48 protein-coding genes and 3 tRNA genes (2 of these 51 cut by a window edge) are annotated in these 57,671 nt (G+C 58.8%); 13 read left to right on the top strand and 38 right to left on the bottom strand.

All coding sequences use genetic code 11. The features are described 5' to 3' along the window. A protein-coding gene (locus PspR84_RS04550; protein ID WP_160060051.1) for a sulfite reductase flavoprotein subunit alpha crosses the window boundary here: on the top strand, positions 1-1,895 show its 3' portion. 634 nt of this gene lie to the left of the window's left edge; the window shows 1,895 of its 2,529 coding nt (coding positions 635-2,529); its start codon lies beyond the left edge, outside the window; the stop codon is at positions 1,893-1,895. 225 nt (positions 1,896-2,120) lie between these two features. Here PspR84_RS04550 and PspR84_RS04545 read toward each other — a convergent pair whose 3' ends face one another. The 4 genes from PspR84_RS04545 to ptsP all read right to left on the bottom strand — a co-directional run bounded on the left by PspR84_RS04545 (position 2,121) and on the right by ptsP (position 9,385). Beyond that, positions 2,121-3,662 (bottom strand): alkaline phosphatase D family protein, encoded by a 1,542-nt coding sequence (locus PspR84_RS04545; RefSeq protein WP_160055809.1) that lies wholly within the window; start codon positions 3,660-3,662, stop codon positions 2,121-2,123. A 175-nt stretch (positions 3,663-3,837) separates the two neighbouring features. After that, positions 3,838-5,571: a PTS fructose-like transporter subunit IIB gene (locus tag PspR84_RS04540; RefSeq protein WP_160055807.1), complete on the bottom strand. Its 1,734-nt coding sequence runs from the start codon at positions 5,569-5,571 to the stop codon at positions 3,838-3,840. An 11-nt stretch (positions 5,572-5,582) separates the two neighbouring features. Further along, positions 5,583-6,524, bottom strand: a complete 942-nt coding sequence (pfkB, locus tag PspR84_RS04535) for a 1-phosphofructokinase (RefSeq protein ID WP_160055805.1) — start codon at positions 6,522-6,524, stop codon at positions 5,583-5,585. Then, positions 6,524-9,385 (bottom strand): phosphoenolpyruvate--protein phosphotransferase, encoded by a 2,862-nt coding sequence (gene ptsP / locus PspR84_RS04530; protein WP_160055803.1) that lies wholly within the window; start codon positions 9,383-9,385, stop codon positions 6,524-6,526. The genes pfkB and ptsP overlap by 1 nt, the downstream gene beginning before the upstream one ends. Positions 9,386-9,693: 308 nt before the next feature. Here ptsP and cra point away from each other — a divergent pair, with 308 nt between their 5' ends. Together cra and PspR84_RS04520 are read left to right on the top strand one after the other, a co-directional pair. Next, positions 9,694-10,689, top strand: a complete 996-nt coding sequence (cra, locus tag PspR84_RS04525; protein WP_160055801.1) for a catabolite repressor/activator — start codon at positions 9,694-9,696, stop codon at positions 10,687-10,689. Between the two features lie 3 nt (positions 10,690-10,692). Beyond that, the gene (locus PspR84_RS04520; RefSeq protein WP_160055799.1) at positions 10,693-11,469 is read left to right on the top strand and encodes a TatD family hydrolase; all 777 of its coding nucleotides are present in this window, start codon (positions 10,693-10,695) and stop codon (positions 11,467-11,469) included. A 117-nt stretch (positions 11,470-11,586) separates the two neighbouring features. On the opposite strand, the gene PspR84_RS04515 is transcribed toward PspR84_RS04520, so the two are convergent. The 4 genes from PspR84_RS04515 to PspR84_RS04500 form a co-directional block, all read right to left on the bottom strand. Then, the gene (locus tag PspR84_RS04515) at positions 11,587-13,617 is read right to left on the bottom strand and encodes a methyl-accepting chemotaxis protein (protein ID WP_160055797.1); all 2,031 of its coding nucleotides are present in this window, start codon (positions 13,615-13,617) and stop codon (positions 11,587-11,589) included. Between the two features lie 228 nt (positions 13,618-13,845). Then, positions 13,846-14,685 carry a regulatory signaling modulator protein AmpE gene (gene ampE, locus PspR84_RS04510; RefSeq protein WP_160055795.1) on the bottom strand — a complete coding sequence of 280 codons (840 nt, stop codon included), beginning with the start codon at positions 14,683-14,685 and terminating at the stop codon, positions 13,846-13,848. Beyond that, on the bottom strand, positions 14,682-15,242 hold the full coding sequence (gene ampD / locus PspR84_RS04505) for a 1,6-anhydro-N-acetylmuramyl-L-alanine amidase AmpD (RefSeq protein WP_160055793.1): 561 nt from the start codon (positions 15,240-15,242) through the stop codon (positions 14,682-14,684). Before ampD ends, ampE begins: the two co-directional genes overlap by 4 nt. Before the next feature lie 64 nt (positions 15,243-15,306). Beyond that, positions 15,307-17,487, bottom strand: a complete 2,181-nt coding sequence (locus PspR84_RS04500; protein ID WP_160055791.1) for a DUF1631 domain-containing protein — start codon at positions 17,485-17,487, stop codon at positions 15,307-15,309. Between the two features lie 368 nt (positions 17,488-17,855). Between PspR84_RS04500 and nadC the strand changes: the two genes are divergently transcribed. Next, positions 17,856-18,704, top strand: a complete 849-nt coding sequence (gene nadC / locus PspR84_RS04495) for a carboxylating nicotinate-nucleotide diphosphorylase (RefSeq protein WP_016986492.1) — start codon at positions 17,856-17,858, stop codon at positions 18,702-18,704. 89 nt (positions 18,705-18,793) lie between these two features. Here the strand turns inward: nadC and PspR84_RS04490 are convergent, their stop codons facing one another. The 17 genes from PspR84_RS04490 to rlmE all read right to left on the bottom strand — a co-directional run bounded on the left by PspR84_RS04490 (position 18,794) and on the right by rlmE (position 34,929). After that, the gene (locus tag PspR84_RS04490; protein WP_160060050.1) at positions 18,794-19,093 is read right to left on the bottom strand and encodes a DUF6388 family protein; all 300 of its coding nucleotides are present in this window, start codon (positions 19,091-19,093) and stop codon (positions 18,794-18,796) included. Positions 19,094-19,335: 242 nt separating this feature from the next. Continuing rightward, a tRNA-Thr gene (locus tag PspR84_RS04485) sits at positions 19,336-19,411 on the bottom strand. A gap of 193 nt (positions 19,412-19,604) precedes the next feature. Then, positions 19,605-21,710 (bottom strand): polyribonucleotide nucleotidyltransferase, encoded by a 2,106-nt coding sequence (gene pnp / locus PspR84_RS04480; RefSeq protein WP_007915263.1) that lies wholly within the window; start codon positions 21,708-21,710, stop codon positions 19,605-19,607. A gap of 193 nt (positions 21,711-21,903) precedes the next feature. After that, entirely contained in the window at positions 21,904-22,173 is a 270-nt protein-coding gene (gene rpsO / locus PspR84_RS04475; protein ID WP_003177875.1) for a 30S ribosomal protein S15, read from the bottom strand. 142 nt (positions 22,174-22,315) lie between these two features. Continuing rightward, positions 22,316-23,233, bottom strand: a complete 918-nt coding sequence (gene truB, locus PspR84_RS04470) for a tRNA pseudouridine(55) synthase TruB (RefSeq protein ID WP_160055789.1) — start codon at positions 23,231-23,233, stop codon at positions 22,316-22,318. A 4-nt stretch (positions 23,234-23,237) separates the two neighbouring features. Next, positions 23,238-23,639: a 30S ribosome-binding factor RbfA gene (gene rbfA, locus PspR84_RS04465; RefSeq protein WP_007915259.1), complete on the bottom strand. Its 402-nt coding sequence runs from the start codon at positions 23,637-23,639 to the stop codon at positions 23,238-23,240. Between the two features lie 160 nt (positions 23,640-23,799). Beyond that, positions 23,800-26,331, bottom strand: a complete 2,532-nt coding sequence (gene infB, locus PspR84_RS04460; protein WP_160055787.1) for a translation initiation factor IF-2 — start codon at positions 26,329-26,331, stop codon at positions 23,800-23,802. A gap of 27 nt (positions 26,332-26,358) precedes the next feature. Further along, positions 26,359-27,840 (bottom strand): transcription termination factor NusA, encoded by a 1,482-nt coding sequence (gene nusA, locus PspR84_RS04455; RefSeq protein WP_008088341.1) that lies wholly within the window; start codon positions 27,838-27,840, stop codon positions 26,359-26,361. A 47-nt stretch (positions 27,841-27,887) separates the two neighbouring features. Continuing rightward, positions 27,888-28,346: a ribosome maturation factor RimP gene (gene rimP / locus PspR84_RS04450; protein ID WP_007993601.1), complete on the bottom strand. Its 459-nt coding sequence runs from the start codon at positions 28,344-28,346 to the stop codon at positions 27,888-27,890. A 139-nt stretch (positions 28,347-28,485) separates the two neighbouring features. Next, positions 28,486-28,562 (bottom strand) — tRNA-Met (locus tag PspR84_RS04445). Positions 28,563-28,659: 97 nt separating this feature from the next. Beyond that, positions 28,660-28,745 (bottom strand) — tRNA-Leu (locus PspR84_RS04440). Positions 28,746-28,766: 21 nt separating this feature from the next. After that, a complete protein-coding gene (gene secG / locus PspR84_RS04435) occupies positions 28,767-29,153 on the bottom strand; it encodes a preprotein translocase subunit SecG (protein ID WP_016986497.1) in 387 nt (128 codons plus the stop codon). Between the two features lie 4 nt (positions 29,154-29,157). Then, positions 29,158-29,913 carry a triose-phosphate isomerase gene (tpiA, locus tag PspR84_RS04430; RefSeq protein WP_016986498.1) on the bottom strand — a complete coding sequence of 252 codons (756 nt, stop codon included), beginning with the start codon at positions 29,911-29,913 and terminating at the stop codon, positions 29,158-29,160. 65 nt (positions 29,914-29,978) lie between these two features. Further along, entirely contained in the window at positions 29,979-31,316 is a 1,338-nt protein-coding gene (glmM, locus tag PspR84_RS04425) for a phosphoglucosamine mutase (protein ID WP_064119464.1), read from the bottom strand. A gap of 16 nt (positions 31,317-31,332) precedes the next feature. Next, positions 31,333-32,184 (bottom strand): dihydropteroate synthase, encoded by an 852-nt coding sequence (gene folP, locus PspR84_RS04420; protein WP_160055785.1) that lies wholly within the window; start codon positions 32,182-32,184, stop codon positions 31,333-31,335. A gap of 8 nt (positions 32,185-32,192) precedes the next feature. After that, positions 32,193-34,097 (bottom strand): ATP-dependent zinc metalloprotease FtsH, encoded by a 1,905-nt coding sequence (gene ftsH, locus PspR84_RS04415; RefSeq protein ID WP_160060049.1) that lies wholly within the window; start codon positions 34,095-34,097, stop codon positions 32,193-32,195. A gap of 202 nt (positions 34,098-34,299) precedes the next feature. Continuing rightward, a complete protein-coding gene (gene rlmE, locus PspR84_RS04410) occupies positions 34,300-34,929 on the bottom strand; it encodes a 23S rRNA (uridine(2552)-2'-O)-methyltransferase RlmE (protein WP_105705404.1) in 630 nt (209 codons plus the stop codon). A gap of 101 nt (positions 34,930-35,030) precedes the next feature. Here rlmE and PspR84_RS04405 point away from each other — a divergent pair, with 101 nt between their 5' ends. After that, positions 35,031-35,339 carry a YhbY family RNA-binding protein gene (locus PspR84_RS04405; RefSeq protein ID WP_007915235.1) on the top strand — a complete coding sequence of 103 codons (309 nt, stop codon included), beginning with the start codon at positions 35,031-35,033 and terminating at the stop codon, positions 35,337-35,339. Between the two features lie 9 nt (positions 35,340-35,348). Here the strand turns inward: PspR84_RS04405 and PspR84_RS04400 are convergent, their stop codons facing one another. From PspR84_RS04400 to grpE, 8 genes are all read right to left on the bottom strand, one after another. Beyond that, positions 35,349-35,753, bottom strand: a complete 405-nt coding sequence (locus tag PspR84_RS04400) for an MFS transporter (protein ID WP_105705402.1) — start codon at positions 35,751-35,753, stop codon at positions 35,349-35,351. A 28-nt stretch (positions 35,754-35,781) separates the two neighbouring features. Beyond that, a complete protein-coding gene (greA, locus tag PspR84_RS04395) occupies positions 35,782-36,258 on the bottom strand; it encodes a transcription elongation factor GreA (protein WP_064119469.1) in 477 nt (158 codons plus the stop codon). Beyond that, positions 36,255-39,476 (bottom strand): carbamoyl-phosphate synthase large subunit, encoded by a 3,222-nt coding sequence (gene carB / locus PspR84_RS04390; protein ID WP_160055783.1) that lies wholly within the window; start codon positions 39,474-39,476, stop codon positions 36,255-36,257. The genes greA and carB overlap by 4 nt, the downstream gene beginning before the upstream one ends. 126 nt (positions 39,477-39,602) lie before the next feature. Then, positions 39,603-40,739 carry a glutamine-hydrolyzing carbamoyl-phosphate synthase small subunit gene (carA, locus tag PspR84_RS04385; RefSeq protein ID WP_007915228.1) on the bottom strand — a complete coding sequence of 379 codons (1,137 nt, stop codon included), beginning with the start codon at positions 40,737-40,739 and terminating at the stop codon, positions 39,603-39,605. A gap of 257 nt (positions 40,740-40,996) precedes the next feature. Then, positions 40,997-41,803, bottom strand: a complete 807-nt coding sequence (gene dapB / locus PspR84_RS04380; protein ID WP_160055781.1) for a 4-hydroxy-tetrahydrodipicolinate reductase — start codon at positions 41,801-41,803, stop codon at positions 40,997-40,999. 9 nt (positions 41,804-41,812) lie between these two features. Continuing rightward, positions 41,813-42,937, bottom strand: a complete 1,125-nt coding sequence (gene dnaJ, locus PspR84_RS04375) for a molecular chaperone DnaJ (RefSeq protein WP_160055779.1) — start codon at positions 42,935-42,937, stop codon at positions 41,813-41,815. Positions 42,938-43,234: 297 nt separating this feature from the next. Next, positions 43,235-45,151, bottom strand: a complete 1,917-nt coding sequence (gene dnaK, locus PspR84_RS04370; RefSeq protein ID WP_160055777.1) for a molecular chaperone DnaK — start codon at positions 45,149-45,151, stop codon at positions 43,235-43,237. A 102-nt stretch (positions 45,152-45,253) separates the two neighbouring features. Next, complete coding sequence (gene grpE, locus PspR84_RS04365) at positions 45,254-45,820, bottom strand: nucleotide exchange factor GrpE (protein WP_007915219.1); 567 nt, start codon at positions 45,818-45,820, stop codon at positions 45,254-45,256. A gap of 240 nt (positions 45,821-46,060) precedes the next feature. Between grpE and recN the strand changes: the two genes are divergently transcribed. Then, the gene (recN, locus tag PspR84_RS04360; RefSeq protein ID WP_160055775.1) at positions 46,061-47,734 is read left to right on the top strand and encodes a DNA repair protein RecN; all 1,674 of its coding nucleotides are present in this window, start codon (positions 46,061-46,063) and stop codon (positions 47,732-47,734) included. A 75-nt stretch (positions 47,735-47,809) separates the two neighbouring features. On the opposite strand, the gene fur is transcribed toward recN, so the two are convergent. Beyond that, complete coding sequence (gene fur, locus PspR84_RS04355; protein WP_064119476.1) at positions 47,810-48,214, bottom strand: ferric iron uptake transcriptional regulator; 405 nt, start codon at positions 48,212-48,214, stop codon at positions 47,810-47,812. Between the two features lie 97 nt (positions 48,215-48,311). On the opposite strand from fur, the gene PspR84_RS04350 reads away from it, so the two are divergent. Next, positions 48,312-48,839, top strand: coding sequence for an outer membrane protein assembly factor BamE (locus PspR84_RS04350; protein WP_160055773.1), 528 nt, complete (start codon positions 48,312-48,314; stop codon positions 48,837-48,839). A 59-nt stretch (positions 48,840-48,898) separates the two neighbouring features. Here the strand turns inward: PspR84_RS04350 and PspR84_RS04345 are convergent, their stop codons facing one another. Genes PspR84_RS04345 through PspR84_RS04335 form a run of 3 tightly spaced genes read right to left on the bottom strand, consistent with a single transcriptional unit; the run spans position 48,899 to position 51,051 of the window. Further along, on the bottom strand, positions 48,899-49,213 hold the full coding sequence (locus tag PspR84_RS04345; RefSeq protein ID WP_160055771.1) for an RnfH family protein: 315 nt from the start codon (positions 49,211-49,213) through the stop codon (positions 48,899-48,901). Then, positions 49,206-49,640, bottom strand: coding sequence for a type II toxin-antitoxin system RatA family toxin (locus PspR84_RS04340; protein WP_053117014.1), 435 nt, complete (start codon positions 49,638-49,640; stop codon positions 49,206-49,208). Before PspR84_RS04340 ends, PspR84_RS04345 begins: the two co-directional genes overlap by 8 nt. Positions 49,641-49,647: 7 nt before the next feature. Next, positions 49,648-51,051: a sodium-dependent transporter gene (locus tag PspR84_RS04335; protein WP_016986511.1), complete on the bottom strand. Its 1,404-nt coding sequence runs from the start codon at positions 51,049-51,051 to the stop codon at positions 49,648-49,650. A 119-nt stretch (positions 51,052-51,170) separates the two neighbouring features. Here PspR84_RS04335 and smpB point away from each other — a divergent pair, with 119 nt between their 5' ends. Beyond that, positions 51,171-51,653 (top strand): SsrA-binding protein SmpB, encoded by a 483-nt coding sequence (gene smpB, locus PspR84_RS04330; RefSeq protein WP_008088297.1) that lies wholly within the window; start codon positions 51,171-51,173, stop codon positions 51,651-51,653. Positions 51,654-51,772: 119 nt separating this feature from the next. On the opposite strand, the gene PspR84_RS04325 is transcribed toward smpB, so the two are convergent. After that, on the bottom strand, positions 51,773-52,540 hold the full coding sequence (locus PspR84_RS04325) for an FCD domain-containing protein (RefSeq protein ID WP_007915207.1): 768 nt from the start codon (positions 52,538-52,540) through the stop codon (positions 51,773-51,775). A 262-nt stretch (positions 52,541-52,802) separates the two neighbouring features. Between PspR84_RS04325 and PspR84_RS04320 the strand changes: the two genes are divergently transcribed. The 5 genes from PspR84_RS04320 to PspR84_RS04300 form a co-directional block, all read left to right on the top strand. Then, positions 52,803-54,497, top strand: coding sequence for a lactate permease LctP family transporter (locus PspR84_RS04320; RefSeq protein ID WP_160055769.1), 1,695 nt, complete (start codon positions 52,803-52,805; stop codon positions 54,495-54,497). Between the two features lie 150 nt (positions 54,498-54,647). After that, positions 54,648-55,472, top strand: a complete 825-nt coding sequence (locus PspR84_RS04315; RefSeq protein WP_160055767.1) for a (Fe-S)-binding protein — start codon at positions 54,648-54,650, stop codon at positions 55,470-55,472. Further along, positions 55,469-56,923 carry a LutB/LldF family L-lactate oxidation iron-sulfur protein gene (locus PspR84_RS04310; protein WP_034154406.1) on the top strand — a complete coding sequence of 485 codons (1,455 nt, stop codon included), beginning with the start codon at positions 55,469-55,471 and terminating at the stop codon, positions 56,921-56,923. The genes PspR84_RS04315 and PspR84_RS04310 overlap by 4 nt, the downstream gene beginning before the upstream one ends. Then, a complete protein-coding gene (locus PspR84_RS04305; protein WP_160055765.1) occupies positions 56,923-57,594 on the top strand; it encodes a lactate utilization protein C in 672 nt (223 codons plus the stop codon). The genes PspR84_RS04310 and PspR84_RS04305 overlap by 1 nt, the downstream gene beginning before the upstream one ends. Next, positions 57,591-57,671, top strand: partial view of an FAD-binding and (Fe-S)-binding domain-containing protein gene (locus PspR84_RS04300; RefSeq protein ID WP_160055763.1) — the 5' portion only. 2,730 nt of this gene lie beyond the right edge of the window; the window shows 81 of its 2,811 coding nt (coding positions 1-81); it begins with the start codon at positions 57,591-57,593; its stop codon lies beyond the right edge, outside the window. The genes PspR84_RS04305 and PspR84_RS04300 overlap by 4 nt, the downstream gene beginning before the upstream one ends.

The following is a 57,671-nucleotide window of genomic DNA, read 5'->3' as shown; positions in this document are numbered from 1 at the left end:
GGTACAACAAAGGCCTGACCAAGCTGCTTTCTGATGCGCCACAAAACGAGCGCGTGCGCGGTGGTCGTGGCCCGGCGCCGGAAGGTCCGGCACCAACCGCCGATTACGCAGCAATGTGGAGCAGTATCTACAGCGCGGCCGGCCCGGGACTGGCCGCGTACAACATCCGCATGCCGGCCGTCACAGGCCAACCGGCGACCGTGTTCTACCTGCTCGACAGCTCGCCGCATGATCGCGCACTGAACCAGATCACCCTCGACCCGGCCACCGGCATCGTCAAACGTGTCGATCGTTACGCCGACAAGAGCTTCAAGGCGCAATTGCTGACCAGCATTTATGCGCTGCACGTCGGCAGCTATTTCGGCCTGGTCGGGCGGATCATCATCACCATTGCGGCGGTGTGCATGCCGTTGTTCTTTATCACCGGCTGGCTGCTGTACCTCGATCGTCGGCGCAAGAAAAAGCAGATCAAGGATGCGCGCAAAGGATTCGATCAACCGGCCGCAGATGCTTCTGCGTGGCTGATCGGCTTCGCCAGCCAGAGCGGGTTTGCCGAGCAACTGGCGTGGCAGACCGCCGGGCAATTGCAGGCCGCCGGATTGCCAGTGAAAGTGCAGCCGCTGGCGAATGTCAGCGAACAGGATCTGCGTGAATCGAACAACGCGCTGTTTGTCGTCAGCACCTTCGGCGACGGCGAAGCCCCCGACAGCGCTCGCGGTTTTGAGCGCAAGGTGTTGAGCAAAGCAGCAACCTTCGACAGCCTGAATTACTCGGTGCTCGGTCTCGGCGATCGTCAGTATCAGCACTTCTGCGGCTTCGCCAAGCGCCTGCATCAGTGGCTGAGCGAACACGGCGGCAAGACCCTGTTCGCGCCGGTGGAAGTCGACAGCGGTGATCCGTATGCCCTGCGTCACTGGCAAACCCAACTCGGCCTGCTCACCGGGCAAGCACCGGTCGACACCTGGCAAGCCCCGAGCTACGACAACTGGACGCTGGTCCGCCGCGAACTGATGAACCCGGACAGCAGCGGCGCACCGGTTTATCTGTTGGGCTTAAGCGCACCGAACACCAGCAGTTGGCTGGCCGGTGATCTGGTCGAAATACTGCCGCGCAACTGCCCGTGGGCCATCGAGCATTTCCTTGACGGTCTCGGCATTCGCGGCGAGACCACGGTGAAAATCAACGGCCTCGACGAGCCGCTGGAAGTGGCACTGGCCTCGCGCCAATTGCCTGAGCATCGCGCCCATCTGGTCGGTTTGCATGCGCAATCGCTGGTCGATGCGATGGTGCCGCTGGCCATGCGCGAATACTCGATCGCCTCGATTGCCGCCGACGGCGTGCTGGAGTTGATCGTGCGTCAGGAACAGCATGCCGATGGCACGCTGGGCATCGGTTCTGGCTGGCTGACCGAACACGCCCCGGTGGGCGGCAGCATCAGTTTGCGGGTGCGGCGCAACAGTGGCTTCCACCTGCCGAACGAACCGCTGCCGATGATTCTGCTGGGTAACGGTACCGGTCTGGCCGGGCTGCGCAGTTTGCTCAAGGCGCGGATTGCCGATGGTCAACAGCGCCAGTGGCTGCTGTTTGGCGAGCGCAATCGTGAACACGATTTCCTCTGCCGCGCCGAGCTGGAAGAGTGGTTGATCAATGGTGATCTGGAGCGGCTGGATCTGGCGTTTTCGCGGGATCAGGCCGAGAAGGTTTATGTGCAGGATCGCTTGCGTGAGTCGGCTGACGAGTTGAAGAAATGGCTGGCGGACGGGGCGGTGATTTACATTTGTGGCAGTTTGCAGGGGATGGCTTCGGGGGTTGATCAGGTGCTTAACGACATTCTCGGGGCAGCCGAAGTGGAGCGGTTGATTGAGCAGGGTCGATATCGGCGTGATGTCTATTAAAAGCCCCTCACCCTAGCCCTCTCCCAAAGGGAGAGGGGACTGATTGGGGGAGATTCACGCAATACGCCGACCTGAACGTGCTTCACCGAATCCAGAATCGAGAGAGGGTTTTGTACCTGATCTCATAATCAACTCGGTCTTTCAGGTCGATGTACCTCTTCAGACACCTCGGTCGGCCCCCTCTCCCTCCGGGAGAGGGCTGGGGTGAGGGTCAGCCTTTGATCTTCATACCGGCTGCAACTTTTTCTCAAAAACCGCCACCCCATTCAAATCCCGCAACACCACACTCATCTCCCCACTCCCCCCTTCAATATTCACCTCGCCAAAAAACTGAAACCCGGCAAACGGCGAAGTGTTCTGCGCCGGCGGCGCTTTCTCGAAAACCACCTCCGGGCCAAAGGTTTTATCCAGCGGATTAGGCCCAAAGCTCCCGGCATTCAGCGGCCCCGCGACAAACTCCCAGAACGGTTCAAAATCCTGAAACGCCGCGCGATCGGGGTGATAGTGATGCGCCGCGCAGTAATGCACATCCGCCGTGAGGAAGACGAAATTGCGCACATGCTGCGCACGCAAGAATCCGAGCAACTCGGCGATTTCCACCTCGCGCCCCTGCGCCGGTCCCGGGTCACCGTTAGCCACCGCCTCCCAACGCGCGACACCCGGGCTGACCTCGCCATCCGGCACGCCAAGACCAATCGGCATGTCGGCGGCGATGACCTTCCACTGGGCTTTGGATTTCTTCAAACCGCGCTTGAGCCAGTCCAGTTGCTCACGCCCCAGAAACGGTTTCGCCGCGCCGAGGTTGTCGTCATTGGCGCCGCGATAACTGCGCATGTCGAGCACGAACACATCGAGCATCGGCCCATAGCTCAACTTGCGATAAATCCGCCCGCCGCCGTCGGCAGTCTGTAAGCGCATCGGTGAATATTCCAGCCACGCCTTGCGTGCGCGCCCGACCAGGGTGTGGATATCTTTCTCCTGATAACGCTCGTCGAGCTGCTTGCCCGGCGACCAGTTGTTGACCACTTCATGGTCGTCCCACTGCCAGATCTGCGGCACCTCGGCATTGAACCGACGGATGTTTTCGTCCATCAGGTTGTAGCGGTAGTTGCCGCGATAGTCGTCGAGGGTCTGTGCGACTTTGCTCTTAGCTTCAGTGGTGAGGTTGCGCCACACCCGACCGTTTTCGGTGGTCAGTTGAGCAGGCACCGGGCCGTCGGCGTAGATGGTGTCGCCGCTGTGGATAAAGAAGTCCGGCAGGCGCAGACGCATGGCTTCGTAGATGCGCATGCCGCCGATGTCCGGGTTGATGCCGAAGCCCTGCCCGACGGTGTCACCGCTCCAGACGAAGCGAATATTGCGCCGCGCCGTCGGAGCGCTGCGCAGATGACCCAGCCACGGTTCACTGGCGACGCCGGTTTGCGCGTCCTTGAAATACACCCGATAAAAAATCGCCTGACCGGCCGGCAGCCCAGTGAGCTCGACCCGAGCGGTGAAATCTGTGCGCGCATCGGCCAGCGCCGAGATCACCCGGCGCGGGTGGCGAAACTGGCTGCGGGTGTCCCACTCGACCACCATATGCGCCGGGCGATCGCTGCGGCTCCAGATCATCGCGCGGTCACCTTGCAGGTCGCCGGATTGCACGCCATCGGTCAACTGCGGGCGGTCCTTGACCGAGGCAATCACCGCCGGCGCCAGGCTTGGCATCAGCAGACCGGCGCCGACGACTTGCATGACACGCCGGCGACCGGGGTTGAAATCGCTCATGGTGTTCTCCCTGAAAAAAGGAAAACTTAAGCACGCCTATATGAACTCGCCATGACACCACTAACCATTGTGGGAGCGAGCCTGCTCGCGAAAGCGGTGTGCCAGTCAACCTACATGTCGCTGGCAGATTGCATTCGCGAGCAGGCTCGCTCCCACAGGGGATTTGTGTTGTCGGTCAGGCCTTCGCCGGTTCCAGCGCCAGCTCGACGGCCTCGGGGCGTTTGACCGTCGCATAGACCACAGCGGTCAACAAACTCCCCGCGACAATCGCCAGCAAATACAACAACGCATGATTGATCGCATTCGGAATCGCCAGCACAAACAAGCCACCGTGCGGCGCCATCAGTTTGCAGCCGAAATACATCGACAACGCACCGGTCAACGCACCACCGGCAATGCTCGCCGGAATCACCCGCAACGGGTCTTTCGCGGCAAACGGAATCGCGCCTTCGGAGATAAAGCACAGCCCCAGCACCAGCGCCGCTTTCCCGGCCTCGCGCTCGGTCTGAGCAAACTTGCGCCGCGCAATAAACGTGGCGATGCCCAGGCCAATCGGCGGCACCATCCCGGCGGCCATGGTCGCGGCCATCGGCGCATAACTCTGCGACGCCAGCAGCCCCACCGAGAACGCGTACGCGGCTTTGTTGATCGGCCCGCCGAGGTCGACGCACATCATGCCGCCGAGCAGCACACCGAGCAGAATCGCGTTGGTGGTGCCCATGCTGTCGAGGAAATGCGTGAGCGCACCGAGCATGCCTGCGACCGGTTTGCCGACCACGTAAATCATCACCAGCCCGGTAAACAGACTGGCGAACAACGGGATGATCAGAATCGGTTTCAGCGCCTCTAGACTTTGCGGCAAGGCGACATAACGACTGATCGCCTTCGCCGCGTAACCGGCGATAAACCCGGCGACGATGCCGCCGATAAACCCGGCGCCCAAGGTACTGGCAAGCAATCCACCAATCATCCCCGGCGCCAGGCCCGGACGGTCAGCAATCGAATAAGCGATGTAACCCGCCAGCAACGGCACCATCAATTTGAACGCGGTCTCGCCGCCGATCTGCATTAGCGCAGCGGCCAGCGTGCCTTCCTCCTTGAACGCGGTGATGCCGAACACGAACGACAGCGCAATCATCAAACCACCTGCCACGACCATCGGCAGCATGAAAGACACACCGGTCAGCAGGTGTTTATAGATGCCGGTTTTTTCTTGCTTGGCCGGTGCCTTGCCGTCACTCGCGGCGCTTTCCACAGCACCTTCGGCCAAGGCTTTTTTCAGTGTGGCTTCGGATTGTTTCAACGCAATGCCAGTGCCGCAACGATAGATTTTCTTGCCGGCGAAACGCTCGGTGGCGACTTCGATATCCGCCGCCAGTAACACCACGTCAGCTTCAGCAATCGCCGCTGCGCTCAACGGGGTTTTCGCGCCCACCGAGCCTTGGGTTTCGACTTGCAAGTCATAGCCCAGACGCTTGGCGGTTTGCTGCAAGGCTTCGGCGGCCATGAAGGTGTGGGCGACACCGGTCGGGCACGCGGTAATCGCGACGATGCGTGGCGCACGCGGCGCATCAGCAACCGGTTCAGCCGCGCCGGCGACGTAAACCTCAGCCTCTTCAGCGCCACGACGCAGCACCGCTTCAACATCCTGCAACGCCTGCGCCGGGGCAATCTGGAAAACACGTTTACCGACAAAACGCGTCATGTCGATCGCGCCTGTGGCGACCAGCAAAACCCACTCGGCCGCCGCAATGGTCGCCGCCGACAACTCGCGTTCCGGGTGCGCCGCATCGACCACTTCAACGCTGGTGCTCCAGCCCTGACGCTGCGCCGCCGCATCGAGCAAACGCGCGCACAGCACACTGGTGACCATGCCGTTCGGGCAAGCCGTAACAATGGCTAATTTCATGACAAACCCTCTTATTGTTCTGTCAGGGGACGCACGCGCACGCCCTGTTCGAGCTGCGCCACTTGCGCCACATCGTTGATGCCGAAACCGATCTGGGTCACCGCCATCGCCGCAATCGCGGTGGCGGTGCGCAGGGTTTGCTCAGGCGTGTCGGCGCTGAGCAAACCGTGAAGCATGCCGGCCAGCAACGAATCACCAGCACCGACCGTGCTGGCGACGCTGACCTTCGGTGGCGTGGCGTGCAGTGCCGAGCCGACGCTGAACCAGTTCACGCCGTCAGCACCGTGAGAAATCACCACGTGCTCGACGCCTTGCGCGTGCAAACGCGCCGCTGCTTGCGCTTCCGCCGCGTGCGAAACCACGTCACAACCGAGTGCATCGGCGAGTTCTTCGGTGTTCGGTTTGATCAGCCATGGACTGGCTTTCAAGGCTTCGCGCAATGCTGCGCCGCTGGAGTCGAGAGCGACTTTCAAGCCAAGCTGATTGAGCCGTTCGATCAGTTCACGCAACCACTGCGCCGTGACGCCACGCGGCAAACTGCCGGCGACCACTACGGCATCGTGACCCGGGGCAATCTGCTCCAGACGATCGAGCAACGCCTGCTGTGCAGCCGCATCGACCACTGGCCCCGGGCCGTTGATGTCGGTGATGCGGCCATCCTGTTCGGCGACTTTGATATTGCTGCGCGTCTCGCCCGGCACGCGGATGAATGTGTCGACAAAACCACGCTTGGCGAACAGGGTTTCGAACGCTTGCAGATTGTCTTCGCCGAGAAAGCCGCTGACCGTCAGTTGATGACCAAGGTCGGCCAGCACTTGCGCGACGTTCACCCCTTTGCCGGCAGCGTGGGTGTGCATCTCGTCGCTGCGATTGACCTGACCGGCCTCCAGCCGTGGCAGCTCGACGGTGAGGTCGAGCGCGGGGTTGAGGGTCAGGGTAAGAATCTTGGCCATTACAGGGCCTCCACTAATGCGCGCACTTCGTTGGCGCTGCCCACGGCCAAGGCCTGTTGAGCAAGGGTTTGCGCCTGGGTCAGGCTGAGTTCGCGGATGCGCGCTTTCACTTCAGCAATGCTGCGCCCGGAGACGCTGAGTTCATCGACACCGAGGCCAACCAGTACCGGAACTGCCAACGGATCAGCTGCGAGTTCGCCGCACACGCCGACCCATTTGCCATGGGCATGGGCCGCGCGCACGGTGATGTCGATCAGTTGCAGCACCGCCGGGTGCAAACCGTCGGCCTGCGCCGACAGGGTCGGGTGACCACGGTCGATGGCCAGAGTGTATTGGGTGAGGTCGTTGGTGCCGACGCTGAAGAAGTCGACTTCCTTGGCCAGCACCGGCGCAAGCAGAGCGGCGGACGGCACTTCGATCATGATCCCCAGCTGCAGATCGGCGACCGGGATTTCCAGACGCAGACGTTCGGTCATGTCGCGGGCCTGACGCCATTCTTCAACGCTGCCGACCATCGGGAACATGATTCGCAACGGACGGTTGTCCGCCGAACGCAGCAAGGCGCGCAATTGCGCTTCCATGATCTGTGGGCGCTGCAAGGTCAGGCGAATGCCGCGCACACCGAGGAACGGGTTTTCCTCTTTGGCGATCGGCCAATACGGCAGCGGTTTGTCGCCGCCGACATCCAGCGTGCGCACCACCAATGGCCGCCCGGCGAGGCCATCGAGGACGCGGCGGTATTCGGCTTCTTGCGTGGCTTCGTCCGGCGCTTGCGGATGGGCCATGAAAATCAGTTCGGTACGCAGCAGACCGATGCCTTCGGCGCCCTGCTCCACTGCACTGATCACGCCCGCGCTTTCGCCGATGTTGGCGAACACTTCGACCGCATGACCGTCGGTGGTGTGTGCCGGTTGATGGCGTTGTTCGGCGGCAATTTTCAGGCGTTGTTCGCGAGTGTCGCGTTCTTCGGCGGCGCGTTGCAGAGTCGCAGCATCGGCGTCGACGTGCAGGCGACCGCGTTGACCGTCGAGCAGCAACGGCGTGCCCGGCGCCAGCAACAACACCGCGGCGCCAGCGCCAACCAGTGCCGGAATCCCGAGGGCTCGCGCAACGATGGCACTGTGCGCGGTGGCGCCGCCGCGTGCGGTGAGAATCCCCGCGACACGCGCCGGGTCCAGACGCGCGACGTCGGACGGGCCGACCTCGTCCATCACCAGAATGTACGGTTGCTCAGGCTCGCTCGGGGTTTGCACACCACACAGTTGCGCCAGCACGCGCCGGCCGACGTCACGCAGGTCCGCCGCACGCTCGGCGAGCAACGCATCCTGTAGCGATTCCTGTTGTTTGGCCGCCGCTTCGATCACCGCCATCCACGCCGCTTCAGCGCTTTCGCCCTGCTTGAGGCGGGTGTCGACTTCGTCGGTGAGTTCCGGGTCGTCGAGCATCTCCTGATGAGTGATGAAGATTTCGCGGATGGCTTTGGCTTTGCTGCGTTCGATCAAGCCCTGAATGTCGCTGCGCACATCGCTGAGCGCTTGCTTGAGACGTTCGCGCTCAACGGCGGCGGACTCGCCGCGCAGCGGGTAATCGATGGTTTGCTGCACCTGAATATGCGCAGGCCCAATAGCAATGCCCGGTGCTGCCGGGATCGCCTGCAACTGAGCGCCGGACGCCGGAGCGATCAGCACTTCGGCGATGTCGGCGATGACTTCGCGCTGCTGGCTTACGGCTGGCAGCGGCTCCACTTCTTCGCCAAGGCCTTCTTCGATAGCGGCCAAGAGTGCCGGCAAGGCGTCAGCGGCGATGGTCGGTTCAGCGATCAACTCCAGCACCTGACCGCGACGGGCGCCGAGGCTGAGCAGTTTGCTCAAGCTCTTCACCGACACGGCGCTGTCCTGACCATCGACAATGCGCACGCGAATTTCGCCATCAAAACTCTTCGCCAGTTGCGCGAGGATCTTCGCCGGGCGCGCGTGCAAGCCATGGGCGTTAGCCAGGGCAATGCGTGCGCTTGGCCAATCGGCGGGCAACTCACCACCAAGCACTTCGAGAACTTTGCGGCTGCTGGTGGCGCGGCCCAATTCATGGCCGCGACCTTCGATCAGCAACGCACACAAACGTTCGAGCAGCGCTTGGTGCGCTTCGCCAAGACTGGCCAGGCAGAACAGACCACTGAGCGGTTGGCCGAGGTAGCGCATCGGTTTGTCCGGCGTGACGAACGCCAGGCCCGGACGCTTCACGGTTTGCTCGCTGTGCAACCACCACAAACCATCGCCCAACGGCAGCGCTTCGACCTGTTGCAGCACCGCCGAGAAACCGTTGCTCACACAATCGGCCTGACGCAACAGACGTGCGCCACGCCAGACGAGTTCTTCGAAATCATCGGCGGAGACGCCGAGGCCGATCATCTGTGCATCCAGCGCCAGTTCCTGCGGCGCGCCTTGCAGCAGTTTCAGCAGCGCTTCGGGGGAGCTGGCACGACGCAGGGCCTGGCCCAGATCGGTCTCGCCGAGGGCGCGGGTCAGCAGTTGCAGCAGGCGCAGGTGTTCGTCGGATTTGGCGGCGATGCCAATCGCCAGATAAACGGTCTGGCCATCGCCCCAATCCACGCCTTCCGGGAACTGCATCAAGCGCACGCCAGTGGCGAACACCTGATCGCGGGTTTCCGGGGTTCCGTGGGGAATGGCAATACCTTGACCGAGAAAGGTCGAGCCCTGGGCTTCCCGGGCCTGCAATCCGGCGAGGTAGCCGTCGGCGACCAGACCATCGGCCACCAGGTGATTGGCCAGCAGTTGCAGGGCAGCGGGTTTATCCACAGCCGATTGGCCCATGGATATCTGCTCTATAGTGAGCTCGAGCATGCGATCTCCTTTTTGGCGCTATATGAGTGCCAGGTATTGTTTTGGATGGTTTGCAGCTTAGGCGCTTTACCGCTTTGCTTTTCAGCGGCAGTTTTGGCGGTTTCACGGCAGCACCGGCCAAAGACGTCTAATACGTAGAAAATACGCTTGCTGAAACGTTTAATCTAGATTGATCGGCACGTTACTCGATAATGTCCCATCCTTGAAGTCCAACTTGTCGGATGCGCTGCGACAATAGTCGCCTGCCCTAATCGGGTAGGATTGGCGAAAATGTGGCGGCAAGCTCGAATAAACAAGGAAATACCGGGTTGAAACTCAGTGATATCGCGCGGTTGGCCGGAGTGTCCGTGACCACCGCCAGCTACGTCATCAACGGCAAGGCCGAACAGCAACGCATCAGCACCGCCACCGTCGAGCGGGTGCGGGCGGTGGTCGATCTGCACGGCTTCACGCCAAACCCTCAAGCGGCCGGGCTGCGCAGTCGGCACACGCGCACGCTGGGCTTTATTCTGCCGGATCTGGAAAACCCCAGTTACGCGCGGATCGCCAAGCTGCTCGAGCAAGGTGCGCGGGCGCGCGGCTATCAATTGCTGATCGCCAGCTCCGACGATGCGCCAGACAGCGAGCGGCAGTTGCTGCAACTATTCAAGGCGCGCCGCTGCGATGCGCTGATCGTCGCCAGTTGCCTGCCGGCCGGTGATGACAGTTACCGACAGCTACAGGCCAAAGGGCTGCCGATCATCGCCATCGACCGGGTCATGGAACCGGAGCATTTCTGTTCGGTGATCAGTGACGACCGCGAGGCCAGCCTGCACCTGACCCAGAGCCTGCTCGATCCGCAGCCGAAGCAGATCGTTCTGCTCGGTGCGCGCCCGGAACTGAGCATCAGCCAGGAACGTGCCGCCGGTTTCAAGCAAGCCTTGGTCGACTTCAAAGGTGAAGTGCTGGTCGAGCACGCTGAATCTTTCAGCCGTGAGTGCGGCAAGCAATTGATGGAAGAACTCCTGCAACGTCTGGGGCATTTGCCCGACGCGTTGGTGACGACTTCGTACGTACTGCTGCAAGGCGTGTTCGACGCGCTGCATGACTTCCCGCTGAAATCGCGACCGCTGCGCCTCGGCACCTTCGGCGATACGCAATTGCTGGATTTCCTGCCGCTGCCGGTCAACGCCATGGCCCAGCAACACCAGTTGATCGCCGACAAGGCGCTGGAACTGGCGCTGGCGGCGGTCGAGCAGTCGGAGTACAAGCCCGGCGTACAGGCCATCGCGCGGACCTTCAAGCAGCGTATTCACCAGGACTGAGCCGTGGAGCTGATCGACAGCCACACCCACCTCGACTTCCCCGACTTCGATGCCGATCGCCCGGCGTTGCTCGCCGAAAGCCGCGCCCTCGGGGTGCGGCGGATGGTGGTATTGGGGGTTTATGAGGGTAACTGGCAACGGGTGTGGGATCTGGTGCAGAGCGATGCGGATTTGTATGCGGCATTCGGTCTGCATCCGGTGTATCTCGATCAGCATCGTCCTGAGGATTTGTTGGCTCTGGGTGATTGGCTGACGCGGCTGCGTGGTCATCGGCAGTTGTGTGCGGTGGGCGAAATCGGTCTGGATTACTTCGTCGAAAACCTCGACCGCGAGCGGCAACAGGCGCTGTTCGAGGCGCAGCTGCAATTGGCCGCTGACTTTCATTTGCCAGCGCTGATCCATGTACGCCGCAGCCATGCGGCGGTTATTGCGACGCTCAAACGCTTCAAGCTCAAACGCGCAGGGATCATCCACGCCTTTGCCGGTAGCCGTGAAGAAGCGCGGGAATACATCAAACTGGGTTTCAAACTGGGCCTCGGCGGCGCACCGACCTGGCCGCAGGCGTTGCGCATGCATCGAGTGATTGCGGAACTGCCGCTGGAGTCGATCGTGCTGGAAACCGATTCGCCGGACATGGCGCCTGCGATGTTTCCCGGTCAGCGCAATAGCCCGGCGCACTTGCCGGCGATTTGTGAGGCGTTGGCGGAGTTGATGAATATATCCCCGCAACAACTCGCCAGCGCCAGCACCGCCAACAGCTGCGAAGTGTTCGGCTGGTAACACATCTCCCCTGTAGGAGCTGTCGAGTGAAACGAGGCTGCGATCTTTTGATCTCTTTGAAATCAAGATCAAAAGATCGCAGCGTGCCGCAGCTCCTACAGGGGATTTGTGTACAGCTCAGACGCGGAAGGCGCTGATCAGTTGTTTAAGCTCAACAACTTGGGCAGACAACGCGCGGCTGGCATCTTCGGTCTGGTGCGCACCTTGCGCTGTGCGCTCGCCGGCGCGGTTGATCTCGACGATGTTCTGGTCGATATCGTGGGCCACCGCCGTTTGCTGCTCAACGGCAGCGGCAATCTGCTGGTTCTGATCGACGATCATGCCGACCGCACCAAGGATGTTTTCCAGCGCCTGCTGGACTTTCTCCGACTGCCCGACCGTGCCGTTGGCCATCTGATGGCTGACGCCCATGGCCTTTACCGCCGCCCCGACGCCGCCATGCAACTTGGCGATCATCTGTTCGATCTCTTCAGTTGATTGCTGAGTGCGTTTGGCCAGCGTGCGCACTTCGTCCGCCACCACGGCAAAACCACGTCCCTGCTCGCCGGCACGTGCCGCTTCGATCGCGGCGTTGAGCGCCAGCAAGTTGGTCTGTTCGGCGATGCTCTTGATCACTTCCAGCACGCGGCTGATCGACTGGCTGTCGCTGGCCAACTGGTTGATCACCCGCACTGACTGGTCAATCTCGCTGGCCAGCGCGGCAATGCTGCCCTGCTGCGACTCGACCAGGCCACGACCACTGATGGTCTCGTCATTGACGCTTTGGGCACTGCTCACTGCCGCGGCGGCACTGCGCGCCACCTCCAGTGAGGTCGCCGACATCTGGTTCATCGCCGTTGCCACTTGCTCGATCTGCGTACGTTGCCCGGCGACCGCCTGATTGCTCTGCGCTGAGACGTTTTCAACCTGCCCGGCCTGACGCTCGACCTCGGCGACGGTCTGGCCCACCCGCTCGATCAAGTCGTGAATCTTCCTCACCGTGCCGTTGAACACCTCGCCCAACTCACCTAACTCATCGCGACTGCTGGCCTTGAAGTTGACCGTCATGTCCCCCGCCGCGACCTTGTCCATCATTGCTCCAAGGCGTTTCAGCGTGGTGCGGGTCGAGGCGTAGAAACCACCGTAGAGATAGAAAATCAGCACGAACACCACCGACAGCGCCACCGCCTGCAGGACCATGTGTGTGCGGTTCTGCGCCAGACGCTGCTGCAATTGAGTGTCGAGGAATTTCAGCGTGGCTTCGTTGAGCTCATAGGTCTTGCCGATCAGCCCAGTGACCTGATCGTAAAAAGCCTGCCACGGCGCATCGAGGGTGTCGGCCATCACCACCTGCTCTTCGAACAGTTCGCTGGCCTGTTTCAGCGAAGCCTTGCTGCTGTCGGCCGCCGCGCTGAGGTTGTCCCCCGCGGCTTTGCTGGAGCCGAGGGCGTCCTGCAATTTCAGACCATACTCGGCCTGGAGTTTTTCGATCTGCACCAGCAACTCATCAAAACGCGTACTCGATGAACTGTTGAGAAAACCCTGACCCAATGAATACGAACCCATGGCCCGGCCTTCGCCGAGAGTTTGCGTGACGCTCGGCGTGATCAGGGTGACCAGTTCGCTGAGCTGACGGATATCGCTCTGGTTATCTCGGCTCAGCCCGGCCTGACTGGTGATGATCTGGCTGAAAATCTGCGCACTGGCCAGTAGTTTGCCGATTAACGCGCTTTTGCTCTGCAGCGAGTTCTCCACTTGCTGGGCCTTGAACTCGGCGATCATTTCATCGCGTTTGCCGTCGAATACCTGGATCTGCTCGGGATCGTCGGTCATCGCCGTCAGCCCTTGCAGGCGTGCCAGAACCGCTTGTTCGAGCGTGGTGATCTGCGCCTCGACATTCCCGGCCTTGCCGGACTGGCCGAGGGTGACGTTGATCTGCACCAGATTGTTGAGGGTTTCCAGATCCCGGCGCAGAGCCAGGCTGCTGCCCAGCAGATCAAGGCTTTGCAGCTCGACGCGGGTGCCCTGGAATTCGCGATAGGAATCGCGCACCAGATAGAAATTGGTCACCAGCATCGGCACCAGGAACAGCACGCTGATCAGGCTGAACTTCATGCCGAAGCTCAGACGGTTCATCAGCGAGACAGCGGGATAGAGCAAGCTCTTCACTGGAAGTCTCCCTTGGTTTTTCTTGTTTTTATTGGCGGGCGCGGGGCGACAGCAGATAGCCACTATCGGGCGCCATCTCTGTATAGCTCAAATCGAAGGGAGGTTTTGTAACTTAAGGTTAACGACAAAAAGATCGCAGCCTGCGGCAGCTCCCACAGGAAACACACAATCCCTGTGTAGGAGCTGCCGCAGGCTGCGATCTTTTGATCCTTCTTTAAATCAGTGAAATCAGTGGATCAGAACTGTCCACAAAGCAAACCCGGCATACCACAGCACTGCCGCGCGCAGCAGCAGTTCCCACAGGCAATCGAGGGTGTTGATGCCTTCCGGCCCGACCACCGGAGGTGGAATCTCGCCCGCCGCCAAACCGACCCGATTGATCAGTTGCGCCGCGCTGATGTTCCAGTTGAGCAGTTCATGCAGCATCACCCGGCTGACCGCAACAAAGTTGCCGACCAGTGCCAGGCTCGCAGCCAGCAAGCGTACCGGCAGCCAGTCAAATGCATGCCGCAGTTGCGCGGCGCGCTCGACCAGCGCCGGGTTCTGACCGTGCTCCTGCGCCAGCGCCAACAGGCGATACGCCAATGCCGCTACCGGGCCGAGCACGAAATACCAGAAGATCACCGCAAAAAAGCTCTGGTAGGCCTGCCACAGCAGATGCGCCTGCACACGTTCGAGCAACTGCTCGCCGCTGTCGGCGCAGATGTTCAGATCGCGCTTGGCCACGTGCGCTGCGGCTTGCAAATCCTCACGGCGCCAGGCATCACGGAACGGCCCGAGGCCGCCGAGCAAGTCGCCGCGCCCCAGGCTGTAAATCACCACCAGTAAATGCACCGGCAACGCCAGCAAGCCGTAAGCCACCGGCTCCAGCACCACCAGCAACAGCGCCAGCAAGGCCACCGGAAACAGCACCAGAATGCTCAGCACCAGCCAAGGCTGTTTGGCCAGCCGCTCGCTGCTTTCGAGTTTGTTCAGTTCGCGGATCCATCCGCCATCGCGTTGAACCCGATGACGCAGGGCCGAAAACTTCTCGATCCACAGCGCCAGCAGTAACACCAGAAAACTCATTGTCCTTCCCCTTGTGCCAGGGCTGCGCGGTAACGCGCCCAGTCGAATGCCGGGCCAGGATCGGTCTTACGCCCGGGTGCTATGTCGCTGTGCCCACAAATGCGGGCGCCGGTGATGGCCGGAAATGCTGTCTGCAACTGGCGGGTCAACGCCGTCAACGCCTGATACTGCGCGTCGGTGAACGGTAGATCATCGGTGCCTTCGAGCTCGATGCCCACGGAAAAATCATTACAGGTTTCGCGCCCTTCGAACATCGATACACCCGCATGCCACGCCCGCTCAAGACAGGAGACAAACTGGGTGACCTTGCCGTCACGTTCGATCAGAAAATGCGCCGAGACGCGTAGGTCGGCGATACCTGCAAAGTAGGGATGTTCGGTGACATCCAGACGATTCTGGAAAAACTCCTGCACCTTGCCCGTGGCGAACTGCGCTGGCGGCAGGCTGATGTTGTGGATGACCAACAGGGAAATTTCGCCCGCAGGGCGTTCATTGAAGTTGGGCGATGGGCAAACCTGCACCCCGTGACACCACCCGCTAGCGGGATCCAACTGCATACCGATTCCTTCAACGCCGACTCTGTTGGCGCCCAGTATGCCGTGATCGGCCCCCGGCGCGCGATCACTTGCCGCGATTGAGTCGCCGCAGATTGCCCAGCACCGATTCGAGTGCGCGGTCGAACAGCAAGGTATCGTCCAGCGCACGCACCGTGCCACGCTGGAATTCCACGGCCAGCGCGATGCGGCTGCGCTCCAGCACCTTCATCCCGGTTCGATCGACAAATACATACTTGCCGGTGGCTTCGATGATGGCTGCGAGCTTGCAGCGCAGGCTGTTTTCATCGTCCTCACGAAAAGCGACCCAACTGCCCAGGCGCAGTTGCTCGACCTGACGCAGACCGGCGGCGTCGTGGGGCAAGCGTACCGATGTCATCGCCATTGCGCTTTCATCGGCGGTGTGCAGCACGATCTGTTGCGACACTTCGATCATGGGGGTGGCCTGATCCGATTCGACGGAACGCTCCAGCACACGTACATGCAGGGCTTCCAGCTCACTGAAAAACTCGCTGGTGGCGAACGGATCGAACGCTGAACTGCTCAGGCCATCACGCAGCGATTTGAGCAACCCCGGCACCAGTGCCAGCAAGCGCAGGCTGGATTCGGTGTCTTCATGACGCTGCACACTCCAGATCAATTGCTCCATGGTTTGCACATCGGCCTGCCATTCGGCTGACTGATCGCCATGCTTGAGGCAGGTCAGCAGCAATACTTTGCTCCAGGCGTCCTGGACGAACGTGACCACGGACGGCGGCAGCGTCTTACCCAGCAGCGCTTGATTCAGCGCCCGCTCGACCCGGCGCCGGGCCAGTTCGGTTTTTGCCCGCCCTTCTTCGGCGTCACGCAGACGCTGTTCAAGTAGCTCACTGCGGCGGCGCTCATCGCTGGTGAACGCAAGGAAATCGGCGAGCAACTCAGAGAAAATCGCCGGGTCATCAACAAAGTCAGTCAGCAGGCGCTGCACCACTTGTTCGATACGCAGGTACAAGCTGTCGCGCGCGTCACTGTCGCAGTCGCCCCAACCCATCGCCGCCTCGGCGATTTCGTTGAGCAGGCGCCGCGCCGGATGGGTGCTGCGACTGAAGAAACTCTTGTCGAGCACCGCGACCTTGAGCATCGGGATCTGCAACCGCGCGATCAGAGCCTTGAGCGAATCCGGCACATTGCGGTCTTCAAGAATGCAGTCGAAGACCATGGCGATCAGGTTGATCACGTCTTCGTCCGCATCGCCGACGATCCGCGATTTTCCACTTCTGACGCTGACGCGAGTCAGCAGTTGTTCGAGCTGATTGCGCAGATCGAAGTCATCCTGTGCCGCCAGCGCCGGCACGTACTGTTGCAAGTGCGAGAGCAGACGGAGCAGGTCGCGGGTGGAAATCGGTTGCGCCGCAACGCTGGGTTCCAGCGTCGGGGCAACACTGCCACGCACATGCGCGAGCAATTGCTGCAGCGCGGCGAAGACCTCCTGCACGCCTTCATCGACGGGCGGCGTGTCGTCGCTTTCATCGTTGCTCACACTGGCGATCGCACGATCAATGGCGCGCCGTGCCGGGGCGGCCTTCAACTCGGGCAACACACCGGTGGCAAGCAGCAATTGATTGGCTTCGGCGTAGAGCTGTTCGGTATCGGCCAAGACATAACGCTCGAAGAGTTTGAGCAGGATCAGCTTGACCTTGATTTCCACACCCAGGTTACGCCCGGCCTGGAGGAAAAACTCGCAGAGCAGCGCCGGGCCGAGCGGGTTGTGTTGATCGTCGAGGGTGTTGCCGAGTAGCGCGTTAAGCCGCGCGGTCAGTTGATCGAGGGCGAAGCCGTCACGCTTGAGTACGCGACCGACCATGGTCTCGACCGCCACGCTGCGTTCCATGTCGTCGCTGCGCGGCGCCAACTCGTCATATATCAGGGCATGGGGCAGCGTGTTGTGCGTGGGGTCGTATTGCGTCAGGCCAACGAAAGCTTCAAAGAATTGCTCAAGAAAACCACGCTCGATGTTTTTGCGCTTGAGGCGCAGGTCGCGCATGGCTTCGAAAAAGATGTTCTGTTCGACGTCGTTGCGCGCCCGGTCGGCCATTTCGAACAGCGTGTCATCGGCGTTATCGAACAGCTCCTGCAAACCGTGGCGCAGTTGCTGGGCAGCCTTGTCGCGAACCTGAAGCAGAATCACAGGCAGGCGGGCGAGCGGCGAATGATTCGCCTGATCGGCAGTGCCTTTGTGCAAAGGCACCACTTTCCCGTCGTTGTGCATCCAAGCCTCCTGAAACGGTGATTCGTTCGGTCAAGCCAACCCGGATCCCTGTGGGAGCGAGCCTGCTCGCGATGGCGGTGTATCAGCCGCAGCAATGTCACTGAGAGCATGCATTCCCGAGCAGGCTCGCTCGCACAAGCTCAATCCGGACGTCAAAGCTATGACGTCAAATGCAAGGCGGATTATCTTTCATAACTTGTACCCGACGCCATAGCCGTCAGGGTTTCCCCTATGCCCTTTCAGTGACCATGTCCCGGCACGGTTTGCTCAAAGAAAATCGACAAGATGCAGGCAAGCACGCGCGTCTCGCCTTGGGTTGGCTCGCGCCATGCCCCTATAATCAAACCACTTTGTTTGTGGAGCCCGTTATGCCGAATCTACGTCTCGCCGATTTGACCGCCGAAATCGAAGCCAACGTGCGCCGTGCGTTGCTCGAAGACATCGGCAGCGGCGACATCACCGCGCAACTGATCCCGGCCGAACGCCTGGCCAAAGCCACCATCATCACGCGCGACGCGGCTGTTATTTGCGGCACGGCCTGGGTCGATGCAGTGTTTCGTCAGCTTGATCCGCGGGTCGCGGTGCATTGGCAAGTGGTCGATGGCGAGCGGGTCAAGCCCAATCAGCCGTTGTTTCATCTGGAAGGGCCGGCCCGTTCGCTGCTGACCGGTGAACGCAGTGCGCTGAACTTCCTGCAGTTGCTCTCCGGCGTAGCCACCCGCGCGCAGTACCTGGCCGATTTCGTGGGTACCACTCAGGTCAAACTGCTCGACACCCGCAAGACCTTGCCAGGCCTGCGTCTGGCCCAGAAATACGCGGTGACCTGCGGTGGCTGCCACAACCATCGCATCGGTCTGTACGACGCCTTCCTGATCAAGGAAAACCACATCGCCGCCAGCGGTGGCATTCCACAAGCCATTGCCGCCGCGCACAAGATTGCGCCGGGCAAACCGGTGGAAGTCGAAGTGGAAAGTCTGGATGAACTGAAGGAAGCACTGGCCGCCGGCGCCGACATCATCATGCTCGACGAACTGAGTCTGGACGACATGCGCGAAGCCGTGCGCCTGAATGGCGGCAAGGCGAAACTGGAGGCCAGCGGCGGCATCAACGAAAGCACGCTGCTGCCGATCGCCGAAACCGGGGTGGACTACATCTCGATCGGTGCGATGACCAAGGATGTCAAAGCGGTGGATCTGTCGATGCGCCTCAGCCTTTAAACAGCAGCGGCAAGTTCCAAGCTACAAGCTGCAAGCCACAGCGCTTTTGCGTTGACTTGCAGCTTGCCGCTTAAAGCTCGTAGCTGCTGTTATACGACGAGATTGTTCATCTCGCAGTAGTCATCCCACTCGACACCCAGCACTTCAGCCGCCTCTTTGTGTAGCACAAGGCGCTGCGCCTCGAACTCCTCCGGCGTGCTCGTGTACTTGAGTGTCAGCTCCCACGGCTGCAAACCCTGGGCTTCGGCTTCGTCTTCAAAGGCCCACTGGATCTGATCCTTTTGATCATCAGGACTCAGGTCCTTGATCTCTTCTTTCAGGTCCGGAACGTCCAGAATGTACTTTTCCAGCGCTTGTTGATGACGTTGCTCTTGAGTTAATTCGGTCATGGCGTTCTCGCTGATCGTAAGAATGGAGGATGGATCTGGATCATCAAGGATCTCTCTGACGCGGATTTTTCCGGCCTTCGGAACCATTCGGGATCATCTGAAAACTGCTGGGCGATGCTCATGCAGGCAACGAATATAGGACGTTTGCATGACGAATTACACGGCTCTTTACATCTCTCCCACAAAAAGCTGACCTGCGGAACATAAATCCGCATGGCAATGAGCGGGAGTGAGGAAAACGGTGGTGCCCGAGACAGGAATCGAACCTGCGACCTTCGCGTTACGAGTGCGCTGCTCTACCGGCTGAGCTACACGGGCGGTGGGCTAAACCTAGCACCGGTTTTCACAAAAGCAAAGATCACAGCCTGCGGCAGCTCCTGCATGATCGGGTTATCACACCGCTTTGTAGGAGCTGCCGCAGGCTGTGATCTTTTGATCTTTATGCCAGACAAAAAAATGCCCCGCCGTTTTCACGGCGGGGCATTTTCATTGCGCTAACGCTTTGGGCTGATTAAACGCCCGAAGCCTTGGCAGCTGCCACGTCTTTGATGGACAGCTTGATACGGCCGCGGTTGTCCACGTCCAGTACCAGCACTTCCACTTCCTGGCCTTCTTTCAGAATGTCGGTCACTTTCTCTACGCGAGCGTCGCTCAGCATCGAGATGTGAACCAGACCGTCCTTGCCTGGCAGGATGTTGACGAATGCGCCGAAGTCGACGATGCGCTCAACCTTGCCCACGTAGATCTTGCCGATCTCGGCTTCAGCGGTGATGCCCAGAACGCGCTGACGTGCAGCTTCAGCAGCTTCCTTGGTTTCGCCGAAGATCTTGATCGAACCGTCGTCTTCGATGTCGATCGAAGCCTTGGTTTCTTCGCAGATCGCACGGATGGTCGCGCCACCTTTACCGATAACGTCACGGATCTTGTCGGTGTCGATTTTCATCGCGATCATGGTCGGAGCGTTGGCCGACAGTTCGGTACGCGACTGGCCGATGATCTGGTTCATCTGACCGAGAATGTTCAGGCGCGCTTCCAGGGCTTGGCCCAGAGCGATTTCCATGATCTCTTCGGTGATGCCCTTGATCTTGATGTCCATCTGCAGCGCGGTAACACCTTTGGCGGTACCGGCTACTTTGAAGTCCATGTCGCCCAGGTGGTCTTCGTCACCAAGGATGTCGGTCAGGACGGCGAACTTCTCGCCTTCTTTAACCAGACCCATGGCGATACCGGCAACCGGCGCCTTCATCGGCACACCAGCATCCATCAGGGCCAGAGAAGCGCCGCAAACGGAAGCCATCGAGCTCGAACCGTTGGATTCGGTGATTTCCGAAACCACACGGATGGTGTACGGGAACACGTCAGCGGCTGGCAGCATGGCCGAAACCGAACGACGGGCCAGACGGCCGTGACCGATTTCACGACGACCAGCGCCACCCATGCGACCACATTCGCCTACCGAGAACGGAGGGAAGTTGTAGTGCAGCATGAACGGGTCTTTTTTCTCGCCTTCCAGGGTGTCCAGCAGCTGTGCGTCACGGGCTGTGCCCAGAGTCGCGACTACCAGAGCCTGGGTTTCACCACGGGTGAACAGGGCCGAACCGTGGGTTTTCGGCAGAACGCCGACTTCGATGTTCAGCGGACGTACGGTTTTGGTGTCGCGACCGTCGATACGTGGCTTGCCGTTTACGATGTTTTCGCGAACGGTGCGGTATTCGATTTCGCCGAAAGCCGCTTTGACTTCGCTGGACGAAGGTTGGCCTTCTTCACCGGACAGCTTGGCAACAACCTGATCCTTCAGCTCACCCAGGCGAGCGTAACGGTCGGCCTTGACGGTGATGGTGTAAGCCTGGGAGATCGCTTCGCCGAACTCGGCACGGATAGCGCCCAGCAGTTCGGTGGCTTCTGGAGCCGGAGCCCAGGTCCAGGTTGGCTTGGCAGCTTCAGCAGCCAGTTCTTTAACCGCGTTGATCACCACCTGGAATTCGTCGTGAGCAAACAGTACCGCGCCCAGCATCTGGTCTTCGGTCAGCTCTTTGGCTTCCGATTCAACCATCAGTACGGCGTCCGAAGTACCGGCAACGACCATGTCCAGGCTCGAAGCAGCTTGCTGCTCGTAAGTCGGGTTCAGCAGGTAGCCGGTGCTTTCGTGGAAAGCTACGCGAGCGGCGCCGATCGGACCGTCGAACGGAATGCCCGAGATCGCCAGGGCAGCCGAGGTACCGATCATCGCAGCGATGTCCGGATCGGTTTTCTTGCTAGTGGAAACGACGGTGCAGACAACCTGCACTTCGTTCATGAAGCCTTCTGGGAACAGCGGACGGATCGGACGGTCGATCAGTCGGGAAGTCAGGGTTTCTTTCTCGGAAGGACGGCCTTCACGCTTGAAGAAACCGCCAGGGATCTTACCGGCAGCGTAAGTCTTTTCCTGGTAGTGAACCGACAGAGGGAAGAAGCCCTTGCCTGGATCGGCTTGTTTTGCACCGACTACAGTCACCAATACGCTGACGTCGTCGTCAACGGTGACCAATACTGCGCCGGAGGCCTGACGGGCGATACGGCCAGTCTCGAGGGTAACGGTCGATTGACCGAACTGGAATTTTTTGATTACCGGGTTCACGGTGTCCTACCTTCTTTGTGGCTCTTGGGGGAACTGGTTTCTTGCGAATTCTTGGGCAATGTCGGGAGTCGGCCCAACGTCTGTCCAGGGTAAAACGTGTATCCAGATAAAACTTGAGGCTGGGAGCCTGCAAGCCGCCGGCGGTAAACCGCAGACGTCCGACAGACAACCAACCTCATAGCGCAATCGCTGATTAGCGACGCAGACCCAGGCGACCGATCAGAGTCTGATAACGACCCAGATCCTTGCCTTTCAGGTAGTCCAGCAGCTTGCGACGCTGGTTTACCATGCGGATCAGACCACGACGGGAGTGGTGATCTTTACCGTTGGCCTTGAAGTGACCTTGCAGCTTGTTGATGTTGTGGGTCAGCAGTGCAACTTGCACTTCTGGCGAACCAGTGTCACCAACAGCTTGCTGGTAGTCAGCAACGATTTGAGCTTTTTCTTGAACGTCGAGAGCCATGAGGCAATCCTTTTATCAGGAAACTGTTTCAGGGAAACAGCTTCAACAGGCCAGGGACAAATCCCTGTATCTATAAATGAGTAGTGACCGTGCCTGTTAACAGCCACCCTCGCCAGCCTGCTTTGACACAGACCGGTTTCGGTCATTCCGACCGAATCAGTCGACGTGGTGCAATGCGCCCGTCTTCGCTCACTTCACCGATACCGATGAAGCGACCATTGTGATCCTGTACTCGTACCATGCCGAACTTCGGAGCATCCGGGGCACGTACCGGCTGGCCGTTGAGCCAGTAGAACGCGCTCGCTTCCGAGAAATGCAGCAGTGGCCAATCCTGCAGGCCGCTGTCCGATGGCATCAGGAAGCGATCCACCGCTTCGTTGCCACCTTCGGCATGTACCGTTTCAAGCTCTTCGAGGGTCACGGTCTGCGCCAGGGTGAAAGGCCCGGCCTGAGTACGGCGCAATTCAGCGACGTACGCACCACAACCGAGTTGCTCACCGATATCCTCCACCAGGGTGCGAATATAGGTGCCCTTGCTGCAATCCACCGCAAGACGCGCAGTATCGCCTTCGAAGGCCAGTAATTCCAAGCGCGCAATAGTAACAGAACGCGGTTCGCGCTCCACTACTTCGCCTGCACGCGCCAACTTGTACAGCGGCTGGCCATCACGCTTGAGCGCCGAGTACATCGGCGGTATCTGACTGATTTGCCCACGAAATTTCGGCAATGCCGCTTCGACATCGGCGCGACCAACGGTCACCGGGCGCTCCTGCAAAACCTCACCTTCAGCATCTGCCGTGGTGGTGGTCTTGCCCAGTTGCGCCAGGGTTTCATAAGCCTTGTCGGAATCGAGCAGGTATTGCGAGAACTTGGTGGCCTCACCGAAGCACAACGGCAAGACGCCGGTGGCCAGCGGATCGAGGCTACCGGTGTGCCCGGCTTTTTCGGCGTTGAGCAACCAGCGAACCTTCTGCAACGCGGCGTTGGAGGTGAATCCCAACGGTTTGTCGAGCAGGATGATGCCGCTGACGTTACGACGGATACGTTTGACCTGAGCCACCGAATTACTCCTTGGTGTCTTCAGGTTCAGCAGCGACCGGATGCTGATTGTCTTCAGCCACGGCACGCTCGATCAGGGCCGACAGGTGCGCACCACGGACAACGGATTCGTCGTAGTGGAAGTGCAATTGCGGCACGCTGCGCAGTTTCATTTCACGGGCCAGTTGCATACGCAGGAAACCTGCGGCGGCATTCAGCACCTTGATGCTTTGTGCGATATCTTCGGCGTTGTCCTGGCCCATCACGGTGATGAAGATCTTCGCGTGACCGACGTCACGGCTGACTTCTACTGCGGTAATGGTGACCAGGCCGACGCGCGGGTCTTTGACTTCGCGACGGATCAGTTGAGCCAGCTCGCGCTGCATCTGATCGCCGATACGTTGGGTACGGCTGTATTCTTTTGCCATGATTTTGTTACCTGTTACTGCCCCGCGGCGAAACCCGCAAGGTCTGAAAGCGGCAAACGCCCGGCCTGACAAAAGCCAGACCGGGCGTTGCGTTTAGAGTCCGGGTGATGCGCCACACTGTTGAGTGCGGCCGACCATCACGGCTCCTGAAGTGCGCGAGTTAGAGGCTGCGAGCAACCTGAACCTTCTCGAAGACTTCGATCTTGTCGCCGACTTTGACGTCGTTGTAGCTCTTCACGCCGATACCGCATTCCATGCCGGCACGTACTTCGGAAGCGTCATCCTTGAAGCGGCGCAGGGATTCCAGCTCGCCTTCGAAGATAACGATGTCTTCACGCAGTACACGGATCGGACGGTTACGGTGCACAACACCTTCGATCACCATGCAACCAGCGATCGCGCCAAACTTCGGCGAACGGAACACGTCACGCACTTCGGCCACACCCAGGATGTTCTCGCGAACATCGCTGCCGAGCATGCCGGTCAGGGCTTTCTTGACGTCTTCGATGATGTCGTAGATCACGTTGTAGTAACGCATGTCCAGACCTTCCTGCTCGACGATCTTCCGTGCGCCAGCATCGGCACGCACGTTGAAGCCGAACAGTACAGCGTTCGAAGCCAGTGCCAGGTTAGCGTCGGATTCGGTGATACCACCAACGCCGCCGCCAACTACGCGCACTTGTACTTCGTCGTTGCCCAGGCCATTCAAGGCACCGTTCAACGCTTCCAGCGAACCACGGACGTCGGATTTGAGGACGATGTTGAGCGTCTTCTTCTCGGCCTGACCCATGTTTTCGAAGATGTTTTCCAGCTTGCCGGCGTGAGCACGAGCCAGTTTGACTTCGCGGAACTTGCCTTGACGGAACAGAGCCACTTCACGGGCTTTCTTCTCGTCGGCAACCACGCTCATCTCGTCGCCAGCGTCCGGGGTACCGTCCAGGCCGAGGATTTCGACAGGGATGGATGGACCGGCTTCTTTGATTGGCTTGCCGTTCTCGTCGAGCATGGCACGCACGCGGCCATAGTTCGAACCGACCAGGACCATGTCGCCTTGGCGCAGGGTACCGTCTTGAACCAGAACGGTTGCCACCGGGCCACGACCTTTGTCGAGACGCGATTCAACCACAACGCCGCGGCCAGGAGCCGACGGAGTTGCTTTCAGTTCGAGAACTTCAGCTTGCAGCAGAACGGCTTCAAGCAGCTCGTCCACGCCAGTACCGACTTTCGCCGAAACCGGAACGAACGGCGTATCACCGCCCCACTCTTCGGAAGTCACGCCGTGAACCGACAATTCGCTACGGATGCGATCAAGATCAGCGCCCGGCTTGTCGATTTTGTTCACTGCTACAACCAGTGGAACGCCAGCCGCTACTGCGTGCTGAACAGCTTCAATGGTCTGCGGCATTACGCCGTCGTCGGCTGCAACCACCAGGATCACGATGTCGGTCGCCTTGGCACCACGAGCACGCATTGCGGTAAACGCGGCGTGACCCGGGGTATCGAGGAAGGTGACCATGCCGCGTTCGGTTTCAACGTGGTATGCACCGATGTGCTGGGTGATACCACCGGCTTCGCCAGCAGCTACCTTGGCACGACGGATGTAGTCGAGCAGCGACGTTTTACCGTGGTCAACGTGGCCCATTACGGTCACGACTGGCGCACGGGAGAACGACTCACCTTCAAACTTCAGGGACTCGGCCAGGGAATCTTCCAGGGCGGTGTCGCTGACCAGGGTCACTTTGTGGCCCAGCTCTTCGGCTACCAGTTGAGCAGTTTCCTGATCAAGCACCTGGTTGATGGTCGCTGGAGTACCCAGTTTGAACATGAACTTGATGATTTCAGCAGCCTTGACCGACATCTGATTGGCGAGATCGCCAACAGTGATGGTCTCGCCGATCTGCACATCACGCACGACAGGGCCGGTTGGGCTCTGGAAACCGTGGGCGTTGCGCTTTTTCAGCTTGGCCTTGCCGCGACCACCGCGACGGAAGCCATCGCTTTCTTCGTCGGTAGTGCGTGGCGCCACACGTGGAGCCGGCGCTTTTTCTTTGACCGATGCGCGATGCGGAGCGTTTTTGCGCTCGCCATCACCACCACCGCTACGACGATTGTTGTCGTCGGCACGTGGCTTGTCCGGACGGCGCTGTTCGTTCTGCTTGTTGCGAACGTCAGCAGACGGAGCTGGAGCAGCGGCAACCACCGGCGCGCTTTCACGAACAGGTTCGGCAGCGGCAACCGGCGCAGCAGCAGCGGCGCTGTTAGCATCCTGCGCAGCAGCAGGCTGGTTACGCGCTTCTACTTCGGCGCGTTGCTTGGCTTCTTCTTCAGCTTTCTGACGGGCAGCATTTTCTACTGCGCGACGCTCATCCAGTTCACGCTTACGCTCGGCTTCGATTTCTTCCGGGCTGCGCTGTACGAAAACTTTCTTTTTGCGAACTTCTACGCTGATGCTCTTGCTACCAGCCACACGCAGGGTGCTGGTGGTTTTACGCTGCAGCGTGATCTTGCGTGGTTCTTCCACTTTCGCCTTGTGGCTGCTTTTCAAGTGAGTCAGCAGGGACTGCTTCTCACTGTCAGTCACATTTTCTTCGGCGGCGGTGTGCGGCAGACCTGCCTCACGCATCTGCTGCAACAGGCGCTCTACCGGTGTTTTGACCTCATCGGCCAGTTGTTTCACCGTGACTTGCGTCATGCACTTCTCTCCTCAGGCCGCGCCTAATTACTCGAACCAGTGGGCTCGGGCGGCCATGATCAACTTGCCGGCACGATCATCGTCAATGCCGTCGATGTCGAGCAGGTCGTCAATAGACTGCTCGGCCAGGTCTTCGCGGGTAATTACGCCGCGCACCGCCAGTTCCATCGCCAAATCCTTGTCCATACCCTCAAGCGAGAGCAGGTCTTCGGCCGGATGGGCGTCTGCCAGCTTTTCCTCAGTAGCGATGGCTTTGGTCAACAAACGATCCTTGGCACGAGCGCGAAGCTCGTTGACGGTATCTTCGTCAAAGCCGTCGATGTTGAGCATTTCTTCCAACGGTACGTAGGCAATCTCTTCCAGGCTGGTGAAGCCTTCATCTACCAGCACCTGTGCCAGATCTTCGTCGACTTCCAGCTCGTCGATGAAGTTGCGCAGGATGTCGCCGGTTTCTGCTTGCTGCTTAGCCTGGATGTCCGATTCGGTCATCACGTTCAGGGTCCAGCCAGTCAACTGGCTGGCCAGACGCACGTTCTGACCACCGCGACCGATGGCCTGAGCCAGATTGTCTGCGCCAACGGCGATGTCCATTGCATGGGCATCTTCGTCAACGATAATTGCCGCAACCTCAGCCGGGGACATGGCGTTGATCACGAACTGAGCCGGGTTGTCGTCCCACAGGACGATATCAACACGCTCACCGCCCAACTCACCCGACACTGCCTGGACGCGCGAACCGCGCATACCGATGCAAGCGCCCTGCGGGTCGATGCGTTTGTCCTTCGAGCGGACGGCGATCTTGGCACGCGAACCCGGATCACGGGACGCAGCCATTACTTCGATCAGGCCTTCAGCGATTTCCGGCACTTCGATACGGAACAGCTCGATGAGCATTTCCGGCGCGGTACGCGACAGGATCAGTTGCGGGCCGCGGTTCTCGGTGCGGATTTCCTTGAGCAGCGCACGCAAACGCACGCCGACACGGAAAGTTTCGCGAGAAATGATGTCTTCACGGGCCAGCAACGCTTCAGCGTTGTTACCCAGATCGACGATCACGTTGTCGCGAGTGACCTTTTTCACGGTGCCGGAGATAATTTCCCCAAGGCGCTCGCGATAAGCGTCAACCACTTGAGCGCGCTCGGCTTCACGCACTTTCTGCACGATGACTTGCTTGGCAGTCTGTGCAGCAATGCGGCCGAACTCGATGGATTCGATCTTTTCTTCAACGACGTCGCCAACGTTGGCACCCGGATGCGTTTCGGCAACCTTGCTCGGCCAGGTTTCGATGGCCGGATCGTCGAGATCATTCTCTTCGACGACCGTCCAGCGACGGAAAGTTTCGTATGCCCCGGTGTGGCGGTTAATTTCCACACGCAGGTCAACTTCGTCTTCAAAACGCTTTTTGGTAGCAGTGGCCAAAGCCAGCTCCAGCGCTTCAAAAATTACGCTTGCCGGTACGCCCTTTTCATTGGATACCGACTCAACAACCAGCAGTACTTCTTTGCTCATCGTACGCCTCGCCTTTCGCAAGCCATTGGATCCGCGGGATCCGCGTCTCAGTCAAAACTGGGAATAATGTTGGCCTTGTCGATCATATCGATCGGCAACAGGAACTCATGGTCTTCTACCTGCACCACGACATCCTGTTCTTCTACACCGCGCAGAAGGCCCTGAAAGTTGCGTCGACCTTCAAAAGGCGAGCGCAGCTTGATCTTCACTTGTTCACCGGCAAATTTTGCAAACTGCTCAAGAGTGAACAGTGGGCGCTCCATGCCAGGCGAGGAAACTTCAAGGGTGTATTCAACGGCGATTGGATCTTCAACATCCAGCACACCACTGATCTGACGGCTGACAATGGCGCAATCGTCCACCAGCACGCCACCCTCTTTATCGATATAAACGCGCAACATCGAGTGACGACCCTGAGCCGAAAACTCGATACCCCAGCATTCATAGCCCAGGGCCACGACCACCGGGGCCAGCAAGGCCTGCAACTCTTCTAGCTTGCTCGACACCTGAACCCCCTAGTGCATGATATGTGCATGCTTTGCAAAATAAAAAAATGGGCGAAACGCCCATCCTTGAAACGCCGTCGAACAGCGGCGTTGAAAGTGTCCAGCTAACAAAAAGCCCCTTAAAAGGGGCTCCTTAAACTGGTTGCGGGGGCCGGATTTGAACCGACGACCTTCGGGTTATGAGCCCGACGAGCTACCAGACTGCTCCACCCCGCGACAAAGCTGGGGCGGAAGTATACGACCGATCCCTTATAGGGTCAATGTAACCTTCCACCTGCAAGAAAGCCCGCAACAGCGGGCTCTCCTGACTAATTGGTACCGAGAAGGGGACTCGAACCCCTACACCCTATGGGCACAACCACCTCAAGGTTGCGTGTCTACCAATTCCACCACCTCGGCAAAACTACGTTGAAACTCTTCTTACTTCTGCTCTTGAGCTGGAGGTACGTCAGTCGCTGGAGTAGCCGACTTTTGCTCTTGAAGCACCGGGACATCATCAGAAGCCGGTTGTTGTTGCTTAGGTACTTCCAACACTGCTGGATTTGGGAGACCCGCCTGAGTTAGCTGATGAGCCTTCTCTTTAGCAAAGTAACCTAACCCCAAGCTGGTTATGAAGAAACCGGCGGCAAGTATAGCAGTAAACTTACTAAGAAAGGTAGAGGAACCTTGGCTTCCGAACACAGTATTTGAAGCACCTGCTCCGAAAGACGCGCCAGCGTCCGCACCCTTACCCTGCTGCAGCAAAACCAGAGCAACTACGCCCAATGCACCCAGCAGATGAAAAACGACTACGACTGTTTCCAGCATTTTTTCAGTTTCCCGCGGCGCGACAAATCGCACCGAACTCATCTGCATTCAGGGAAGCTCCACCAATGAGCCCCCCATCGATATCCGGCATGCCGAACAGTTCGACCGCATTGGCCGCCTTCACGCTGCCGCCGTATAGAAGCCGCACACCTCGTGCGACTTCAGAATTCTCTGCCGCCAGCTGCTCGCGAATGGCTTTATGCACATCCTGAGCTTGCTGCGGCGTCGCAGTCAGTCCGGTACCAATAGCCCAGACCGGCTCGTAAGCAATAACTGCCTTGGCAAAAGCACCGACACCCAGCTCCTCAATGATGCTGCCCAGCTGACGCCCGACAACTTCAAGAGTTTTCCCGGCTTCGCGCTGCTCAAGGGTTTCCCCTATACACAACACCGGAATCAAGCCACATGCCTGCGCAGCTGCAAACTTGCGATTCAGCATACCGTCCCGCTCGCCCATTATCTGGCGGCGCTCGGAGTGCCCGACAAGCACAAGAGAACAACCTGCATCTACCAACTGACTCGGAGCAATTTCACCGGTCAATGCACCTTGCATGGATTCCACCGCAGAATTCTGCGCGCCGACCGAAATCGACTTGCCTTTCAAGCCATCAATCACTTGATTGATATACAAGCAAGGCGGGAATACCGCGACATCAACACCGCTTGGCAAGGCCAGATGACGAAGGCCGTTGATCAGCTCAGCGACGCTGGCGCGGGTACCGTGCATCTTCCAGTTACCAGCTACCATAGGGCGACGCATGCTGTACCTCGTCGGTCAAAGTGGGCGCAGATGTTACCCAACACAATCATGGCTTGCAAGCCGTATCAGGCAGAAACTTCAGTTACCAGTTTTGCCAGCTCTTCGGCATAGTTGCGAACCTGAGTTTCGTCCTCACCTTCGACCATGACGCGCACCAACGGCTCTGTCCCGGACTTGCGCAAAAGCACGCGACCACGCCCGGCCATTGCCTGGGTTACACGTGCACTTGCTTCCTTGACAGCCGGGTGCTCCAGCGGACTCTCGCCACCACCGAAACGTACATTGATCAGCACCTGAGGACACTTGCGCAAAGCCTGGCGTGTTTGCGCAAGTCCTTCATTACGGGTCTTAAGCGCCATCAGCACTTGCAAAGCCGCGATGATCGCATCACCGGTGGTTGTGTGATTGAAGCAAACGATATGTCCCGAATTCTCGCCACCGACCAGCCAATTGCGCTCAAGCAGTTCGGCGATCACGTAGCGGTCGCCGACATTGGCGCGAATGAACGGAATCGAAAGATCCGCCAGCGCGAGTTCCAACCCCAGATTACTCATCAGGGTGCCGACGACACCGCCCTGCAATTTGCCACGCTCGTGCAGATCACGGGCGATGATGAACAACAATTCATCGCCATCAACGATGGCGCCAGTGTGATCGACCATCAACACCCGATCGCCGTCGCCATCAAAAGCGATACCCAGATCGGCGTGCTCTGCAAGCACCGCCGCCTGCAACTGCCCCATATGAGTCGAGCCGCAATTCTCGTTGATGTTCAGACCATTGGGCTGGGCCGACAATACGACGACTTCTGCACCCAGTTCCCGGAAGACACTCGGAGCAACTTTATAGGTCGCGCCATGCGCACAGTCGATGACGATTTTAAGGCCGGAAAAACTGGTGCCGGTTGGCACACTGCTCTTGCAGAACTCAATGTAGCGACCTGACGCATCATTGATTCGCGACACTTTGCCGATCTTGCTCGATTCAACCACCGTCATGGGGGTATCGAGCAACTCTTCGATCATCAACTCCAGCTCATCCGGCAGCTTTGTGCCCTTACCGGAGAAGAATTTGATGCCGTTATCGTCATGCGGGTTGTGCGAAGCACTGATCACGATACCGGCCTCAGCCTGGAACGTGCGTGACAGATAAGCGATAGCCGGCGTTGGCATAGGACCCAGCAGCATGACATCGGCTCCCGCCGATGTCAGACCAGCCTCAAGTGCCGATTCGAACATATAACCGGAAATCCGCGTGTCCTTGCCGACAAGTACCTTACAGGCACCCATCTTGCGAAAGGCCATGCCGGCCGCCCAGCCGAGCTTGAGCATGAAGTCAGGAGTAATCGGGTATTCACCGACTCGACCACGAATGCCGTCAGTACCAAAGTATTTCTTGCTCATAAGTGCTCCATCATTCTTATTCGGCTGATTCCACGGCCGCGATCATCCGCACCACGTCTACCGTTTCTGCAACATCATGGACACGCAATATGCGCGCACCTTTTACCGACGCCAGTGCCGCCAGCGCCAGGCCACCATGCAGCCGCTCGCCGACAGGACGATTCAAAGCCTGTCCGATCATGCTCTTTCGAGAAACTCCGACAAGCAAGGGCCTGCCCAATGCATGCAGGGCTTCCATGTGCTTGAACAAGCTTAGATTGTGCTGCAGGGTTTTGGCGAAACCGAAACCCGGATCGAGAATGATCCGCTCGGCAGGAATACCTGCCGCCGCACATTGCGCCATACGCTCAGCGAGAAACTCGCCGACTTCGCGCGTGACATCCCGATACTGCGGATTGTCCTGCATATCCCCGGGCTCACCGAGCATATGCATGAGACACACCGGCAAACCGGTAGCCGCCGCTGCATCCAGCGCACCATCGCGCTGTAGCGAGCGCACGTCGTTGATCAACCCGGCACCCAACCGCGCAGTTTCGCGCATGACGGCAGGTGTAGACGTATCCACCGAAATGATCACATCAAGCTCGCGATTGATCAGCTCGACGACCGGTGCGACGCGCTCAAGCTCTTCAAGCGGAGAGACTGCTCGCGCGCCAGGACGCGTGGATTCGCCACCGACATCAATCAGCGTCGCACCGGCTGCAACCATGGCTTCGGCGTGACGCAACGCCGCATCCAGCTGACTGTATTGGCCGCCGTCGGAGAAAGAATCAGGGGTGACATTGAGGATACCCATGACATGCGTCTGGGCCAAATCAAGAACCCGGTTGCCGCAAGGCAACCGGGTCAGGGACTGTACAGAAGTCATTTCAAACCTTAAACGTCAGCAGCCGGGCCGCCAATCGGTGTTTCCGGACGCTCGTCTCGAACCACAGGTGGCGGCGTACCGGTGCCACCTGACCAGTCACGAGGCTCGCGAGGTGTACGACCAGCCATGATGTCGTCGATCTGTTCAGCATCGATCGTTTCGTACTTCATCAGTGCATCAGCCATGGCATCGAGCTTGTCACGGTTGTCCGTGAGGATCTGCTTGGCCGTGCCATAGCACTGGTCAATGATGCTGCGCACTTCGGAGTCGATCAGCTTGGCTGTCTCGCCGGAGAAGCTGGCAGCCTGACCGCCACCACCGCGACCGAGGAATACTTCACCCTCTTCTTCGGCGTACATCAACGGACCGAGCTTTTCCGACAGACCCCACTTGGTCACCATGTTCCGTGCGATCTGGCTGGCACGCATGATGTCGTTAGAGGCGCCTGTAGTTACACCGTCGAAGCCCAGAGTCATTTCTTCTGCAATACGGCCGCCGTACAGCGAGCAGATCTGACTGATCAATGCGCGCTTGGACAGGCTGTAGCGATCTTCTTCCGGCAGGAACATGGTCACACCCAGCGCACGGCCGCGCGGAATGATCGACACCTTGTACACCGGATCATGCTCAGGCACGACGCGACCCACGATGGCGTGGCCAGCTTCGTGATAAGCGGTGTTCTGCTTCTCTTTTTCGGACATGACCATCGACTTGCGCTCGGCGCCCATCATGATCTTGTCTTTGGCCAGTTCGAACTCTTTCATTTCGACGATGCGCTTGCCACTACGTGCAGCGAACAAAGACGCTTCGTTGACCAGGTTAGCCAGGTCAGCACCCGAGAAGCCCGGAGTACCACGCGCGATAACGGCCGGAGCGACGTCGTCACCCATTGGCACTTTGCGCATGTGTACTTTGAGGATTTGTTCGCGACCACGGATATCCGGCAAACCAACCACGACCTGACGGTCGAAACGGCCCGGACGCAGCAGCGCAGGGTCGAGTACGTCTGGACGGTTGGTTGCAGCGATAACAATGATGCCATCGTTCATTTCGAAGCCGTCCATCTCAACCAGCAACTGGTTAAGAGTCTGCTCGCGCTCGTCGTGACCGCCACCCATGCCGGCGCCACGATGGCGACCGACGGCGTCGATTTCATCGATAAAGATGATGCAAGGCGCGTGCTTCTTCGCCTGCTCGAACATGTCACGTACACGACTGGCACCGACACCGACGAACATTTCGACGAAATCGGAACCGGAGATGGTGAAGAACGGAACCTTGGCTTCGCCGGCAATCGCCTTGGCCAGCAAGGTTTTACCGGTACCCGGAGGACCGACCATCAGCACACCGCGAGGAATACGGCCGCCCAGGCGCTGGAACTTGCCCGGATCACGGAGGAATTCAACCAGCTCACCGACTTCTTCCTTGGCTTCGTCGCAACCGGCGACGTCAGCCAATGTGGTTTTTACCTGGTCTTCGGAGAGCAGGCGCGCCTTGCTCTTGCCGAAGCTCATCGGTCCGCCCTTGCCGCCAGCACCGCCCTGCATCTGGCGCATGAAGAACATGAACACCGCGATGATCACCAGGATCGGGAAGCTGGCCACCAGCAGCTGGGTCCAGATGCTTTGCTGTTCAGGCTGCTTGCCTTCAACCACAACGTGGTTGTCGACCAGATCGCCGATCAGGCCATTGTCCTGGATTGCCGGACGAATGGTCTTGAAGCTGTCGCCATCATTGCGTTTGCCGGTGATTACATAGCCATCAACCGCTACGCGCTCGACCTTGCCATCCTTGACCTGCTGGATGAAGTCGGAATAGTTGAGGGTCTGCGGCTCGTTAGGGCTGGAGAAGTTGTTCATCACCGTCACCAGGACAGCCGCGATGATCAACCACAGGATCAGATTCTTTGCCATATCGTTCAATTAACTACCCTCTGAAGCAAGCTCCGCTACTGGCGCGCGCTTCGCATGATATTCACCGGCCTAACTTACTACATTACCTACGACTCTGGCAGGCGCCGTCTGTAACCCTTTGTGAAACACTTTCTACACAATATTCGTTAATGCTAGCCGGGCGAAATACTAAAAACCTATCACCCCGCACAAAAACCTCGTTTTACTCACTACGCCCGCGATAACCCCAAGCCAGCATGTATTGCTCGCGAGAGGTGCCACGAGAGGAGTCCGGCTTGATCATCTGGATCTTGTCGAACTTCTTGCGAGCGTCCTTCAGGTAAACATCAAATCCTTCACCCTGAAAAATCTTGATCACAAAATTGCCACCTGGCTTGAGGATCCGCTCCGCCAGATCAAGTGCCAGCTCGCACAGGAACATGGCCTTCGGCATATCCACTTCAGGCGTACCACTCATATTGGGGGCCATATCGGAAATCACAAGGTCCACCTGCGAATTACCCACAGCCTCAAGGATTCGCCCGAGCACTTCGTCCTCGGTGAAGTCTCCGTGAATGAAGGTCACGTCAGGAATACTGTCCATTTCCAGAATGTCCGATGCGATCAAACGGCCCTGACCGCCGATCAGGCGGCTGGTGACCTGCGACCAGCCCCCGGGCGCTGCACCTAGATCGACAACGCTCATGCCAGGGCGGATCAGCTTGTATTTCTCCTGGATTTCCAGAAGTTTGTAACTCGCACGCGAGCGGTAGCCATCCTTCTGCGCTTGTTTCACATAAGGATCGTTGACATGTCTTTTCAGCCAACCAAGGCTTGTCTTGGAACGCGCCATTGGGCACCTCGTTGATAAGGGTCGTGATTAATTGGGCGGATCCACGAGCCCTCGGGTAAAATGGCCGCCATTTTACAGAATCCAGACGAAAGGGTCAGATTATGCCGCTCACTCCAGAGCAGAAGAAACAGTACAAATCCATTGGCCACCACCTCAAACCAGTTTTGACGGTAGCTGACAACGGTTTGACTGAAGGTGTTTTAGCCGAACTTGAACGCGCTTTGGCGGATCACGAGCTGATCAAAATCAAGCTCAATATCCTCGATCGCGAATCGCGCCTCGCGCACATCGCAGAGCTGTGCAAGGTTGGCAAAGCGGACCTGGTGCAGGTCATCGGCAAGATGGCACTGATTTACCGCAAGAACTTCAGCGTCAACAAGCAACTGTCGAACGTTCATCGCTTCAAGTGATGACAAGGGTCAAGGGTGTGCTTCGCGCACCCTGCCACTCCATCCTGGCACCGGCTGCATTACCAGCACCAGCCCGGAAAACCCCAGAACCAGATAACTGAACACCTGCCAGCGCTGCGCATCCGGCCAGCCGACACGCACTGCGACAAACATCGCACACGCATACAAAGCCATCAACAGCACCTGCCCACGAAAATCTCGCCATAGACTGGCAAGGCCCTCGGCCTGTACCAGCACCAAAGCCTGAAAAATAACGCATGCTGCGGCAAAACCTACCACCAGCACTTCAAATGCACTGGCGACTTCATCGATCAGCAACGGTGCCAGGCCAATCTGGCCCAGCGCCGGCTGCAAACCGAGATGTATCAGCCATAGACCGCCGACCCAAAGCATCTGGGTCAGCTGCCAAAGCATGGCGCCCGCATGCAGCGGGCGCCCTTTTTCAGATGTGACGGACTTCGACAATCTCGTACTCGATCACGCCGCTCGGCGTTTTCACGGCGACCACATCGCCCTCTTCCTTGCCAATCAAGGCACGGGCCAAAGGCGAGCCAACCGAAATCTTGCCGAGTTTGAAGTCAGCCTCATCCTCACCCACGATGTGGTAAGTGACGCTTTCATCGGTCTCGACGTTGGCGATTTCGACGGTAGTACCGAAAATCACTTTGCCGGTGTGCGGAATCGACGTGACGTCAATGATGACCTGATTCTGAATCCGGCCTTCGATATCACGAATCCGCGCTTCGACCATGCCCTGCTGTTCGCGTGCGGCATGGTATTCAGCGTTTTCTTTCAAGTCACCCAACTCGCGGGCCGTACCGATGTCCTGGCTGAGCTTCGGACGAACGACCTTGGTCAGGTGAGCGTGTTCTTCTTCCAGGGCTTTAGCGCCCTGGACAGTCATTGGGTATTTGATCATGCCTTCAATCCTGCGTGTAGATCCTGCAAGCGACGCACGGTCTTTTCCGGACCGAACTTCAGCGCTTCACAGATAGCTTCGCCAGCAGCAATAGTGGTGGTGCAGTAAATCTTGTGCTGCAAGGCATTACGACGAATGGAGTACGAATCAGCGATCGACTGACGACCTTCGGTGGTGTTGATGATCAGGGTGACTTCGTCATTCTTGATCATGTCGACCACGTGCGGACGACCCTCGGTCACCTTGTTCACACGGCGCACTTTCAGGCCTGCGGCTTCGATTAGCTTGGCAGTACCGGCAGTGGCAACCACTTCGAAACCCAAGTTGATCAGATCGCGGGCCACGCCTGCAACCAGAGGCTTGTCATCGTCGCGAACGCTGATGAACGCAGTACCGCCGGTCGGCAGCACTTCGCTGGCGCCCATCTGGGCTTTGGCGAATGCTTCACCGAAGGTGTCGCCGACGCCCATCACTTCACCGGTCGACTTCATCTCTGGGCCGAGGATCGGGTCAACGCCAGGGAATTTGGCGAACGGGAACACCGCCTCTTTCACGCTGTAGAAGTTCGGGATGATTTCCTTGGTGAAGCCAATTTCTTTCAGGGTCTTACCAGCCATCACGCGGGCAGCGATCATGGCCAGGGAGACACCGATGCACTTCGACACGAACGGTACGGTACGCGAAGCGCGCGGGTTGACTTCGATGACGTAGATGTCTTCGCCCTGCAAAGCCAACTGCACGTTCATCAGGCCGACAACGCCCAGTTCCAGAGCCATTTTCTTGACCTGTTCGCGCATCTCGTCCTGGATGTGCGCCGGCAGCGAGTACGGCGGCAGCGAGCAAGCGGAGTCACCGGAGTGAACGCCAGCCTGTTCGATGTGCTGCATGATCGCGCCGATCACCACGTCTTTGCCGTCGCAGACCGCATCCACGTCCATCTCGATGGCGCAGTTGAGGAAGTGGTCGAGCAGCACCGGGCTGTCGTTGGACACTTTCACCGCGTCACGCAGGTAGCGCTTGAGCTCTTCTTCTTCGTAAACGATTTCCATCGCGCGACCACCCAGGACATAGGATGGGCGCACTACCAGCGGGTAGCCGATCTTGCTGGCGGCACGAATCGCTTCGTCTTCGCTGCGCACGGTGGCATTTGGCGGCTGACGCAGGTTCAGGCGCTCAACCATTTGCTGGAAGCGCTCACGGTCTTCGGCACGGTCGATAGCGTCAGGGCTGGTGCCGATGATTGGCACGCCAGCCGCTTCCAGGGCACGCGCCAGTTTCAGCGGAGTCTGACCACCGTACTGGACGATCACGCCTTTCGGCTTCTCGACGCGGCAGATTTCCAGCACGTCTTCGAGGGTTACCGATTCGAAGTACAGACGGTCGGAAGTGTCGTAGTCAGTGGAAACGGTTTCCGGGTTGCAGTTGACCATGATGGTTTCGTAGCCGTCTTCGCGCAGAGCGAGGGCGGCGTGCACGCAGCAGTAGTCGAACTCGATGCCCTGGCCGATACGGTTCGGACCGCCACCCAGAATCATGATCTTGTCGCGACCCGAAGGCGCGGCTTCGCACTCTTCCTCGTAAGTCGAGTAGAGGTATGCGGTGTCGGTGGCGAACTCGGCGGCGCAGGTGTCAACGCGCTTGTAAACCGGGAACACTTCCAGCTTGTGACGGTGCGTGCGCAGGTTCTTTTCGGTCACACCCAGCAGCTTGGCCAGACGCTGATCGGAGAAGCCTTTGCGCTTGAGCTTGTACATCAGGTCGCGGTCGATCGCGGACAGACCGAGGGTCTTGACCTTCTCTTCGTCCTTGATCAGATCTTCGATCTGTACCAGGAACCAAGGGTCGATCATGTTCATGCCGAAGATTTCTTCGACGGTCATGCCGGCGCGGAAAGCGTCCGCCACGTACCAGATACGCTCGGCGCCCGGCACGGTCAGTTCGCGCTTGAGCACGCTCATGCTTTCCGGGTTGCTCAGGTCGAGCTTCTCGTCCAGACCGCAAACGCCGACTTCCAGACCGCGCAGAGCTTTCTGCAGGGATTCCTGGAAGGTACGGCCGATGGCCATGACTTCACCAACCGACTTCATCTGAGTGGTCAGTCGCGCGTCAGCCTTGGCGAATTTCTCGAAGGCAAAGCGCGGCAGCTTGGTCACAACGTAGTCGATCGACGGCTCGAAGGACGCCGGAGTCTTGCCGCCGGTGATGTCGTTCGACAGTTCGTCGAGGGTGTAGCCCACAGCCAGTTTGGCCGCGACTTTTGCAATCGGGAAACCGGTGGCTTTCGAAGCCAGGGCCGAGGAACGCGATACGCGCGGGTTCATCTCGATCACGACCATGCGGCCAGTGTTCGGGCAGATACCGAATTGAACGTTGGAGCCGCCAGTCTCGACGCCGATCTCGCGCAGTACCGCCAGGGAGGCGTTACGCAGGATCTGGTATTCCTTGTCGGTCAGGGTTTGCGCTGGAGCAACGGTGATCGAGTCACCGGTGTGCACGCCCATCGGGTCGAAGTTTTCGATCGAGCAGACGATGATGCAGTTGTCCTTTTTGTCGCGGACAACTTCCATTTCATATTCTTTCCAGCCGATCAGCGATTCGTCGATCAGCAGCTCTTTGGTCGGCGACAGGTCCAGACCACGGGCGCAGATTTCTTCGAACTCTTCACGGTTGTAAGCGATACCGCCACCGGTGCCGCCCATGGTGAAGGACGGACGAATGATGCACGGGAAGCCGAGGGTTTCGAGAACCGCGTTGGCCTCTTCCATGCTGTGGGCGATACCGGAACGCGGGCACGCCAGGCCGATGGATTTCATCGCCTTGTCGAAACGCGAACGGTCTTCAGCCTTGTCGATGGTGTCAGCGTTGGCGCCGATCATTTCTACGCCGAACTTTTCCAGAACGCCTTCGCGTTCGAGGTCCAGGGCGCAGTTCAGAGCGGTCTGGCCGCCCATGGTTGGCAGCACCGCGTCCGGACGTTCTTTTTCGATGATCTTGGCAACGGTCTGCCACTTGATCGGTTCGATGTAGGTGGCGTCGGCCATGTCCGGGTCGGTCATGATGGTGGCCGGGTTGGAGTTCACCAGGATGACGCGGTAACCCTCTTCGCGCAGGGCTTTGCAGGCCTGGGCGCCGGAGTAGTCGAATTCGCAGGCCTGGCCGATAACGATCGGGCCAGCGCCGAGAATCAGGATGCTTTTAATGTCTGTACGTTTTGGCATGGGTTTGTCACTCAAATCCGCAGGTCAGTCGGCAAGCCGTCTTGATCGATTTCTGAAGTCTCGAGGGGGCCACCGGTGTCGGGGCCGCCCTCGAGGGGCTTCTCTCTACAGTCTCAAGGCGAACGCTTAGCGTCGCTTGGCCATCTCGTTGATGAAGCGGTCGAACAGTGGCGCGACATCGTTCGGGCCGGGGCTCGCTTCAGGGTGGCCCTGGAAGCTGAACGCGCTCTTGTCGGTGCGCTCGATGCCTTGCAGGGTGCCGTCGAACAGCGATTTGTGGATCGCACGCACATTGGCTGGCAGGGTTTCTTCGTCGACCGCGAAGCCGTGGTTCTGGCTGGTGATCATCACCACGCCAGTGTCCAGATCCTGCACCGGGTGGTTGGCACCGTGGTGGCCATGGCCCATTTTCAGGGTCTTGGCGCCGGAGGCCAGAGCCAGCAGTTGGTGACCGAGGCAGATGCCGAATACCGGAATTTCGGTTTCCAGCACTTCCTTGATCGCCTTGATCGCGTAGTCGCATGGCTCCGGGTCACCCGGGCCGTTGGACAGGAACACGCCGTCCGGCTTCAGTGCCAGCACATCAGCGGCCGGGGTCTGAGCCGGCACCACGGTGACGCGGCAGCCGCGCTCGACCAGCATGCGCAGGATGTTGACCTTGACGCCGTAGTCGTAAGCAACCACGTGGTAAGGCAGCTCGGAAGCGTCGATGGTCGCGTGGCTGTCGGTCTTCAGATCCCAGACAGTCGAGCGCCATTCGTATTGGGTCTTGGTGCTGACGACTTTCGCCAGGTCCATGCCTTTCAGGCCCGGGAAGCCTTGCGCAGCGGCGATGGCCGCTTCTTCGGAGATGTTGTCGCCGGCCATGATGCAGCCGTTCTGAGCGCCTTTTTCACGCAGGATACGGGTCAGGCGACGGGTGTCGATACCGGCGATGGCCACAACGTTGTTGGCTTTCAGGTAGTCGGACAGGGACATCGTGTTACGCCAGTTGCTCGCTACCAGCGGCAGGTCACGGATGACCAGGCCAGCGGACCAGACGCGGTCGGACTCGGCATCTTCCGGAGTGGTGCCGGTGTTGCCGATGTGCGGGTAAGTCAGGGTAACGATCTGTTGGGCGTAGGAAGGATCGGTAAGGATTTCCTGATAGCCGGTCATTGCGGTGTTGAACACCACCTCACCAACGGTTTGACCGTCGGCACCAATGGCTTCGCCGCGAAAAATGCTGCCATCAGCAAGGGCAAGTATGGCTGGCTTAGTCAAGAAGACCTCCCGTAAATAACGCATGAAAGGGCGATCGCAGGTTGTAAAAAAGCGGAGTGACGTATGGACACGTCACCCCGCTTCTTCACTGAATTATTCTGCGCGCTTTTAGTGGACACACTAAAGCTGTAGCTTACAGAAAAAGGCTTTTTTGGTCCACCGCTAAAGAGCCTAAAAGGCCGGAGAATGCGACAGGTCGTCGCCAAGCGGAGAAAAACCAGCGCAAACAGGGCGTTTGCGCCGGGTTCAGCAGTGTATCAACGCAGGTCGAGCACGTCTTGCATGTCATACAGACCCGGCTCACGACCATCCAGCCACAACGCAGCACGTACCGCGCCCTTGGCAAAAGTCATGCGACTCGAAGCCTTGTGCGTGATCTCCAGACGCTCACCTTCACAGGCGAACAGCACGGTGTGATCACCGACCACATCACCACCACGCACAGTGGCGAAGCCGATGGTTTCACGCTCACGAGCGCCGGTGTGACCTTCTCGACCGTAAACAGCAACCTTCTGCAGATCACGATCCAGCGCACTGGCAATCACTTCACCCATGCGCAACGCCGTACCCGACGGCGCATCGATCTTGTGACGGTGATGAGCTTCGATAATTTCGATGTCCGCTTCATCACCCAGCACGCGCGCCGCCATATCGAGCAATTTCAGCGACAGATTGACGCCGACACTGAAGTTGGCCGCGAACACGATCGGAATATCCTTGCCCGCCTCGGCCAGCAACTGTTTCTGCCCAGCGTCGAGGCCAGTGGTACCGATAACCATCGCTTTGCCTGCCTTGCGGCAGAACGCGAGGTTTTTCAGCATAACTTCCGGCAGGGTGAAGTCGATCAATACATCGAACTCTTCAGCCACAGCTTCGATATGCCCGGACAGCGGCACGCCGATACGACCCAGCGAGGCCAGCTCACCGGCATCAACGCCGATCAGCGTACTGCCCGGACGAACCACGGCAGCGGTCAACCCGGTCAGCGGCGCGCGCTGCTGCACGGCTTCGACCAGAATCTTGCCCATGCGCCCAGCAGCGCCCATCACAGCTATACGTCGCATGCGGACTCCTTACAGATCGCCGAAGAAGCGCTTCACACCGTCGAACCAGCCAGTGGTTTTCGGCGAGTGGCTGTTGTCGTCCGCCAGCGAGCTGCGGAACTCTTCCAGCAGTTCGCGCTGACGACGATTCAGATTGACCGGCGTCTCGACTGCCACACGGCACATCAAGTCGCCCGCACCGCCGCCACGTACCGGCGCCACGCCTTTACCGCGCACGCGGAACTGCTTGCCGGTCTGAGTGCCTTCGGGAATTTTCAGTTTGACGCGACCGTCGAGGGTCGGAATTTCCAACTCGCCGCCCAACGCCGCATCGACGAAGCTGATCGGCACTTCGCAGAACAGATGTTTGCCATCACGCTGGAAGATGTCGTGCTCGCGCACGTTGATGACTACATACAGGTCGCCAGTCGGCCCGCCCTGCGAACCCGCCTCGCCTTCGCCGGACAGACGAATGCGGTCGCCGGTGTCGACGCCGGCCGGCACTTTGACCGACAGGGTTTTGTACTCTTCAACGCGACCGTCACCGTGGCAGGAGTCGCACGGATCGGAAATGATCTTGCCCTGGCCATGGCAACGCGGGCAGGTTTGCTGCACCGAGAAGAAGCCCTGCTGCATGCGCACCTGACCGATGCCACCACAGGTCGGGCACGTCGATGGCGAGGAGCCCTTCTTGGCACCCGAACCGTCGCACGGCTTGCAATTGACCAGTGTCGGAACGCGGATATTCACCGACGTACCGCGCACCGCTTCTTCCAGATTCAGCTCCAGGGTGTAGCGCAAGTCGCTGCCACGCTGAGCGCCGCCACGGGAACCGCCGCGACCGCCACCGAAGAAATCACTGAAGACATCACCAAAGATGTCCGAGAAGTTCTGACCGCCGAAACCGGCACCGCCGCCACCCATGCTCGGGTCGACACCGGCATGACCGTACTGGTCGTACGCCGCACGCTTGCTGGAGTCGGACAGCACTTCGTAGGCCTCGTTGGCCTCTTTGAACATTTCTTCCGACGCTTTGTCATCGGGATTACGGTCCGGGTGGTGCTTCATCGCCAGACGACGGTAAGCCTTTTTCAGGTCCGCATCGCTTGAGCCGCGCTCAACACCCAACACTTCGTAATAGTCACGCTTTGCCATAAGTCTTCTGCACTCTTGAGGACGTTCGGCAAACCCCTCCTGAGGATCGCCAAACTCGTTGAGCCCCAATACAGGCCCGGACCCAACTCACGTCAATTCAACGATCCTGGTCTTTGTTTCTTGCGGTACTTTCGGCACGAAAAGCAGGAGCATTCCCGGCCATACCACCAACATCCGAACCTTGTCGCATGCTGTAAAAATTCGCGTATTCCAGATACGCCAACGCGGGAGCTAGCTCCCGCGCGGCGACATCCTACCAGTCACTGCCTAAAGGCAGTCAACCGGCCGACCAACAACTTACTTGTGGTCTTTGACTTCTTCGAACTCTGCATCGACAACGTCGTCAGCCTTCTCAGCCGATTCGCCTTGCGGGGCTGCACCATCAGCTGGCTGAGCCTGTTCGGCGTACATCTTCTGAGCAACCGGAGCGGAGACTTTCGACAGCTCTTCAACCTTGGCTTCGATAGCAGCCTTGTCGTCGCCTTTGACAGCGGCTTCCAGAGCAACCACAGCGGCTTCGATCGCAGTCTTCTCTTCGGCGGTGACTTTGTCGCCCGCGTCAGCAATCATTTTGCGCGTCGAGTGAACCAGTGCATCACCCTGGTTACGGGCAGCGGCCAGCTCTTCGAACTTGCGGTCTTCCTCAGCGTTGGCTTCGGCGTCACGCACCATGCGCTCGATTTCTTCGTCGGACAGACCGGAGTTGGCCTTGATCACGATCGACTGAGTCTTGCCGGTCGCCTTGTCTTTCGCACCAACGTGCAGGATGCCGTTAGCGTCGATGTCGAAGGTCACTTCGATCTGCGGCACGCCACGTGGAGCAGGTGGAATGTCGGCCAGGTCGAACTTGCCCAGGGACTTGTTCTGAGTGGCTTGCTTACGCTCGCCCTGCAGCACGTGAATGGTCACAGCGCCCTGGTTGTCGTCGGCAGTCGAGAACACTTGCGATTTCTTGGTAGGAATCGTGGTGTTTTTCTCGATCAGCGCGGTCATCACGCCACCCATGGTTTCGATACCCAGGGTCAGCGGGCTGACGTCGAGCAGCAGAACGTCTTTCACGTCACCGGCCAGAACGGCGCCCTGAATCGCTGCACCCATGGCAACAGCTTCGTCCGGGTTAACGTCCTTACGCGCTTCTTTACCGAAGAAATCAGTAACCAGCTTCTGCACCAGCGGCATACGGGTCTGACCACCGACCAGAATCACGTCGTTGATCGCGCCAACGTCCATACCAGCGTCTTTCATGGCGATGCGGCAAGGTTCGATGGTGCGCTGAACCAGGTCTTCAACCAGTGCTTCGAGCTTGGCACGCGAGATCTTCACGTTCAGGTGCTTAGGACCGGTCGCGTCTGCAGTGATGTACGGCAGGTTGACGTCGGTCGACTGAGCGGACGACAGCTCGATCTTGGCTTTCTCAGCGGCTTCTTTCAGGCGCTGCATGGCCAGCGGGTCACCTTTGAGGTTCATGCCGCTTTCTTTCTTGAATTCGTCAACGAGGTAGTCGATCAGACGAATGTCAAAGTCTTCACCACCGAGGAACGTGTCACCGTTGGTGGCCAGAACTTCGAACTGGTGCTCGCCATCAACTTCAGCGATCTCGATCACGGAAACGTCGAAGGTACCGCCACCCAGGTCATAAACGATCACGGTGTGATCGCCCTTGGCCTTGTCCATACCGTAAGCCAGAGCAGCTGCGGTCGGTTCGTTGATGATGCGTTTTACGTCCAGACCGGCGATGCGGCCGGCGTCTTTGGTCGCCTGACGCTGGCTGTCGTTGAAGTAGGCCGGAACGGTGATCACCGCTTCGGTCACGGTCTCGCCGAGGTAGTCTTCGGCGGTCTTCTTCATCTTTTTCAGAATTTCAGCCGAGATTTGTGGCGGTGCCATTTTCTGGCCGTTCACTTCAACCCAGGCGTCGTTGTTGTCAGCCTTGACGATCTTGTAAGGGACCATCTGGATGTCTTTCTGCACAACTTCTTCGTCGAAACGACGACCGATCAGACGCTTTACTGCGTACAGGGTGTTGTGCGGGTTGGTCACAGCCTGACGCTTGGCCGACTGACCTACCAGAATTTCGCCATCGTTGGCGTAAGCGATGATCGACGGCGTGGTACGCGCGCCTTCAGCGTTTTCAATAACTTTTGCTTTGCCATTTTCCAGCACGGAGACGCAGGAGTTGGTGGTCCCCAGGTCGATACCGATAATTTTGCCCATGTTAACTCTCCCGAAACTTTGGATTTTTTTGCCGCAGCAGTGGTGGCTGACTGCGGTAATACTTAAACGCTTGACTTCTAAATGGGGGCCTTGCGGCTAATTTCAAGCCTTCTCGTCAATCGAAGGCGAAATTGGCGCAGGCGCCTTGCTGACCACAACCATGGCCGGACGCAGCAGGCGACCGTTGAGCTGGTAGCCCTTCTGGAACACCTTCAGAACGCTGTTCGGTTCTACGTCGGCGCTTTCTTGCATGGCCATCGCTTGATGCTGAACGGCGTTGAACGGTTCGCCGTGCGGATCGATCGCTTCCAGCTGATAACGCTTGAGGGTGTCGTGGAACATTTTCAGCGTCAGCTCAATGCCTTCGCGCATCGGACGAATGCTTTCGTCGTCCGGGTTCGACAGCTCGAGGCCGCGCTCCAGGCTGTCGACGATCGGCAACAGGTCGCCGGCAAATTTTTCCAGGGCAAACTTGTGCGCCTTCTCGACGTCCTGCTCGGCACGGCGACGGACGTTCTGCAGATCAGCAGCAACACGCAGAGATTGATCCTGCGCGGCGGCCAATTGCTCTTCGAGCACTTGTACACGGGTCGCCAGGTCATCACCCGAACCTTCGGGCGCCTGATTGGCTTCTGGGTTTTGCGTATCTACTGTCTGTTCGTCAGCCATAGAATTCTCCTTTCAATTTCGTCCGCGAGCCTGACTCGCGCTTCTGCCCCGATATATGGGGCCGCAAAATCAGGCTTCAAGGGCCTGCAAACATTAACCCTACAAAAAAGTGTCGAATCTTCATTCCTCGATGAGCTAAGCAAATCTGCGGTTCAAGCAAATCGAGCTAAGGGAGGGCATTGTCAGCGCGAAACGAAACACTGTATAAATAACCAGACCTTTAGCTTGGGAGCGGCCTTTATGCTGGTGCACCTGTCCGTACATAACTACGCCATCGTTGAACATCTCGATCTCGAACTCGATCGCGGGATGAGCGTGATCACGGGCGAAACCGGCGCCGGCAAGTCGATCATGCTCGACGCACTGGGCCTGACCTTGGGTGATCGCGCCGACAGCGGCGTGGTCCGTCCCGGCGCTGACAAGGCAGATATCCTCGCGACCTTTGATTTGGCGGACATTCCTGAAGCCAGCGCGTGGCTGGCCGAGCGCGATCTGGATACTGATGGCCCGTGCATTCTGCGCCGGGTAATCACCTCGGAAGGTCGTTCACGCGGATACATCAATGGCACGCCCTGCCCGCTCGGCGACCTCAAGTCATTGGGCGAGTTGTTGATCGATATCCACAGCCAGCACGAACACCAATCCCTGCTGAAAACCGATACTCATCGCCGCTTGCTGGACGAATATGCCGGCGCCAACGATCTTGCCCGCCAGGTTCAACTCGCCGCCCAGCGCTGGCGCCAGACTCGCCAGGAGCTGGAACGTCTCTCCAATTCCGGTGACGAACAACGCGCCCGCCATCAATTACTCAGCTATCAACTGGAAGAGCTGGAAAATCTCGGCTTGGGCGATAACGAACTGGAGCAACTGGAGCAGGAACACAAAAACCTGACCAACGCTGAAACCCTGCTAGGCATCTGTCGGCAAGTGGTCGAGCAATGCAGCGAAAGCGATTCCGGCAATGTGCTGAATGCGCTGACCGCCAGCCTCAATCGCCTGTCGAGCGTGAACAATTCCGTTGGCGCACTGGGCGAAGCCAGCAGTTTGCTGACCAGCGCGCAGATCCAGGTCGAAGAGGCCGTCGGTGAACTCAATCGTTTCCTCGATAACTTCGATGCCGATCCAGCGCGCCTGCAATATCTGGAAGAACGTCTCGACGCGATCTACACCTTGGCGCGCAAGCATCGGATTCAACCCACCGAAGTCGGTGAAATGCAGCAGAAACTGCTGGATGAAATCGAAACCCTCAACGCCAATGACGAATCCATCGAGCGCTTGGGTGAAGAGCTGGCCTCATACGCCCGCCACTATCAAGAGAAGGCGCGGGAACTGAGCGATTTGCGGCATCAGGCTGCCGGCAGTCTCGCCAGTGCGGTTGAGCAGGAGATTCAGCGACTGGGCATGCCGGGTGGTCGATTCACTATCGAACTGAAGGCCAATAGCAGCGACGAATTGCTGCCCAACGGGCTGGAGCAGGTCGAATTGCTAGTCAGCGCCAACCCGGGGCAACCGCTGAAGGCGCTGGCAAAAGTCGCTTCCGGCGGCGAGCTGTCACGGATCAGCCTGGCGATTCAGGTGATCACCGCGCAGACATCCCGCGTTCCGACACTGGTATTCGACGAAGTGGACGTCGGCATCGGTGGGCCGACCGCAGAAATTGTCGGCCAACTGTTGCGCCGTCTCGGCGATCGCGGCCAGGTATTGACCGTCACGCACTTGCCGCAAGTGGCAGCGCAGGGTCATCAGCATTTGTTTGTGCACAAAGTGCGCGGTGAAGAGGCGACTCACACCGCCGTCTCCAAACTGAGCAAGAACGACCGTATAGAAGAAGTGGCGCGCATGCTCGGCGGCATCGATCTGACCAAGGAATCCCTGGCTCACGCGAAAAAAATGGTTGTCACCGCCAAGGTTTGACAACGACAGAAAGCACGAAGGCGACCCTTGGGTCGCCTTCGTTCGTTTCGCGAATGTGAAATTCGCGCGACATGCTTACTTTTTCTTGCGCACGTACAGCACCAGGTTGTGATCCACCAACTCGACACCGTGCTCCTCGGCAATTGCCTTCTGAAGCTTTTCGATTTCAATGCTGACGAATTCGACGACTTCACCGGTTTCCACGTTGACCATATGGTCGTGGTGGCCACCGTCAGCCAGTTCAAATACCGCGTGGCCGCCGTCGAAGTTGTGACGGACCACGAGGCCAGCCGCTTCGAACTGGGTCAGAACACGGTAAACCGTGGCCAGACCGACGTCCTCGCCAGCTTCCATCAACGCCTTGTAGACGTCCTCGGCACTCATGTGACGCTGCTCGGTGGAGTCGAGCATTTGCAGGATCTTGACCCGTGGCAGGGTCACTTTAAGGCCGGCTTTGCGTAGTTCGCTATTTTCAACCATGGTCAGCTTTCTCGCGATGCTGCTTCGCAGCTTCTCTTAATGCGGGTATGATCGGCGTTTACGTTGTCCCAGCCAAGATAGTGGAAGTCGCCCACCGATGCAAAACACCAAGCTCTTGCTAACCAGTTTCACCTTTGTGGGACTGCTCGCACTCGCCGGTTGTTCATTCCCCGGGGTTTACAAAATCGACATCCAGCAGGGCAATGTCGTCACGCAGGACATGATAGACCAGTTACGCCCGGGAATGACCCGGCCGCAAGTACGGTTTATCATGGGTAACCCTCTGCTTGTCGACACGTTCCATGCCGATCGCTGGGATTATCTGTACAGCCTGCAACCGGGTGGCGGTGAACGCCAACAGGAACGCGTCAGCGTTATTTTCAACTCAAACGACCAGCTTGTCAGCCTGTCCGGTGACTTTATGCCGGGCGTAAGCCGTGACGAAGCCATTCTCGGCAAGGACAGTGGCACGACCGTGTCGACTCCTGCTGAAAACGCCGAGAAGCCAGAACCGGAAAAACCGGTCAAGCCAGGTTCCTTGCTGGATCAGATCCAGAAGGACGTCGATGGTGTGGAAACCGTTCCGGTTCCGACACCAGAGCCGCTGGACACCTCGCCGCAATAATTTGCGAGGCAATAAAAAACCCGGAAATACCGGGTTTTTTATTGCCTGTGATTTGGCTTTTACGCGTTTCGAGCCTTGGCTTCGGCAGCCTTGGCCGCCCGCAAGCGCCGTACCTCTTTAGGATCGGCAAGCAACGGGCGATAAATCTCGATGCGATCTCCCGCCTGAATCACCCGTGAATCCGGGTCAGCAACTACTTTTCCAAAGATGCCCAGCGGGCACTCCGCCAGATTCAGCTCAGGAAACTCGCTACCAATACCCGATGCAAGCACCGCAGCCCGCACCGTGGCGCCCTCATTTACGCTGACAGCGCGTAAAACCTGACGATCCACGGCCGCGTACACCACTTCTATCTCGATCACCGGTTCAACCATGTATCTGCTTGGCGCGCTGACAGAACGCATCCACCAGCGTATTGGCCGCCTGATTGAACAGCGGACCCAACGTGGCGCGCACCAGCGGCCCGGCATAGTCGAACGACAGATCCAGACTGATCTTGCAGGCCTTCTCGTTCAACGCCTTGAACACCCAGACGCCGTGCAGTTGATTGAACGGCCCCTCTTCAAGGTTCATCTCGATCGACTGTCCCGGCACCAATGTATTGCGCGTGACAAAATGCTGGCTAAGGCCGCCCTTGGCCACGCCAACGCTGGCGCGCATATGCTCCGGCGAGCTTTCCAGCACTTCGGCAGCCGAGCACCACGGCAGAAATTCCGGGTAGCGGGCCACGTCGTTGACCAGGTCGTAGAGAAATTGCGCCGGGTACGGCAGCAACGCCGATCGTTGAATATGTGTCGTCATGTAAGCGTTACTTCCAGAGCTGAGCGGCAAACACTACAACAATGCCGATAGGCGCCACGTAGCGCATCAAAAACAAAGACAGGGCGAACAGTGCCGGATTGCGGATCGACAACTCGTCGCGTACCGCTTCACGCCCCATCACCCATCCGGCAAACAGCACGAAACACAGACCACCGAGCGGCAACATGATCCGCGAGGTGAAGAAATCTATCACGCCAAAGAAGTCCAGACCGCTCTGCGCGCCCCATTGGTAGAGGTGGAACATCCCGCCTTCGTTCACGAAAAATTTGGCCTCCTTCCAGATATTGAAGGAGAACACTGTGCCCAGACCAACGAACCAGCAGATGAACGCCAGCCAGAAAGTCACCCACGCGCGACTGACTTTCGTGCGCTCAACCAGATAGGCAACCATCGGTTCCAGAAGCGAGATCGCCGAACTCCAGGCAGCAATCGCCACCAGCACAAAGAACACCACGCCCATCAACTGACCGAACGCCACATTACCAAAGGCAAACGGCAGACTGACGAACATCAGCCCCGGCCCTTCACTAGGGTTCAGGCCGCCGGCAAATACAATCGGGAACAAGGCCAGGCCGGCGATCAGCGAAACAAAGGTATCGAGCAATGCCACGCCGACAACGGTGCCCGACAACGACGAACTCTTCGGCATATAAGCGCCATAGATCATGATCGAGCCGACACCGACACTCAGCGAGAAGAACGCATGCCCCATCGCCGGCAACAAGCCGTCGAGGACTTTTTCCGGGTGGAAGTCGAACATGAAATGCACGCCTTCCATGAAATGCCCGGTGGTCATGCTGTAACCCAGCAGTACCAGGATCATCACGAACAGCAGCGGCATCATGATACGCAGGCTGCGCTCAAGCCCGGCGACCACGCCTTTGGCGATGACGAAGGCCGACAGCAGCATAAAAATCGTATGCCAAAGTGTCAGACGCCATGGATTGGAAATGACATTGCCGAAATACGCACCGACCTGATCGGCCGTGGCGCCCTGGAAGTCGCCGCGGCCCATATCGACGATGTAGTCCAGCGACCAGCCGCCCACCACACTATAGAAAGACAGGATCAGCAATGCCGTGATCATCCCGGCAAAGGCCCCCCACGACCACTTGCCCGAGTGCCCGGCTTCCAGCGCCAGCACCTTCAAGGCGTTCGCCGGACTTTGCCGGGCGCGCCGGCCGATCAGGGTTTCCGCGAGCATGACCGGGATGCCGATCAGCGCGATGCACGCCAGAAACATCAGCACGAACGCACCGCCGCCGTAGACCCCGACCATGTAGGGGAACTTCCAGATACTACCCAGTCCCACGGCCGAACCGGTCGCGGCGAGTATGAATACCCAGCGGCTAGCCCAACTGCCGTGGACAGAAACCTTGTCTGTCGACATCGTTTATCACGCCCAAGCGTTAGAAAAAGAGGCCGCATTGTCCGGGATTCACTCAACCTGCTCAAGCACGCAGCATCACCGTAGCCGACAGCGGTTTATCTCCATATAATGCCGCCCCTATGGCTAAACAGAAGAAACACCCAACAGGGACCATCGCGCAGAACAAAAAGGCGCGACACGATTACTTCATCGAGCATAAGTTCGAGGCTGGTCTGGTCCTGGCCGGCTGGGAAGTAAAAAGTCTGCGGGCAAGCAAGCTACAGCTGGTCGACAGCTATGTCCTGCTCAAGGATGGCGAAGCGTGGTTGCTTGGCAGCCACATCACGCCTCTGATGACCGCAAGCACCCACGTCATCGCTGACCCGGTGCGCACACGCAAATTGCTGCTCAACCGCCGCGAGCTGGAAAAGCTTGCAGCGATGGTGCAGCAAAAGGGTTACGCCTGCGTTTGCCTGTCCTGGTACTGGAGCAAGCACATGGTCAAGTGCGAGATCGCTCTGGGCAAGGGCAAGAAGGAATACGACAAGCGTGACACCGAGCGCGAACGCGACGCCGGTCGTGAACTGCAGCGTGCGGTGCGCAACAAGGGCAAGGAAGACTAGTCTTCCCCCCCGAAAGCAAAGATCGTCCGATCGCGGCCCGAGCCTGCGGCATCTCCTACAGGGAAATACATATTCCTGTGTAGGAGCTGCCGCAGGCTGCGATCTTTTGCTTTAAAAAATCACATCCCCTTGCGTCGCTCCGCCCGGGCCATGCGCTGAACCTCTTGCCGCACCTCTTCCAGTACTTCCTGCACATACAAGATATGTCGGCTGGAGACTTCCCGTGCCTGCTCCGCACGACCTTCAATAATCGCCAGGTACAATTCCCGATGCTGGGTAATCAGCATGTCGCGAGTTTCCGTGCGCTGCTTATACATGCCTCCGATGTTGGTCACCACGTTGCGCTTGAGCAGATCGAACAGCCCGCGAATGGTGTGCAGCAACACCGCGTTATGACTGGCTTCAGCAATCGCCAGATGGAATTTCGCATCCGCCGCGCCCTCCTCTGCCCGACTGACTTCATCGTGACGCGAATAGCAGTCCTGCAACTCTTCAAACGCGGCGGTCAGCCGCTCACGATCGACATCGGTGGCGCGCAATGCGGCGTAATAGGCGCACGATGCCTCCAAAGTATGCCGAAACTCCAGTAGATCGCGCTGTGCTTCAGGATTGCTTTCGAGCAACTGCAGCAGCGGATCACTGAACGTCGAGCCGAGGCTTTCCACGACATAGTTGCCGCCGCCCTGACGACTGACGAGCAGACCTTTGGCCGCCAGTTTCTGAATCGCCTCACGCAATGATGGCCGTGATACGCCAAATTGTTCGGCCAGCGTGCGCTCAGCCGGAAGCCGTTCACCGGACTTCAGCGTGCCCTCGAGGATCATCCCCTCGAGTCGCTCGACAATATCGTCAGACAAACGGCGCTGCCGAATCTGATCAAACCCCATAACTCATTTCTCCACGATCCCGACCGCTCGCCGGGCTCTCTATTCTGGCCTATCGGCGCCTTGCCGACACCTACCAGACACCACTTGCGCAAAGCAGATCAGATGCGATCTGCACCGCTTGTTCGACAAAAGTTTCAGGGCGACAAATTGACACACCGCCATCAAGGCTTTTACCCTAGCCAACAGCGATTGTAAATTGGTATTACCAATTACCCAAGAACGCTGACAGTGCCTGACCAACAACAATTAGGGGCCACCCCATATGCAAACCTGGCAACAGCTCTACAGCCCGCTCGGCAGTCTCGGCGTGTCCGCACTCGCGGCCGTCATCCCCATCGTGTTCTTTTTCCTCGCGTTGGCGGTGTTCCGCCTCAAAGGCCATGTGGCCGGGAGCATCACCCTCGCGTTGTCGATTGCCGTGGCAATCTTCGCGTTTCAGATGCCGGTCGACATGGCCTTCGCCGCCGCTGGTTATGGCTTCGCCTACGGTCTGTGGCCGATTGCCTGGATCATTGTCGCGGCGGTATTCCTCTACAAACTGACGGTCAAAAGTGGTCAATTCGAGGTCATTCGCAGCTCGGTGTTATCGATTACTGACGACCAGCGCCTGCAAGTGCTGCTGATCGGTTTCTGCTTCGGAGCGTTCCTGGAAGGTGCCGCCGGTTTCGGCGCACCCGTGGCGATTACTGCCGCGTTGCTGGTCGGACTGGGCTTCAACCCCCTGTACGCCGCTGGCCTGTGCCTGATCGCCAACACCGCACCGGTAGCGTTCGGTGCACTGGGGATCCCGATCATCGTCGCCGGCCAAGTCACCGGTATCGACGCGTTCAAGATCGGCGCCATGACCGGTCGCCAGCTGCCACTGCTGTCGCTGTTCGTGCCGTTCTGGCTGGTGTTCATGATGGACGGCCTGCGCGGCGTGCGCGAAACCTGGCCGGCTGCACTGGTCGCGGGGCTGAGCTTTGCCATCACGCAATACTTCACCTCGAACTTCATCGGCCCGGAGCTGCCGGACATCACTTCGGCGCTGGCTAGCCTGATTTCCCTGACCCTGTTCCTGAAAGTCTGGCAGCCGAAACGCACCGCAGGTGCGCAAATCGCTGGTGCCACATCGAGTGTTGCGATCACCGCCAGCGTCGGCGGTTTCGGTCAGAAACGCACCACCGTGGCTTCGCCTTACAGCCTCGGGGAAATTTTCAAAGCGTGGTCGCCGTTCCTGATCCTCACCGTACTGGTGACCATCTGGACACTGAAGCCTTTCAAAGCGATGTTCGCCGCCAGCGGCTCGATGTATAGCTGGGTGTTCAACTTCGCAATTCCGCACCTTGATCAGCTGGTGATCAAAACCGCACCGATCGTGGCTGCTCCAACAGCAATCCCGGCGGTGTTCAAACTTGATCCGATTTCCGCGACCGGCACGGCGATTTTCTTCTCCGCGCTGATCTCGATGCTGGTCTTGAAGATCAATTTCAAAACTGGTCTGACCACTTTGAAAGAGACCTTCTACGAACTGCGCTGGCCAATCCTGTCGATCGGCATGGTGCTGGCGTTCGCCTTCGTCACCAACTACTCCGGCATGTCTTCGACCATGGCGCTGGTGCTGGCCGGTACGGGCGCAGCGTTCCCGTTCTTCTCGCCATTCCTCGGCTGGCTGGGCGTATTCCTCACCGGTTCGGATACTTCGTCCAACGCCCTGTTCAGTTCGTTGCAAGCAACCACTGCGCACCAGATCGGCGTCAACGACACCTTGCTCGTGGCGGCGAACACCAGTGGCGGCGTGACCGGCAAGATGATCTCGCCACAATCGATCGCCGTGGCTTGCGCCGCGACCGGCCTGGTGGGCAAAGAATCGGATCTGTTCCGCTTCACCCTCAAGCACAGCCTATTCTTTGCAACGATTGTCGGTCTGATCACCCTGGCTCAGGCCTACTGGTTCACCGGCATGCTGGTCCACTAGACCTACAAGAAGCATGGAAAAAACCGACGCCGATCCGTGATTTCGGCGTCAGCAATTCACAACCCGGTCTGTAAGGCTGCTGAAAGCAATGCTCTCTATATTCAGCAGCTACAACAGACGGATAACCGGGCCCACCCGGAGACACGCCTGATGAGCGAGCTTTTTTACAACGCCGTGCCAAACGCGACCCGTGTGGCACCGCCACTGCCCGAACCTCGGCAATACCCCAGCGAGAAACCGTCGCGGGTCTACCTGTTCGGCACGTGCGTGGTCGACCTGTTCTACCCCGAAGCCGGGATGGACGCGATCCGCTTGCTGGAGCGCGAAGGGATTCGGGTCGAGTATCCGCAAGGGCAGAGTTGCTGCGGGCAACCGGCCTACACCTCAGGTTACACCGAGCAAGCACGGACGGTAGCGCGCTCGCAACTGGCGCTGTTTGCCGGGGATTATCCGGTGGTGGTGCCGTCGGGTTCCTGCGCCGGCATGCTGCGCGAGCATTACGCCGACTTGTTCAAGGACGAGCCGCAAACATTGAAACAGGTTCAGGGCCTCGCGGCCCGCACCTATGAACTGGCCGAGTTTCTGCTGTTCGTCTGCAAGGTGCAGCTCAAGGACAGTGGCGAGCCGGTCAAAGTCGCGCTGCACACTTCGTGTTCGGCACGTCGCGAAATGAACACCCACCTGCACGGTCGCGAGTTGTTGGCGCAGTTGAGCAATGTGGAACGGGTCAATCACGACCATGAAAGCGAATGCTGTGGCTTCGGCGGAACATTCAGCGTCCGTATGCCAGACATTTCCGGCGCAATGGTGGCTGACAAGACCAAAGCGTTGAAGGATTCCGGCGCGCACAAGGTGTTGAGCGCCGACTGTGGCTGTTTGATGAACATCAACGGCGCATTGGAGAAACAAAAAGAAGCGCTGCGCGGGCAACATCTCGCCAGCTTTCTGTGGCAACGAACCGGGGGTGCGCAATGAGCACTTCCGCGATTATTCCTACGGTCGCCGTAGAAGAAGATTTCCGCACCCGGGCACACAATGCCCTGGGTGATCAGCAGTTGCGGAACAACTTCCGGACTGCCATGGACTCACTGATGGTCAAGCGGGCAGCCGCTTTCAGTGATCCCCATGAAAGAGAACATTTGCGCGCACTGGGCAATTCGATCAAAGCCCGCGCGCTCTCCAAGTTGCCCGACCTGCTCGAGCAACTGGAACAGAACCTGACCCGCAACGGTGTGACAGTGCACTGGGCGGAAACGGTGGACGAGGCCAATGGCATCGTCTTATCGATCATCCGCGCTCACGAGGCGCGGCAAGTGATCAAGGGCAAATCGATGGTCAGCGAAGAGATGGAGATGAACCATTTCCTCGAGGCTCGGGACATTGAATGTCTGGAGTCCGATATGGGGGAATACATCGTCCAGCTCGACCACGAGAAGCCTTCACACATCATTATGCCGGCGATCCACAAGAATGCCGGTCAGGTCGCGTCCTTGTTCCACGACAAACTTGGCGTGGAATACACCAAGGACGTTGACCAACTCATTCAGATCGGTCGCAGAGTCCTGCGGCAGAAATTCTTCGAAGCGGACATCGGCGTCTCCGGTGTCAACTTCGCCGTGGCCGAAACCGGTACCCTGCTGCTGGTGGAAAACGAAGGCAACGGCCGCATGACCACCACCGTGCCGCCGGTGCACATCGCCGTCACCGGCATCGAAAAGGTTGTGGAAAACCTGCGTGACGTGGTGCCTCTGCTGTCACTGCTGACGCGCTCGGCGCTGGGCATTCCGATCACCACTTACGTCAACATGATCTCCGGCCCGCGCAAGGAACACGAACTCGACGGCCCGCAGGAAGTCCATCTAGTCCTGCTCGACAACGGTCGCAGCCAGGCTTTTGCCGACAGTGAACTGCGCCAGACCTTGAACTGCATCCGCTGCGGCGCCTGCATGAACCATTGCCCGGTCTACACCCGCGTCGGTGGCCACACCTATGGCGAGGTGTACCCGGGACCGATCGGCAAAATCATCACCCCGCACATGGTCGGTCTGGCCAAAGTACCCGATCACCCGAGCGCTTCGTCGCTGTGCGGTGCCTGCGGTGAAGTGTGCCCGGTAAAAATTCCGATCCCGGCGATCCTGCGGCGCCTGCGCGAAGAAAACGTCAAAGCCCCGGACAGCCCGAATCAAGTGATGCGCGGTCAGGGCAGCAAGTATTCGCGCAAGGAACGTTTTATCTGGAACGCCTGGGCCAGGCTCAACAGCTCTCCGACTTTGTATCGATTGTTCGGTTTCTTCGCCACGCGCCTGCGTGCCCTGACTCCGAGTAACGTCGGTCCGTGGACGCAAAACCACAGCGCGCCGAAACCCGCCGCCCGCTCACTGCACGACATGGCCCGCGAGCATCTGGCCAAACAGGGGGACCGCTGATGAGCGCCAAGCAAAATATCCTCGGCAAACTGCGGAAAAGTCTGACCGGCACCACGCCGATTGCCGACAACTTCGATGTCGATCTGGTGACGCAGCCTTACACCTACACTGCTGAACAGCGCATCCCGCAGCTGCGCAAATTGATGGAAGCAGTGCACACCGAGATTCACATGACCTCGGGCGAAGGTTGGCCGGCACTGCTCGCGCAACTGCTGCGCGATCGTCAGTTGCCGAGCCTGTTGATCGCGCCGACGACAGCGCACGGGCAGAAAATCGTTCTGCACTGGGCGAACAATCCCGAGCTGCCGTCGCTGAAATCCTACGACCGGCCGATGGAAGAGTGGAAAGTCGAACTGTTCAACGACACGCCGGCCAGTCTCACCGGCACCCTCGGCGCCATTGCCGCCACTGGCAGCCTGATTCTGTGGCCAACTCGCGAAGAACCACGGCTGATGAGCCTGGTGCCGCCGGTGCATTTTGCGCTGCTCAAGGCCAGTGAAATCCGCGACAACTTCTATCAGGTGCAACAGGAATTCGAATGGGCGCAAGGCATGCCGACCAATGCTCTACTGGTCTCCGGCCCATCGAAAACTGCCGACATTGAGCAAGTGCTGGCATACGGCGCCCACGGCCCGAAAGATCTGGTGGTGCTGATTCTGGAGGACCAATGACGCTTCCAGCGAACTTCCTGCGTGATGCGCAACAACTGATTCCGGCCGAGCGCCGCTTTGATGATCCGTTATCGACG

Origin of the sequence: Pseudomonas sp. R84 (assembly GCF_009834515.1) — a bacterium.
Classification (GTDB): domain Bacteria; phylum Pseudomonadota; class Gammaproteobacteria; order Pseudomonadales; family Pseudomonadaceae; genus Aquipseudomonas.
This window is presented reverse-complemented; position numbering and strand designations above follow the sequence as displayed.

What these genes read in the sequence shown, in the direction of transcription:
- PspR84_RS04545 (WP_160055809.1), bottom strand. Translation starts at nt 3,662, where the DNA reads ATGAGCGATTTCAACCCCGGTCGCCGGCGTGTCATGCAAGTCGTCGGC.
- PspR84_RS04540 (WP_160055807.1), bottom strand. Translation starts at nt 5,571, where the DNA reads ATGAAATTAGCCATTGTTACGGCTTGCCCGAACGGCATGGTCACCAGT.
- pfkB (WP_160055805.1), bottom strand. Translation starts at nt 6,524, where the DNA reads ATGGCCAAGATTCTTACCCTGACCCTCAACCCCGCGCTCGACCTCACC.
- ptsP (WP_160055803.1), bottom strand. Translation starts at nt 9,385, where the DNA reads ATGCTCGAGCTCACTATAGAGCAGATATCCATGGGCCAATCGGCTGTG.
- ampE (WP_160055795.1), bottom strand. Translation starts at nt 14,685, where the DNA reads ATGAGTTTTCTGGTGTTACTGCTGGCGCTGTGGATCGAGAAGTTTTCG.
- ampD (WP_160055793.1), bottom strand. Translation starts at nt 15,242, where the DNA reads ATGCAGTTGGATCCCGCTAGCGGGTGGTGTCACGGGGTGCAGGTTTGC.
- PspR84_RS04500 (WP_160055791.1), bottom strand. Translation starts at nt 17,487, where the DNA reads ATGCACAACGACGGGAAAGTGGTGCCTTTGCACAAAGGCACTGCCGAT.
- nadC (WP_016986492.1), top strand. Translation starts at nt 17,856, where the DNA reads ATGCCGAATCTACGTCTCGCCGATTTGACCGCCGAAATCGAAGCCAAC.
- PspR84_RS04490 (WP_160060050.1), bottom strand. Translation starts at nt 19,093, where the DNA reads ATGACCGAATTAACTCAAGAGCAACGTCATCAACAAGCGCTGGAAAAG.
- rpsO (WP_003177875.1), bottom strand. Translation starts at nt 22,173, where the DNA reads ATGGCTCTCGACGTTCAAGAAAAAGCTCAAATCGTTGCTGACTACCAG.
- rbfA (WP_007915259.1), bottom strand. Translation starts at nt 23,639, where the DNA reads ATGGCAAAAGAATACAGCCGTACCCAACGTATCGGCGATCAGATGCAG.
- infB (WP_160055787.1), bottom strand. Translation starts at nt 26,331, where the DNA reads ATGACGCAAGTCACGGTGAAACAACTGGCCGATGAGGTCAAAACACCG.
- nusA (WP_008088341.1), bottom strand. Translation starts at nt 27,840, where the DNA reads ATGAGCAAAGAAGTACTGCTGGTTGTTGAGTCGGTATCCAATGAAAAG.
- secG (WP_016986497.1), bottom strand. Translation starts at nt 29,153, where the DNA reads ATGCTGGAAACAGTCGTAGTCGTTTTTCATCTGCTGGGTGCATTGGGC.
- tpiA (WP_016986498.1), bottom strand. Translation starts at nt 29,913, where the DNA reads ATGCGTCGCCCTATGGTAGCTGGTAACTGGAAGATGCACGGTACCCGC.
- glmM (WP_064119464.1), bottom strand. Translation starts at nt 31,316, where the DNA reads ATGAGCAAGAAATACTTTGGTACTGACGGCATTCGTGGTCGAGTCGGT.
- folP (WP_160055785.1), bottom strand. Translation starts at nt 32,184, where the DNA reads ATGACTTCTGTACAGTCCCTGACCCGGTTGCCTTGCGGCAACCGGGTT.
- ftsH (WP_160060049.1), bottom strand. Translation starts at nt 34,097, where the DNA reads ATGGCAAAGAATCTGATCCTGTGGTTGATCATCGCGGCTGTCCTGGTG.
- rlmE (WP_105705404.1), bottom strand. Translation starts at nt 34,929, where the DNA reads ATGGCGCGTTCCAAGACAAGCCTTGGTTGGCTGAAAAGACATGTCAAC.
- PspR84_RS04405 (WP_007915235.1), top strand. Translation starts at nt 35,031, where the DNA reads ATGCCGCTCACTCCAGAGCAGAAGAAACAGTACAAATCCATTGGCCAC.
- PspR84_RS04400 (WP_105705402.1), bottom strand. Translation starts at nt 35,753, where the DNA reads ATGCTTTGGCAGCTGACCCAGATGCTTTGGGTCGGCGGTCTATGGCTG.
- greA (WP_064119469.1), bottom strand. Translation starts at nt 36,258, where the DNA reads ATGATCAAATACCCAATGACTGTCCAGGGCGCTAAAGCCCTGGAAGAA.
- carB (WP_160055783.1), bottom strand. Translation starts at nt 39,476, where the DNA reads ATGCCAAAACGTACAGACATTAAAAGCATCCTGATTCTCGGCGCTGGC.
- dapB (WP_160055781.1), bottom strand. Translation starts at nt 41,803, where the DNA reads ATGCGACGTATAGCTGTGATGGGCGCTGCTGGGCGCATGGGCAAGATT.
- dnaJ (WP_160055779.1), bottom strand. Translation starts at nt 42,937, where the DNA reads ATGGCAAAGCGTGACTATTACGAAGTGTTGGGTGTTGAGCGCGGCTCA.
- dnaK (WP_160055777.1), bottom strand. Translation starts at nt 45,151, where the DNA reads ATGGGCAAAATTATCGGTATCGACCTGGGGACCACCAACTCCTGCGTC.
- grpE (WP_007915219.1), bottom strand. Translation starts at nt 45,820, where the DNA reads ATGGCTGACGAACAGACAGTAGATACGCAAAACCCAGAAGCCAATCAG.
- recN (WP_160055775.1), top strand. Translation starts at nt 46,061, where the DNA reads ATGCTGGTGCACCTGTCCGTACATAACTACGCCATCGTTGAACATCTC.
- fur (WP_064119476.1), bottom strand. Translation starts at nt 48,214, where the DNA reads ATGGTTGAAAATAGCGAACTACGCAAAGCCGGCCTTAAAGTGACCCTG.
- PspR84_RS04350 (WP_160055773.1), top strand. Translation starts at nt 48,312, where the DNA reads ATGCAAAACACCAAGCTCTTGCTAACCAGTTTCACCTTTGTGGGACTG.
- PspR84_RS04345 (WP_160055771.1), bottom strand. Translation starts at nt 49,213, where the DNA reads ATGGTTGAACCGGTGATCGAGATAGAAGTGGTGTACGCGGCCGTGGAT.
- PspR84_RS04340 (WP_053117014.1), bottom strand. Translation starts at nt 49,640, where the DNA reads ATGACGACACATATTCAACGATCGGCGTTGCTGCCGTACCCGGCGCAA.
- PspR84_RS04335 (WP_016986511.1), bottom strand. Translation starts at nt 51,051, where the DNA reads ATGTCGACAGACAAGGTTTCTGTCCACGGCAGTTGGGCTAGCCGCTGG.
- smpB (WP_008088297.1), top strand. Translation starts at nt 51,171, where the DNA reads ATGGCTAAACAGAAGAAACACCCAACAGGGACCATCGCGCAGAACAAA.
- PspR84_RS04325 (WP_007915207.1), bottom strand. Translation starts at nt 52,540, where the DNA reads ATGGGGTTTGATCAGATTCGGCAGCGCCGTTTGTCTGACGATATTGTC.
- PspR84_RS04320 (WP_160055769.1), top strand. Translation starts at nt 52,803, where the DNA reads ATGCAAACCTGGCAACAGCTCTACAGCCCGCTCGGCAGTCTCGGCGTG.
- PspR84_RS04315 (WP_160055767.1), top strand. Translation starts at nt 54,648, where the DNA reads ATGAGCGAGCTTTTTTACAACGCCGTGCCAAACGCGACCCGTGTGGCA.
- PspR84_RS04310 (WP_034154406.1), top strand. Translation starts at nt 55,469, where the DNA reads ATGAGCACTTCCGCGATTATTCCTACGGTCGCCGTAGAAGAAGATTTC.
- PspR84_RS04305 (WP_160055765.1), top strand. Translation starts at nt 56,923, where the DNA reads ATGAGCGCCAAGCAAAATATCCTCGGCAAACTGCGGAAAAGTCTGACC.